Source organism: Pyxidicoccus sp. M15, from assembly GCF_056858435.1.
This window is the reverse complement of record NZ_CM166495.1, coordinates 6,762,672-6,820,342: the sequence shown is the minus strand read 5'-3', so window position 1 is coordinate 6,820,342 and position 57,671 is coordinate 6,762,672. Positions and strand designations below refer to the sequence as shown.

The window sequence follows — 57,671 nt, the reverse complement described above, 5'->3', positions numbered from 1 at the left end:
GAAGTCGGAGAACACCGTCGCGAAGAGCTGACGGTAGTGCTCGCGGCCCGCCTCGTTCACGGGGCGGCCGTCGACGCGCAGCTCGCCGGACTCCGGTGAGTAGAGGCCGGTGATGAGCTTGGCGAGCGTCGTCTTGCCGCTGCCGTTGCCGCCCACGATGAAGAGGATTTCACCGGGCCGGAGCGTCAGGTCGATGGGGCCCAGCGTGAAGGGCGTGTCCTCGCCCTCGCGCCGGTACTTGTGCGTGACGCCGACGAGCTCGATTCGGGACGGAGACGCGCGTGTCTCGACGGAGGCGAGCGGCTCGGTAGCCTGGGAGGGCGGGGTCAGCGCCAGCGCGTCGATGTGCTGGAGCGCGACGGTGCCCGCTCCCAGCGTGGGCAGCAGCGTCATCGTCGAGTCCAGCGGCTGCTGGAGGTAGAGGACGGCGAGCGTGTAGCCCACCAGCGTCGCGGTGGACACCGGGGCCAGGCCTGGCAGCGCGAAGAGCAGCAGCCCGATGAAGAAGAAGAACAGGCTCATGCCCCAGCTGGTGGTGAAGATGTGGATGGTGGACGCCTTCACCTGCCGCCGCTTCAGCTCCTCCGCCGTGGGGAACAGCTCCTGGGTGAGGAAGGCCGCCCGGCGCGCGCGGTGGAGCTTCAGCTCCTTCAGCCCGTTCGTCAGCGAGCGCAGGTCGCGGTAGAAGCGGTCATGTGTCTTCCTCGACTCGCGCAGCAGCCTGAAGATGTGCCGGGCGGGGAGCAGGTAGCTGGCGACTCCCAGCACCCCGAAGACGAGCAGCGCGAGGAACACCACCCGCGACATCACCGCGAGGTACGTGAGACAGCCGAGGATGATGCCGCCGTTGATGAGCAGCGGCGGGAGGCACAACAGCCCCTGGGCGACGGCCTGGACGTCATCCACCAGTGTGGCCAACAGCCGATGTGCGCCCAGCTCCTCCAGCTGGCGCAGCGGTGTGGAGAGGATGCGCTGGCTGAGCTGATCCCGCATCGCGAAGGTGGTGCCCGCCTGCAGCCGCGTCAGCAGCAGCTGCGAGCCGATGCGGGCGCTCAACATCAGCGCTCCCAGGGCCGCGAACCCGAGCACCGTGCTCCGGTCCGCCAGGGTACCGCCGCTGGACAGGACGGAGTTGATGTAGGCGATGAGCCCCGCGCTCGAGGCGCCCGTCACGAGCCCGAAACACACTGCGAGTGCCACGGCACCGCGTGACCTGCGGAGGAGCAGGATGAGCAGGTTCACGCCGTTCGTTCCTTCCGCCAGAGCCGGATCTCCAGCGCTCTTAGCGTATGTTGCGCACCGCTCACCAGCGAAGATATCCAGGTCATCCCCCCTCTGGCGACCATGTCCCCTCCGCGCGCGCGAACCCCCCCGGCTGCGACTCTTTTGGAGCTGCTCGAAACCCGCGCCGGGACTCTCGGCGAGCGGACGCTCTACACCTTCCTGGAGGACGGTGGCGATGACGCCGTCCTGAGCTACGCGGGACTGGAGCTGCGCGCCCGTCGCATCGGCGCGGCGCTTCAGGCGCTGGCGAAAGCAGGCGAGCGGGCGGTGCTCCTCTACCCGCCGGGCCTGGAGTACGTCGCGGGCTTCTTCGGCTGCCTGTACGCCGGGCTGGTGGCCGTGCCCGCGTACCCGCCGGACCCCATGCGGCTGGAGCGAACGCTGCCCCGCCTGCGCGCCATCATCCGCGACGCGCGGGCAAGTGTCGTGCTCACGACATCTTTCATCCAGGAGATGGGAGAGGGCCTCTTCGAGGGCGCGCCGGAGCTGGCCGCGCTGCGCTGGGTGGCGACGGACGCGCTCCCCGAGGGCACGGAGTCGGGGTGGACGCGCCCGGAGCCCACGTGGGACACGCTGGCGTTCCTCCAGTACACGTCGGGCTCCACCGGTGACCCGAAGGGCGTCCAGCTCAGCCACGGCAACCTGCTGCACAACCTGGGGTTGATCTCCCACGCGTTCCAGGTGCGCGACGACAGCGTGGGCGTCATCTGGCTGCCGCCGTACCACGACATGGGGCTCATCGGCGGCATCCTCCAGCCGCTGTACGCGGGCTTCCCCGTGGCGCTCATGTCGCCGCTCGCCTTCCTGCGGCGCCCGCGCTTCTGGCTGGAGGCGCTCTCGCGCTTCGGCGGCAGCATCAGCGGCGGCCCCTGCTTCGCCTTCGACCTGTGCGTGCGCAAGGTTCCCCCCGCGGAGCGCGACGGGTTGGATCTGCGCCGCTGGGAGCTGGCCTTCTGCGGCGCCGAGCCCATCCGCCCGGAGGTGATGTCGCGCTTCACCGAGGCATTCGCCCCCGTCGGGTTCCAGGGCGGCGCCCTCTATCCCTGCTATGGCCTCGCCGAGGGCACGTTGATTGCCTCGGGTGGGCGCAAGGGTGAGGGCGTGCTCACGCGCACCTGGGATGCTGCGGCCCTGGAGCGCAACGAGGCCGTGGAAGCCGTCGAGGGGCCGGGCTCGCGTCCGCTGGTCGGCTGCGGCGGGACGATGCCGGACCAGACGTTGCTCGTCGTGGACCCGGAGACGCGCCGCCCGTGCCCGCCGGAGCGGGTGGGCGAGGTCTGGGTCTCCGGTCCGAGCGTCGCGCACGGCTACTGGGAGCGGCCCGAGGAGAGCGAGGCGGCCTTCGGTGCGACGCTCGCGGACGACGCGGGTGGGACGCGCTTCCTGCGCACGGGAGACCTGGGCCTGCTGCGCGACGGTGAGCTGTTCGTCGTGGGCCGGCGCAAGGACCTCATCATCCTGCGCGGGCGCAACCTGCACCCGCAGGACCTGGAGCTGTCGCTGGAGCGCAGCCACTCCGCGCTCCGGCCCGGCTGCGGCGCCGCGTTCTCCATCGAGGTGGGGGGCGAGGAGCGGCTCGCGGTGATGTACGAGGTGGACACGCGCAAGCCGTGGACGCCGGACGAGGTGGTGGCCGCCGTGCGCCGGGGGCTCTCCGAGGCGCACGAGGTGCAGCTCCACACGCTCGTCCTCATCGAGCCCGGCGCCCTGCCCAAGACGTCCAGCGGGAAGATTCAGCGCCGTGCCTGCCGCGCGGAGCTGCTCGCCGGGACGGCCCGGGCGGTGATGACGTGGAGCGAGTCGGAGGCGGGTGAGGGGAGCGTGCCCGCCGTTGCTCCCGCCGCGCCCACGCAGCCGGCCACCGTCGAGGAGCTGGAAGTGTGGCTGCTGTCGCGCATCGCCGGCCGGCTCCGCGTCCCTCCGGAGTCGCTGGCGCGCGACGTGCCCATCACATCCTTCGGCCTGGACTCGCTGGGCGCCGTCGAGCTGGCGAACGACCTCGAGTCCCTGGGCGCCGTCCTCCGCATGGAGGTCCTGCTCCAGGGGCCCACCGTGGCGGAGCTCGCGCGCACGCTCTTCGCGGCCCGCGGCGCGGCGGCCGTTCCCGCCCTGGCTCGGGGCGATGACGCGAGCCCGGCTCCGCTCACGTCCGCGCAGCAGCGGTTGTGGCTCTTCGAGCAGCTCCATGCCGGCAATCCGGCGTACCACCTGCCCGCGGCGGTGCGGCTCAGCGGGGCGCTGGACGAGGACGCGCTGGAGCGCGCCTTCGCGGCCATCGCGGACCGGCATGCGGCCCTGCGCGCCACGTTCCGCGAGGAGGACGGCACGCCCTCGCAAGTCACGCGGCCCGGGCTGTCGCCCTCGGTCCGACGGGTGGACCTGCGCGAAACGCCCGCGGCGGAGCGCGAGGCGGCGGCGCTCCGGCTGGCGCGGGAGGAGGCTCGCGCGCCGTTCGACCTCGCTCGGGGGCCGCTGTGCCGGCTCACGCTGATTCGCCTCGACACCCACGAGTCCCTGCTCGTCGTGGTGCTGCACCACATCGTCTCGGATGGAGGCTCCTTCGCCATCCTGGCGCGCGAGCTGAGCGCGCTCCATGCGGCCTTCTCCTCCCAGGCCAGGGCCTCACTGCCGCCGCTGCCGCTCCAGTACCCGGACTTCGCGCGCTGGCGCCGCGAGCGCGACGAGGATGCCGCGAGCGCCGCGTCGATGGCGTGGTGGAAGCAGCGGCTGGCGGGGGCTCCGGCGGCGCTGGAGCTTCCGACGGACCATGCGCGCCCGCCCGTGCCGTCCTACGGGGGCGCGCGGCTGACGCTGCACGTTCCCGAGGCCCTCACGGCCCGGCTGGAGGCACTGGGCCGCGGTGAGGGCGCCACGCTCTTCATGACGCTGCTGGCGGCCTTCCAGGTGCTGCTGTCGCGCCACTCGGGACAGGACGACCTCTGCATCGGCACCCCCGTCAATGGCAGGGAGCGGGCCGGGCTGGAGGGATTGATCGGGTGCTTCCTCGACCTGCTCGTCCTCCGGGGCTCGCTGGCCGGTGCGCCGCGCTTCCGTGAGCTGCTGGGGCGGACGCGCGATGCCACGCTGGAGGCGTTCGCGCATCGCGGCGTTCCGTTCGAGCGCCTGGTGGATGCCGTGCAGCCCGCGAGAGACCGCTCGCGCGCGCCGCTGTTCCAGGTGCTGTTCGTGCTCCAGCCGGAGCCCGGCGCGGCGCTCGCGCTGCAAGGGCTGGAGTCCCGCCGCGTGGAGGTCGACCCCGGCGCCACGCCCTATGACCTGACGCTCTCCCTTGCGAGGGGGGCGAACGGTCTGGAGGGCTGGCTCGAGTACGCCACGGACCTCTTCGACGCGTCCACCGCGCACCGGATGGCACAGCGGCTCCAGGTATTGCTGGAGGCCATCGCCGACAATCCGGACGAGCGCATCTCCTCGCTCCCAATCCTTCCGGAGTCGGAGCGGCGCCAGGTGTTGGTGGACTGGAACGACACGCGCACGGACTTCGAGGACGCGTGCATCCACACGCTCATCGAGGCCCGGGCCGCGCGCACGCCGGAGACGGTGGCCGTGGTCTGCGGGGACGTGGAGCTCACCTGGGGCGCGCTGGACCGGCGGGCCAACGCGGTGGCCTGGCGGCTGCGCGAGCAGGGCGTGGGGCCGGAGAGCGTGGTCGGCTTCTGCGCGGACCGCTCGGTGGACCTGGTGGTGGGCCTGCTGGGCATCCTCAAGGCGGGCGGCGCGTACCTGCCGTTGGACCCGTCGTACCCCGAGGCGCGACTGGCGCTCATGCTGGAGGACGCGGCGGCGCCCGTGGTGCTCGCGCACCGGCACCTCGCCTCGGCGTTCCAGTCCGGTGGGCGTGCCGTGGTGCTGGTGGACCCTCCCAGCGGGCCGGACGAGGCGGAGGCGCCGCCCGCCTGCGGCGTGGGGCCCGACAACCTCGCCTATGTCCTCTACACGTCCGGCTCCACCGGGCGTCCCAAGGGCGTGCTGATTCCCCACCGCAACGTCGTCAGCTTCTTCACCGGCATGGACGCTCGCGTGGGCGCCACGCCGGGGACGTGGCTCGCGGTGACGAGCGTGTCCTTCGACATCTCCGTGCTGGAGCTGCTGTGGACGCTGTCGCGAGGCTTCAAGGTCGCAGTGCAGGGAGAGCAGGGCGCCCTGGCCGCTGCTCCGCGCCGGGTGACGACCGCGCGCTCCAAGCCCCTGGGCTTCAGCCTCTTCTACTTCGCCGCGGACGACGCGACTCCGGGCGCGGAGCGGTACCGGCTGCTGATGGAGGGCGCACGCTTCGCGGACAGCCATGGCTTCGAGGCCGTGTGGACTCCCGAGCGGCACCTGCACACCTTCGGCGGGCTCTACCCCAGCCCGGCCCTGACGAGCGCGGCGGTCGCCGCCGTCACCCAGCGCGTGGACATCCGCGCGGGCAGCGTCGTCCTGCCGCTGCACCACCCGGTGCGCGTGGCGGAGGAGTGGTCCTTCGTCGACAACCTGTCGAACGGACGCGTGGGCATCTCCGTGGCCGCGGGCTGGCACGCGGATGACTTCGTGCTCGCGCCCGAGCGGTACGCGGAGCGCCGGGAGGAGGCCCGGCGCGACCTGGACCTCGTGCGCCGGCTCTGGCGCGGCGACGTGGTGCAGCTGCCCAACGGCACCGGTGCGCCCGTCGAGGTCCACATCCGTCCCAGCCCCGTGCAGCGCGAGCTGCCCATCTGGCTGACCGCCGCCGGCAACCCGGACACCTTCCGCGACGCGGGACGCATGGGCGCGGGCGTGCTCACGCACCTGCTCGGTCAGCGCTGGGAGGAGCTGCGCGAGCGCATCACCCTCTACCGCGAGGCATGGCACGAGGCGGGCCACCCGGGCGATGGCCACGTGACGCTGATGCTCCACACCTTCGTGGGGCATGACGTGGAGCGCGTGCGCGAGACGGTGGAGGGGCCGCTGCGCCGCTACCTCGCCAGCTCCGCGGACCTGATGCGGGGGCTGGGGCGCACGCTCGGCGTGGACCTGGACCCGAAGTCCGTCCGGCCGGAAGACCTGGACGCGCTGGTGGAGCGGGCCTTCTCACGCTTCTTCGAGAGCGGCGGCCTCTTCGGCACCCCGCGCTCGTGCCGCGAGCAGATTGCCCGCATCGACGCGCTCGGCGTGGACGAGGTGGCGTGCCTCATCGACTTCGGCGTGGACACGGACACGGTGCTGGCCCACCTGCCCGCGCTGGACGCCGTCCGGCAGCGCTGCGAGCGCGACTTCATGCTCCAGGGCCGCGACGGCGGAGCGGTGCCCGCGCAGCTCCGGCGGCACGGCGTCACGCACCTGCAGGTGACGCCCTCGCTCGCGCAGGCGCTGCTGCTGGAGCCCGACGCGACAGGGGCGCTCGCGGGCCTGGAGCGGATGCTCGTGGGCGGCGAGGCGCTTCCAGTAGAGCTGGCGGCGCGGCTGCGGGACACCGTGGGCGGGGCGCTGCTCAACATGTATGGCCCCACGGAGACCACCATCTGGTCGTCCACGCACCAGGTGGGGCTGGAGCAGGGGCCGGTCCCCATCGGGAAGCCCATCGCGAACAACGCGCTCTACGTCCTGGACGCGGAGCTGCGGCCGACGCCCGTGGGCGTCCCCGGGGAGCTGTTCATCGGCGGCACGGGGGTGGCGCGCGGCTACCACGCCCGGCCGGAGCTGACCGCCGAGCGCTTCCTGCCGGACCCGTATGGCGGCCACGCCGGGGCGCGCATGTACCGCACGGGAGACCGCGCGCGCTGGCGGGCGGATGGCACGGTGGAGTTCCTGGGGCGCGTGGACCACCAGCTCAAGGTCCGTGGCTTCCGCGTGGAGCCGGGAGAGATTGAAGCCGTCCTCGCGCGGCACCCCGGCGTGCGGCAGGCGGTGGTGGTGGCGCGGGAGGACGTGCCCGGGAGCGCGCGGCTGGTGGCGTACGTCGTGCCCCGGCCCGAGGCGACGCTGTCCGAGGACTCGCTGCGGACCTTCGCGCGGCGGGCGCTTCCCGAGCACCTGGTGCCGTCGAATGTCGTGTCGCTCGACGCGCTCCCGCTGACGCCGAATGGCAAGGTGGACCGCAAGGCGCTCCCGGCGCCCGAGGGCGTGCGGGCCACGGCCCGCGAGTACGTCGAGCCCCGGACGGAGACCGAGCGGCGCGTGGCGGAGCTGTGGTCGTCGCTGCTGGGCGTGCCTCGCGTCGGGGCGGAGGACGACTTCTTCGCGCTAGGCGGGCACTCGCTGCTCGCCACCCGGGCCGCGTCGCGGCTCCGCGAGTCCTTCGGCGTGGACCTGCCCCTGCGCGAGCTGTTCGAGGCGGCCACCCCGGCGGCGCTCGCCGCGCGGCTCGAGGTGCTCCCTCGCGTGGCGTCCCGGGTGCCTCCGCTGGTCCCCCGCTCCCGCGAGGGCGCGCTGCCGCTGTCCTTCGCGCAGCAGCGGCTGTGGTTCCTGGAGCAGCTCGAGCCGGGTGGCGCCGCATATAATGATGCGGTGGTGGTCCGCGTGGAGGGGGCGCTCGACGTGGCGGTGCTGGAGCGCTGCCTGCGCGAGGTCATCCGGCGCCACGCCATCCTCCGCGCCACCTTCCGCGACGAGGACGGCACGGCCGTCCAGCGTGTCTCCTCCGACGTCCGGCTCTCGCTGGCGCGGGTGGACCTGACGGCGCTTCCCGGCGCTTCCCGGCCGGCCGAAGTCGAGCGGCGCGTGGGCGAGGAGTCCCTGCGCTCGTTCGACCTGGCGTCGGGGCCGCCGCTGCGCTCGATGGTGTTCCACCTGGACGCGCGCGAGCACGTGCTGGTGCTCGTGCTGCACCACCTCGTGTCGGACGGGTGGTCGCTCGGCGTGCTGGTGCGCGAGGTGGCGGCGCTCTACCGCGCCTTCTCCGCGGGCCGCGAGTCGCCGCTGCCCGAGCCCGCCGTGCAGTACGTGGACTTCGCTTCGTGGCAGCGCGAGTGGCTGCGCGGGGAAACCCTGGAGTCGCAGCTCGCGTACTGGCGGGCGCGACTGGACGGTGCGCCCCAGGCCCTGGAGCTGCCCACGGACCATCCGCGTCCCGCCGTGCGGAGCAGCCGGGGCACGAGTCGGCGCATGCTGCTGGGCGCCGAGCTGTCCCAGGAGTTGAAGGCGCTGGCGCAGCATGAGGGCGCCACCCCGTTCATGGTGATGCTCGCGGGCTTCTCCGCGCTGCTGTCGCGCCATGGCGGTCAGGATGACCTGTGCGTCGGCACGCCCGTCGCGGGACGCGACCGCACCGAGGTCGAGGGGCTCATCGGCTGCTTCGTCAACACGCTGGTGCTCCGGGTGTCGCTCGCCGGAGCGCCGACGTTCCGCGAGCTGGTGGCGCGCGCGCGGGAGACGGTGCTGGGGGCCTTCTCGAACCAGGACGCGCCCTTCGAGGAGCTGGTGAAGGCGCTCGCGCCCGAGCGTGACCTGGGCCGCAGCCCGCTCTTCCAGGCGATGCTGGTGCTGCAGGAGGACCCGCTGCCGGAGCTCGCCCTGCCGGGCCTGCGGCTGTGTGTCCAGGAGCAGGTGAGCCTCACGGCCAAGTTCGACCTGCGGCTCATGCTCACGGACACGCCCGAGGGCTTCGCGGCGACGCTGGAGCTGAGCACCGACCTGTTCGAGCCGGACACCGCTTCGCGGCTGCTCGGGCACTTCCGGACGCTGCTCGAGGGCGCGGTGCGCGAGCCAGGGCAGCGCGTGAGCGACCTGCCGCTGATGACGCCGGAGGAGCGGCAGCGGGTGCTCGTGGCGTGGAACGACACCGCGCGGCCCCGTGCGGACGGTGACGTCCTCCACCGCCTCATCGAGGCCCAGGTGGACCGCACGCCGGACGCGGTGGCGGTGGGCTTCGAGGGCTCCGCGCTCACGTATCGCGAGCTGGACCGCCGGGCGAATCAGCTCGCGTGGCACCTGCGCGCCCGGGGCGTGGGACCGGACCGCCTGGTGGCGCTGTGCGCGGAGCGCTCCCTGGAGCTGGTCGTGGGGCTGCTCGGCATCCTCAAGGCCGGCGCGGCCTACGTGCCGCTCGACCCCGAGTATCCGCGTGAGCGGCTGGAGTTCATGCTCGAGGACGCGGCGGCGCCGGTGCTGCTCACGCAGGCCCGGCTCGCTGCGGGGCTCCCGCGTGGGGACGCGGCGGTGGTGTGTCTGGACTCGGAGTGGGAGGCGGTGGCGCGCGAGCGCGAGGACCGGCCCCCCGTCACCGTGGACGGCTCCGGGCTCGCGTACGTCATCTACACGTCGGGCTCCACGGGGCGGCCGAAGGGGGCGATGAACTCGCACGCCGCCATCTGCAACCGGCTGCTCTGGATGCAGGAGGCCTACGGCCTCGACGCGGGCGACCGTGTCCTCCAGAAGACCCCGTTCAGCTTCGACGTCTCCGTCTGGGAGTTCTTCTGGCCGCTCCTCACTGGCGCGAGGCTGGTGCTGGCGAAGCCCGGTGGCCACCGCGAGCCGGCGTACCTGACCGACGTCATCTCGCGCGAGCGCATCACCACGCTGCACTTCGTGCCGTCCATGCTCCGGCCCTTCCTGGAGGAGCCCGGGCTGGCGGAGTCTTGCGCCACCGTGCGCCGCGTCTTCTGCAGCGGCGAAGCGCTGCCGCCGGACCTCCGGGACCGGTTCTTCTCGCGACTGGGCGCGGAGCTGCACAACCTCTACGGCCCCACGGAGGCCGCGGTGGACGTGACGGCGTGGGCCTGTGTCCGCGAGGACCGGCGTCCGCTCGTTCCCATCGGCCGGCCCATCGCCAACGCGCGGATGTACGTGCTGGATGCGCTCCTGCGGCCGGTGCCGCCAGATGTGGCCGGCGAGCTGTACATCGGCGGCGAGCCCCTGGCGCGTGGCTACTGGCGGCGGCCCGGGCTGACGGCGGAGCGGTTCATTCCGGATCCGTTCTCCCCCGTGCCGGGTGGACGGCTGTACCGCACCGGCGACAAGGCGCGCTTCCTGGTGGACGGGGCCCTCGAGTACCTGGGACGCCTGGACGACCAGGTGAAGGTGCGCGGCTTCCGCATCGAGCTGGGAGAGATTGAAGCCGCGTTGTCGCAGCACCCGGATGTCCGCGCGGCGGCCGTGACGGTGCGCGAGGACGTGCCGGGAGACCGGCGGCTCGTGGCCTACGTCGTGGGCACGGCGGCAGGCTCCGACCTGCGGACGTTCCTCGCCGTGCGGCTGCCCGAGCACATGGTGCCGTCGGCCTTCGTCGCACTCGAAGCGCTCCCGCTGTCGCCCAGCGGCAAGCTGGACCGGCGAGCGCTTCCCGCTCCGGAGCGGGGCACGGCTCGCGGGGAGGGTGACTTCGTGGAGCCGCGCGGGGAGCTGGAGCATCAGCTCGCGCGCATCTGGGCGGGGGTGCTGGGGGTGGAGCGCGTCGGCGCGAATGACCGCTTCTTCGAGCTGGGCGGCGACTCCATCCTCGCGCTGCAGGTCGTCGCCCGGGCACGGCAGGCGGGCCTGCACCTCACGGCGCGTCAGCTCTTCCAGCACCCGACGGTGGCCGGGCTGGCCCAGGTGGTGGTGCGTGGTCGGCGCGCCGAGGAGCAGGGGCCGGTGGTGGGGCCCGTGCCGTTTACACCCATCCAGCGTTGGTTCCTTGAGCGGGAGCTGCCCGAGACACACCACTTCAACCAGGCCCTGCTGCTGGAGTCGCGGGAGCCCGTGGGCACGGAGGCGCTCGCACGCGCGCTGCGGGCCGTGGTGGACCACCACGACGCGCTCCGGCTGCGGCTGACGCGCGGCGCCGCGGGGTGGGAGCAGTCGTGCGCGGAGCCCGGTCGCGACGTGCCGCTGCGCCGGGTGGACCTGTCCGCGCTTCCCGAGGTCGAGCACGCCCGCGAGCTGGAGCGCGTCTCCACGGAGACCCAGTCCGGACTGGACCTGGGCGAAGGGCTCCTCCTGCGTGCCGTGCTGTTCGACCGGGGGGCAGGGAAGACGGGCCGGCTGCTGCTGGTCATCCACCACCTGGCGGTGGATGGCGTCTCCTGGCGCGTGCTGCTGGAGGACCTGGAGACCGCGCTGCGACAGACCGGCCGCGGCGAGGCCGTGGTGCTCCCGGCGAAGACGACGTCCTTCCAGTCCTGGGCGCGGCGGCTGGAGCTGCATGCCGCCTCTTCAGAGGTGGCGGAAGCGCTGCCGTTCTGGCGGGAAGAGGCCGCGGAGGTGGCCGCGCTCCCCAGGGACGTGCCGGGTGGAGTGAACACCCAGGGCACGGAGCGCACCGTCACGGTAGCGCTGGAGCCCGAGGTGACCCGCGCGCTGCTTCGCGGTGCACGGGGTGGCGTGGAAGACGTGCTCCTCGCGGGCGTCGCGAAGGCGCTGGCCCACTGGACGGGACAGCACCGGCTGCGCATCGACGTGGAGTCGCACGGGCGTGAGGAGTTGTTCGAGGACGTGGACCTCTCGCGCACGGTGGGCTGGTTCACCGCGCTCTACCCGGTACGGCTGGAGTTGCCGGACGCAGTGGAGCCCATGGCGGTGCTGGCGTCGGTCCGCTCCGCGCGTGAGCGGCTCGCGGGGCGGGGTCTCGCCCATGGCCTGCTGCGCTACCTGCGCCGCGACGGCGAGCTCGCGCGGGCTTCGTCCTCCGAGGTCCTGTTCAACTACCTGGGCCAGCTCGACGCGGGGGCACGGGAGTCGTCGCTGTTCACGCTGGCCTCCGAGCCCACCGGGCCCTCTCAGGGGACGCGAGGGCTCCGGAGTCACGTGCTGGAGGTGGTGGCGCGCGGAGTCGGCGGACGGCTGGAGCTGACGTGGCACTACAGCGAGGCGCTGCATGCCCGGGAGACCATCGAGTCCCTCGCGCGAGACTGCGCGGGCGCACTGGCGACGCTTGCCGAGTCCGTGGCGACGGGCGAGGAGCGCCACCCGCTGTCCTCGCTCCAGCACGGGCTCCTGTTCCAGGTGCTGCTGGAGCCCGGGACGGAGGCGTACTTCGAGCAGCTGAGCTGGACGCTCGCCGGGCCGCTCGACGTGGCCGCGCTCCGCAACGCCTGGGCCGCCGTGGTGGAGCGCCACGCCGCGCTCCGCGCGTCGTTCCTCTGGGAAGGATTGGAAGCGCCGCTCCAGGTGGTGCGCGCGCACGTGACACTGCCCTGGCAGGAGCTGGACTGGCGCGGTGTTCCTCCCGAAGCGCGGCAGACCTCGCTGCGGGCCTTCCTGCGCGAGGACCGCGCGAAGGGCTTCGACCTGGCACGCGCGCCACTGATGCGGCTGGCGCTCATCCGGCTGGAGGCGGGTGCCTGGCGCTTCGTCTGGAGCTTCCACCACCTGGTGCTGGACGGCTGGAGCCTCGCCCGCGTGCTGAGCGAGGTGCTGGACGCGTACGCCGTGCTCGCGCGCGGAGGAACGTGGCAGCCCCGCGCCGTCGTGGACTTCCGGGCCTACGTCGAGTGGCTGAAGCGCCGGAGCCCCGAGCAGGACGAGGCCTTCTGGCGTGACCAGCTCGCGGGCCTCGACGCGCCGACGCCGCTGCCCGCGGAGGGCGGCACCACGGACGCCCGTGGCTCGGGTGAGTGCGAGGTGGCCCTGGACGAGGCGGACACCGTCGCGCTCCAGGACTTCGCGCGGCGCCATGGGCTGACGCCGAGCACGCTGGCGCACGGCGCGTGGGCGTTGTTGCTGTCGCGATATGGCGGTGGCTCGGACGTCGTCTTCGGGACGACGCTCGCGGGCCGGTCCGCGGAGGTGCCCGGCATCGACGAGGCGGTGGGGCTGTTCATCCACTCGCTCCCTGTCCGCGCGCGGGTGCGCCACGAGGCGAAGCTCCTGCCGTGGCTGCGCGAGCTGCACGGCGTGCTGATGGAGCTGGGGCAGCGAGACCACGTCCCCTTGACGCAGCTCCAGGGCTGGAGCGAGGTGCCCCGGGGCACGCCCCTGTTCGAGAGCCTGCTCGTGTTCGAGAACTACCCGGTGGACGCGGCGCTCGAGCGTGGCGCGGCCGGGCTGGAGCTTCGCGACGTCGAGGTCTTCGAGCGCACGCACTACCCGCTGACCGCCGTGGCCCTGCCGGGCCGGACGCTCCGGCTGAAGTTGCAGTACCGCTCGGACCGCATCCGGGGCGAGGCCGCCGCGAAGCTCCTGGAGCACTGGCGGATGCTGCTGCGCGGGATGGTGGCCGAGCCGGAGCAGCGGCTCGGAGCCGTGTCCCTCCTCTCGGAGGCCGAGCGCCAGCGGGTGCTGGTGGAGTGGAACGCCACCCGCACCGCGTACCCGCGTGAGCGCACGGTGCATGCGCTGTTCGAGGCCCGGGCCTCGCGGACGCCCGAGGCCATCGCGGTGGTCTATGGCGGCACCGTGCTCACCTACGCGGAGCTGGAGCAGCGGGCCAACCGGCTGGCGCACCGGCTCCGGACGCTCGGCGTCGAACGGGGCTCCACCGTGGGCCTCTGCGTGGAGCGGTCCGCGGACCTCGTCGTGGGAATGCTCGGCATCCTCAAGGCGGGCGCCGCCTACGTGCCGCTGGACCCGGCGTATCCGCGCGAGCGGCTGGCGTGGATGCTCGCGGACGCGGGCGCTCCGGTGCTGCTCACGCACGAGCGGCTGCGGGAGGCGCTGCCCGCGGAGGGTGTCCGGGTGCTCGCGCTGGACGGGGAGGGCGCGCTCGAAGGGATGCCGGCGACGGCTCCGGAATCCGGTGCGGGCGCGGAGGACGCGGCGTACGTCATCTACACCTCCGGCTCCACCGGCACGCCCAAGGGCGTCTGCGTGCCCCACCGGGCCGTGGTGCGGCTGGTCATCGAGACGGACTTCATCCAGTGGCAGCCGGAGGATCGCGTGGCGCAGGCGTCCAACGCCTCGTTCGACGCGGCCACCTTCGAAATCTGGGGCGCGCTGCTCAACGGCGCGCGCCTGGTGGGCGTGGACCGTGAGACGGCGCTCGCTCCGAGTGCGTTCGCCACGTGGCTGCGGGAGGAGGGCATCCGCGTCCTCTTCCTCACCACGGCGTGGTTCAACCAGGTCGCGACCGAGGTGCCGGACGCCTTCCGGGGACTGCGCCAGCTCCACTTCGGAGGCGAGGCCGTGGACCCGAGGCCGGTGCGCCAGGTCCTCCGCGAGGGCCCACCGGAGCGGCTGCTCCACGTCTATGGCCCCACGGAGAGCACCACCTTCTCCACGTGGCACCTCGTCACCGAGGCGCCGGAGGGCGCGACGTCGCTTCCCATCGGCAGGCCGCTCGCGAACACGGAGCAGTATGTGCTCGACGAGGCCATGGCACCGGTGCCGCCGGGCGGGGTGGGGGAGCTGTGGCTCGGAGGGGACGGACTGGCCTGGGGTTACCTCGGCCGGCCGGAGCTGACGGCGGAGCGCTTCGTGCCGCATCCGTTCAGCACGACGCCGGGCGCGCGGCTGTACCGGACGGGCGACCGCGTCCGCCTCCTCATGGACGGCGAGGTGTCGTTCGTCGGACGCGTGGACACGCAGGTGAAGGTGCGGGGCTTCCGCGTGGAGCCGGGCGAGGTGGAAGCCGCGCTGCAGCGGCACCCCTCGGTGCGGCAGGCAGCCGTGCTCGCTCGCGAGGACGCCGTGGGCGGCTCACGGCGCCTCGTGGCCTACGTGGTTCTCTCGGCGGACGGCGCGACCTCTTCGGACCTGCGCGCCTTCCTCACCGAGCACCTGCCCGCGTACATGGTGCCCTCCGCCTTCATGGTGCTGGAGCGCCTGCCCCTCACGCCCAACGGCAAGGTGGACCGGCGCGCGCTGCCGGAGCCCTCGCGCTTCGAGTCCACGGAGGAGCCGTCCGCGCGCTCCACCGCGCCTCGCGGGCCCGAGGAGGAGCTGGTCGCTGGACTCTTCGGCGAGCTGCTCGGCGTCCCACGCGTCGGGGCCTACGACAGCTTCTTCGACCTGGGCGGGCACTCGCTGCTGGCCACGCGCGTCGTCGCGCGAATCCAGGCCACGTTCGGTGTGTCCCTCTCGCTGAAGGAGCTCTTCGAGGAGCCGACGGTGGGACGGCTGGCGGAGCGCATCCGCGCGGCCCGCCAGTCCTCCGCCGCCGCGAGCCCGCCGCCCATCGTTCCCGTGCCGAGAGACCGCGCCCTGCCGCTGTCCGCGATGCAGGAGCGATTGTGGCTGCTGGAGCAGCTCCAGCCGGGCACGGCCCTCTACAACGTCCCCTGGGCCGCGTGGATGGAGGGGCCCCTGGACGTCGCCGCCTTCGAGCGGGCCCTGTCCGCGCTGTTCCTCCGGCACGAGGCGCTGCGGACCACCTTCTCCAGCCACGCGGGTGAGCCGGCGCAGGTCATCCACGCGCAGGTGCCGGTCTCGCTCCCCGTGGTGGACCTGCGCAACCTCCCCGAGAGCGAGCGTGAGGCCGAGGCCCTGCGCGCCGCGTCCGAGGAGGCCCGCCGCCCGTTCGCCCTGGCCGAGGGCCCGCTCCTGCGCGCGCTGCTGCTGCGCACGGGAGAGACGCGGCACCTGTTCGTCCTGACGCTGCACCACATCGTCTCCGACGGCTGGTCCCTGGGCGTGGTCATCCGCGAGCTGTCCGCGCTGTACGGCGCGCAGCTGCACGGGCGGCCGTCGCCGCTGCCGGAGCCGGTGCTCCAGCCCGCGGACCATGCCGTGTGGCAGCGCGAGTGGCTCCAGGGGGAGTCGCTCGAAGCGCAGCTGCGGTACTGGCGCCAGCAGCTCGCGGGGGCACCGCCCGTCCTGGAGCTGCCCACGGACTTCCCGCGCCCGAGCCTGCAGCGCTTCCGCGGAGACACGCTCGCCGTCCACCTGCCGGCCTCGCTGTCCGAGCGCTTCCGGGCCCTCTGCCGTCGTGAGGGCGTCACGCCCTACATGGGCCTGCTGGCCGCCTTCCAGCTCCTGCTGTCCCGCGTGTCGGGCCAGGAGGACGTGTGCGTGGGCTCGCCCATCGCCGGTCGTCACCACCCCGGCCTCGAGGACCTCATCGGCTTCTTCGTGAACACGCTGGTGCTGCGCACGCGGCTGGGGGGCAACCCCACCTTCCGCGAGCTGCTCCGGCGCGTGCGCGACACGACGCTCGATGCGTACTCCCACCAGGACGTGCCCTTCGAGAAGCTGGTGGAGGCCCTCCAGCCGCCGCGCAGCCTGAGCCACGCGCCGCTGGTGCAGGTGGTGCTGGCGCTGAACGAAGGCACCCGGCCGGACATCGCCCCCGAGGGGCTCTCCCTGCGCCCGGTGGACGTCACCTCCGGCACGGCGAAGTTCGACCTCACGCTGTCGCTCTTCGACGGCGCCGACGGCCTCACGGGCACGCTGGAGTACGACGCCGACCTCTTCACGCGGGCCACGGCGTCACGGCTGATGACGCAGCTGCGCGTGCTGCTGGAGGGGGCGGTGGCGGACGCCGGCCAGCGCGTGGGCGACCTGCCGATGATGGACGCGGCGGAGCGCCAGCGCCTGCTGGTGGACTGGAATGACACCGCGGCCGGCTTCCCACGCGACGCCTGCCTCGCGGAGCTGTTCGAGGCCCAGGCGGCGCGGACGCCCGACGCCGTCGCCGCCGAGTGCGAGGGCGCGCGGCTCACCTACGGGGAGCTGGACCGGCGCGCGAACCAGCTGGCGTGGCACCTGCGCAAGCGCGGCGTGGGCCCGGGGACACCCGTGGGCCTGTGCGTGCAGCGCTCGCTGGACCTCGTGGTGGGGATGCTCGGCATCCTCAAGGCGGGCGGGGCCTACGTGCCGCTGGACTCCACGTACCCGCGTGAGCGGCTGGCCTTCATGGTGGAGGACACGCGCCTGCCCGTGGTGCTGACCCAGCGCTCAGTGCTGGAGCTGCTGCCCTCCGGGAGCGCCACGGTGGTGCTGCTGGACGAGTCCTGGAGCGAGATTGCGCGCGAGCCGGAGACCTCTCCGGGCGTGACGGTGCCGGCGGACGCGCTGGCCTATGTCATGTACACGTCCGGCTCCACCGGGCGGCCCAAGGGCGTCTGCATCCCGCAGCGCGCGGTGGCGAGGCTCGTGCTGGGCTCCCGCTTCGCGCGCTGGGGCCCGGAGGAGGTGTTCCTCCAGCTCGCGCCCATCTGCTTCGATGCGGCCACCTTCGAGCTGTGGGGCGCGCTGCTGCACGGCGCGAAGCTGGTCCTCTTCCCGCCCACGACGCCCACGGTGGACTCGCTGAAGGACGTGCTGGTCCGCCACGGCGTCACCACGCTGTGGCTGACGGCCGCGCTCTTCGAGGCCATCTCCGCTGCCCGCCCGGACGCGCTGGACGGGGTGAAGCAGCTCCTCGCGGGCGGTGACGTGCTGCCTCCGGCCGTGGTGCGCGAGCGGCTGGCGCGCGGCGGCGTCCTCGTCAACGGCTACGGCCCCACCGAGAGCACCACCTTCGCCGTCTGCCATGTGATGGAGGGCTCCATCGCGGAAGGCCCGGTCCCCATCGGCCGGCCCATCGCCAACACGCGGGTGTACGTGGTGGATGGCGGCCTGCGCCCCGTCCCGACCGGCGTGCCGGGTGAGCTGCTCATCGGCGGTGACGGCCTCGCCTGGGGCTACCTGGGGCGGCCGGAGCTGACGGCCGAGCGCTTCATCCCGAACCCCTTCGGCCCCGAGGCGGGCGGCCGGCTGTACCGCACGGGCGACCAGGTCCGCTATCGCGAGGACGGGATGCTGGAGTTCCTCGGGCGGCTCGACGCGCAGGTGAAGGTGCGCGGCTACCGCGTGGAGCCGGGCGAGGTGGAGGAAGCGCTCCGCAAGCACCCGGCGGTGGCCGAGGCCGTCGTCGTGGCGAAGCCGGACCCCGCGGGCGGCAAGCGACTGGTGGCCTACGCCGTCCCCCGGCTGGGAGAGACGCTGGAGCCGCGCGCGCTGCGGACCTTCCTGGCGGAGTCGCTGCCGGAGTTCATGGTGCCTTCGGCGCTGGTGCCGCTGGCCGCGCTGCCGCTGACGCCCGTGGGCAAGGTGGACCGGGCGGCGCTGCCGGAGCCCGACGTGGCCCGCCCGGCGGGAAGCACCTTCGCGGAGCCCACCACGGCGCTGGAGCGCCAGGTGGCGGAGCTCTGGGCGAAGGTGCTGGGCGTGGAGCGCGTCGGTGTGGAGGACCACTTCTTCGCGGACCTGGGCGGCAGCTCCATGTCCGTGGTCAAGGCGTGCGCGCTGCTCCGGGATGAATTGAAGCGGGACGTCCCGGCAACGCGCTTCTTCGAGCACCCCACGGTTCGCGCCTTCGCCATGTCCCTGGAGCGGGACGGCGAAGCGGCGGACGTACAGGACAACGAGGCCCACGTGGATCGCGCCCAGCAGCGGCGGCAGGCGATCCGGCGACAGGGCCGGCGAGGGAATCACGGCAATGGCTGAGGTCGACGACATGCAGGCCGAGGACACCGGCAACGACATCGCAATCATCGGCATGGCGGGGCGCTTCCCCGGGGCCGATGACCTGACCGAGTTCTGGCTGAACCTGGTCGGCGGCGTGGAGTCCATCTCCTTCTGGTCCGAGGAGGAGACGGAGCGCTCGCCTCTCATCCCCGAGGAGCTGTGGAAGCACCCGCGCTTCATCCGCGCGGGCGGCATCCTCGAAGGCACCGACCGCTTCGACTACGGCTTCTTCGACATCCCGCTGCGCGAGGCGCAGTGGATGGACCCGCAGCAGCGCGTCTTCCTCCAGTGCGCCTGGGCGGCGCTGGAAGACGCGGCGTATGACCCCGCGCGCTACAAGGGCCGCATCTCGCTGTATGCGGGCGCGGGCTCGACGGGCCACCTGCTGTCGCTGCTGAGCGAGGCCCGCAAGGACGGCGGCGCCGGGCTGGACCTGGCCACCTCCGGCCCGGAGAGCCTGGCGATGAAGGCGTCCTTCAAGCTCCAGCTCCGGGGCGAGAGCGTCGCCGTCTACACCGCGTGCTCCACCGGGCTCGTGGCCATCCACATGGCCTGCCAGAGCCTGCTGACGCGGCAGTCGGACATCGCGCTCGCGGGCGCGGTGCGCATCGCCAGCCCGCAGCGCACGGGCTACCTGCACCAGGAAGGGCTCATCTTCTCGCCGGACGGGCACTGCCGCGCCTTCGACCACCGCGCCGGTGGCACCGTGGCCGGCAACGGCGTGGGCGTGGTGGTGCTCAAGCCGCTGGCGGACGCGCTGCGAGATGGCGACCACATCCACGCGGTCATCAAGGCGTCCGCGGTCAACAACGACGGCCAGCAGAAGGTCGGCTACACCGCACCCAGCATCGAGGGCCAGACGGAGGTCATCGCGGATGCACTGGCCTATGCGGGCCTGGGTGGCGACGACATCGACTATGTCGAGACCCACGGCACGGGCACCTCGCTCGGAGACCCCATCGAGATTGCCGCGCTGACCCGGGCGTTCCGCAAGACGACGGAGCGCAGGGGCGACGTCGCCATCGGTTCGCTCAAGACGAACCTGGGTCACCTGGACGCGGCGGCGGGCGTGGCCGGGCTCATCAAGGTGGTGCTGTCGCTCCAGCACGAGGCGGTGCCACCGAGCCTCCACTTCGAAAAGCCCAACCCGGAGATCGACTTCGAGAAGAGCCCCTTCTTCGTCAACACCCAGGTGCGCTCCTGGCCGCGCGGTGAGAGGCCACGTCGGGCGGGCGTGAGCTCGTTTGGCATCGGCGGCACCAACGCCCACGTGGTGGTGGAGGAAGCGCCCCGGATGGAACCGGGCTCGAGGAGCACGCGTCCCCTGCAGGTCGTGACGCTCTCCGCGCGCAGCCCCGCCGCGCTGGAGGTGATGTCGCGGCGGCTGTCCTCGCACGTGGAGACGACGCCGTTCGTGGACCTCGAGGACACGGCCTTCACGCGCAACGTGGGACGGCATGCCTTCGAGCATCGCCGGGCCGTGGTGGCGGCCGACCGCTTCGAGCTGGCGCAGGCGCTGGAGAAGCCCGCCTCCGTGGAAGCGGGCCGCAACCGCCGCGTGGCCTTCCTCTTCCCGGGGCAGGGCGCGCAGGCCGTGGGCATGGGCCGTGAGCTGCACGCGGCCGAGCCCGGCTTCCGCAAGGACGTGGACGCCGCGCTCGCCCGGCTGGAGCCGTCCCTCTCCGCGGAGGTGCGTGCGCTCCTGTTGGCACCGGCGGAGCAGGCGGAGGCCGTAGGCAAGAGGCTTTCGGACCCGCGCGTGGCGTTGCCCGCGCTGTTCATCGTCGAGCACGCGCTGGCCCGGCTCTGGATGTCCTGGGGCATCAAGCCCCACGCGCTGCTGGGGCACAGCTACGGTGAGTACGCGGCGGCCTGCGTGGCGGGCGTACTGTCTCCCGAAGACGGCTTGCGGCTGGCGGTGGTGCGCGGCGCGCTGATGGCGCGGATGCCTCCCGGGGCAATGCTCGCGGTGGGGCTGGAGGAGGCGGAGCTTCTCCCGCTGCTCACGGACGGGCTCGCGCTGGCGGCGGTGAACGGCCCGGGCCGGTGCGTCGTGTCCGGCCCGGTGGAGGCCATCACCCGGCTGGAGGTCGCGCTCAACGGGCGCGGCGTGGGCGTGGTGCGCCTGCCCGCGGCGCACGCGTTCCACTCCAGCGCGGTGGAGCCGCTGATGCCGGACCTGGCGCGGGCGGTGTCCTCGCTGCGCCTCAAGGCGCCGGAGGTGCCCTACGTGTCCAGCCTCACCGGCACGTGGATTCGTCCCGAGGAGGCCACCGACCCGGCGTACTGGGCCCGGCAGATGCGCCAGTCCGTCCGCTTCGCCGCGGGCCTGGAGGTGCTCATCGGTGACGGGTGCTCCGTGCTGCTGGAGGTGGGCCCGGGCACGGACCTCACCTCGCTGTGCCGTCCCCGCGCGCGCCAGGAGAAGTCGCTGGTCGCCGTCCCGTCGCTGCGCCGCCGTCCGGCGGAGGGTGACTACCGTGGGTTGCTCCAGTCGCTGGGCGACCTGTGGAGCGCGGGCGTCGAGGTGGCCTGGGAGAAGTTCCACGGCGCGGAGAAGCGCCGCCGCGTCCCGCTGCCGACGTACCCGTTCGAGGAGAAGCCCTGCCGCCTGGAGTCCCAGCCGGTGCAGTTGCTGCTCCAGGCCGCGCCTGCTTCGAAGTCCCAGCCCGCCACGGCGGCGATGGCGGAGTCGCTCTCCGCCGCGGCCCTGCTCGTGCCGCCCACGTCCGTGGGCGAAATCCAGCAACGCGTCATGGACATCTGGCGCGAGCGCCTGGGCGCGGTGGACTTCGGCCCCGACGATGACTTCCTGGAGCTGGGCGGCAACTCGCTGATGGCGGCGCAGATGCTGACCCGCCTGCGCGAGACGTTCGCCGTGCAGCTCCCGCTGAGCGCGCTGTTCGAGGCGCCCACGGTGGCGGGCATCTCCCGGCGCATCGAGGCGATGCTTCAACAAGCCCTCCCGGCGACGGGCGCGGGCGCACCGGAAGTCATGGTGCGCATCGACCGCGACGGCGAGCTGCCGCTGTCCGTCGTGCAGGAGCGCGTCTGGCGGATGGAGCAGCTCGACCCGGGCAACCCGTCCCTCAACATGCCCCTCGCCGTGCGGCTCAAGGGCCCGCTCGACGTGGAGGTGCTGGAGCGCAGCGTCAACGAGGTCATCCGCCGTCACGAGATGCTGCGCGCGACGTACACCGTGGAAGACGGCCGCGTGCGCCAGCGCTTCTCCGCCGAGGTCCGCATCCAGGTGCCGGTGGTGGACCTGCGGGGACACGCGGGAGACCGCGAGGCCGAGGCGATGCGGCTGGCACTGGAAGAGGCGGTGCTGCCGTTCTCCCTGGAGCGCGGCCCCATCGTCCGCGCGAAGCTGCTGCGGCTGGCGGATGCGGAGCACCTGATGCTCCTCACGGTGCACCACATCGCGTCGGACACGCTGTCCATGGTGGCCTTCTTCCGCGAGACAGCCGTGAACTACCAGGCCTTCCGCGAAGGCCGGCCGGCGCCGCTGCCGGAGCTGGCCGTGCAGTACGTGGACGCGGCGGCCTGGGAGCGCCGCTCGCTGGCCGGAGGCGCGCTCGCGGCCCAGGACGCATACTGGCGTGAGGTGCTGGCGGAGCTGCCTCCCTCGCTGGAGCTGGCCTCCGACCGGCCGCGAGGCACGAACTCGCGCCTGCGCGGCGCCCGCTTCCCGGTGGCCTTCTCGCGCGAGCTGAGCGCCGCGCTCTACGCCTTCAGCCACCGCGAGGGCGTGACGCCCTTCATGACGCTGCTGGCCGCGCTGTCGTCGCTGCTCGTCCGCTACTCCGGGCGAGAGGACATCGTGGTGGGCACGCCGGTGGGCAACCGCGCCCGTGGAGAGCTGGAGCCGCTCATCGGCTTCGTGGCCCACGCCATGGCGCTGCGCACCGACGTGTCCGGCGACCCGTCGTTCCGCGAGCTGGTGGCCCGCGCGCGCGAGGTGACCATCGGTGCGTCCAGCCACCAGGACGTGCCTTTCGAGCACCTGCTGCCCCTCGTCGCCTCCGGGCGGGATCCGGGCCGCTCGCGCCTCTGCGACGCGGCGCTGGTGCTGCATGCGCATGTCACCACCGCGGCGCCGACCCTGCCGGGCATCGAGATGGAGTTGGTGGAGGTGCCGGGCACGCCCGCGCAGTTCGGCGCGACGCTGGGCGAGCTGACCCTCCTGCTGAACGAGAGCGCGGAAGGGACGTTCCACGGCTTCATCGAGTACGCCACCGAGCTGTATGAAGAGTCGCGCATCGTTCGCCTGGCGAAGCACCTGGAGACGCTGCTCGGCGCGGTGTTCGCGGACCCGGAGCTGCGGGTGTCGCGGCTCCCGCTCGCGACGCCGGAAGAGCGGAGCCTGCCGGCGCGTCCGGTGGAACAGCCCTCCGCGCCCGGCCTGCTGGCGCGGCTCGCGGCCCGGGTGGAGCGCACTCCGGATGCGGTGGCCATCAGCGCCGGCTCGCGCCGGCTGACGTGGCGTGAGCTGGCGGCTCGTGCTCAGGGGCTCGCGGCCCGGTTGCGACACGAAGGGGTGGGGCCCGAAGTGCCCGTGGCCCTGCGCCTGGAGCCCTCCATCGAGGCGGTCATCGCGCTCTGGGGCGTGCTGGAGGCCGGTGGTGCCTGCCTGCCCGTCTCGCGAGGCGAGGTGGTGGAGCTGACGTCGTTGCTCCCGGCGAAGGGGCCCCGGCTGTTGCTGGTGGCACGGACGTCGGATGCGACCTCGCTCCCGGCCGGGGTGAGCGCCGTGGTGGTGGACGGTGAGGCCGTGGAGGAGGGGGCTGTCAGCGCCGCGCCTTCCGAGCAGCTCGCGTTCATCGTCCCCACGCCCGAGGCGATGGGGGGGCACGGCCGCGTCATGCTGACCCACCGCAACGTCGCATACCTGCTGTCGTCGCTCGACGCGCGGGTGGGGGCGGGCGAGGGTGAAGTATGGCTGGCGGCGGGCGGTCCCGCTTCGGACCCGGCGGGGTTGGACCTGCTGTGGGCCCTGGCGCGCGGCATGCGCGTCGTCCTTCCGCCCGAGCGGCTGGCCGCGCGCTTCGCCGTCCTCGGCCGGAAGCCGGACACGCGCCGTCAGCTCGACTTCAGCCTCATGTATTTCGCCAACGACGAGGACGCGCTGGGCGAGGAGAAGTACGAGCTGCTGATGGAGGGCGCGAAGTTCGCGGACACGCACGGCTTCTCCGCCATCTGGACCCCGGAGCGGCGCTTCCACTCGTTCGGTGGCCTGTACCCGCAGCCGTCGGTGATTGGCGGCGCGCTCGCGGTGCTGACGCGCAACCTGCAGATTCGCGCGGGCAGCGTGGTGCTGCCGCTGCATGACCCCATCGAGGTCGCGGAGCAGTGGTCCGTGGTGGACAACCTGTCTCGGGGCCGCGTGGGAATCTCCTTCGCCACGGGCTGGCACGCGAATGACTTCTCGCTCTCGCCGGACACCTATGCGCGCCGCCGCGAGGTCCTCATCGAGCGACTGGAGGAGGTGCGGCGGCTGTGGCGCGGCGGCACGGTGAAGCGCCGCAACGGCGCGGGCCACGAGGTGGAGCTGGCGCTGCGGCCGAAGCCGAAGCAGGCGGAGCTGCCGGTGTGGCTCACCTCCACGGGCAATCCGGAGACATTCCGCAAGGCCGGCGAGGTGGGCGCGGGCATCCTCACCAACGTGCTCGGGCTGGGCTCCAGCCTGGACGAGCTGGCGACGAAGGTGGCGCTGTACCGCGAGACGTACCGCAAGGCGGGACACGGCCCGGGGCGCGGACAGGTGACGCTGATGCTGCACACCTTCCTCGGCCAGGACATGGAGGAGGTGCGCGCCGCGGCGCGCGAGCCGCTGAAGCAGTACTTCCGCAGCTCGGTGGACGTCTTCGCCAACCTGGTCTCCAGCCTCGGCAGCAACGTGGACGTGCGTGGCCTCACGCCCGAAGACATGGAGGTGATGCTCAACCAGGGGGCGGAGCACTACCTGAAGGACGGCGGCCTGTTCGGCACGGTGGAGCAGTGCGAGGCAATCGTCGAGCGCGTGCGCTCGCTGGATGTGGACGAGATTGCCTGCCTCGTCGACTACGGCGTGGCGCTGGAGCCGACGATGTCCAGCCTGCGCCTGCTGGACGTGCTGAAGCGCCGCTCCCAGGTGCAGCCCCTGCCCGAGGAGGCCCTGCTGGCCGAGGGCGACGCCGGGATGGGCGACCTGCTGGAGCTCGTTCGGGGCGAGGGCATCACCGCGCTGCGCTGCGCGCCGTCCCAGGCCCGTGCGCTCGCGGAGCTTCCCGGTGCGCAGGGCGCGCTGGAAGGCGTGCGCCTGTGGGTGCTGGGCGGGGAGTCGCGTGCGTCACAGGGGACGGAAGCTTCGGCCCTCTCCGCCTCCGCGCGGAGCGTGGCGCTGGACGCCTCCGTGCTCGGCGCGGCCTGGCCTTCGCACTCCGAGGCGCCCGTGTATCTCCGGGATGCCTCCGGCGCCCCGGTGCCCGTGGGTGTCGTGGGGGAGCTGGCGCTGGGCGGCGCCGCCATTCCGCGAGGCTTCTGGAACGACGCCGAGGCCACGCGCGCACGGCTCATCCCCATGCCGGGAGGAAGCCCGGACGACCGCCTCGTCCTGACGGGACAGCGCGCCCGCTTCCGCAACGCGGGCGAGGTCGAGGTGGTGGCGCCGTCGCGCGCCGCGAAGCCGCGCCGTCCGTCCAAGCCTCGCGACACGGTGGCCACGCCGCCCGCGCCCGTCCCGGACGTGCCGGCGGCAACGGCCACGCCGGTGGTCCGCGTGCCGAGAGATCGGCCGCTGCCGCTGTCGTTCCCGCAGCAGCGCATCTGGGCGCTCAGCCAGCTCGACCCGGACGGCATTGCCTACAACAACACCGTCACGCTCCGGCTCGACGGCGTGGTGGAGGTCTCCCTGCTGGAGACGGCGCTCAACGAGCTGGTGCGCCGGCACGAGGTCCTGCGCACCACCTTCGCGCTCGAGGAAGGCGGCGCGCACCAGGTCATCGTCCCCTCCATGCCGCTGCGGCTGGAGGAGCGTGAGGCGCGCGGCGCGACGCCCGACGCCCGTGAGGCCGAGGGGCTGCGGCTGGCGCTGTCGGAAGCCCGCCGCCCGTTCGACCTGGTTCACGGGCCGGTGATGCGGGCCGTGCTGATTCGCATCGGTGACGCGGCGTCGGTGCTGCACCTCACCATCCACCACATCGCCTCGGACGGCTGGTCCAGCGGTGTGCTCTTCCGCGAGCTGGTGGCGATGTACGAGGCGCTCGCGTCCGGCCGGCCCTCTCCGCTGCCCGCGCTGCCGGTGCAGTACGCGGACTACGCGGTGTGGCAGCGCGGCTGGCTCAACGGGCCGGGCATGGAGACCCAGCTCGAGTACTGGAAGAAGCAGCTCGCCGGAGCGCAGGTGCTGGAGCTGCCCACGGACCGCCCGCGCCCGGTGCGCTGGTCGGGCCGGGGTGGCCGCATCCAGGTCGCCGTGCGGAAGTCGCTCATGGACGCGCTCTGGACGGTGGGCCGCCGCGAGGGGGCCACGCCCTTCATGGTCCTCACCGCCGCGCTGCAGACGCTGCTGCACCGCTACTCGGGCCAGGACGACATCATCGTCGGCACCTCCGCTGCGGGCCGCAACCGCCCCGAGCTGGAAGGGCTCATCGGCTGCTTCCTGAACACGCTCGCCATCCGGGGTGACTTCTCGGGAGCGCCCACCTTCGTGGAGCTGCTGCGCCGCGTGAAGGTGGCGTCCATCGGCGCGTACGCCCACCAGGAGATTCCGTTCGAGCGACTGGTGGACGAGCTGCGCGTGCCGAGAGACCCGAGCCGCATGCCGCTGGTCCAGGCGATGCTGACGTTCCACAACACGCCGCCGGTGGAGGTCCGCACGCCGGGCCTGGGCGTGAAGATGGTGGAGCTGGACATCGGCGCGACGAAGGTGGACCTGTCGCTGGAGCTGCGCGAGACAGTGGACGGCCTCACGGGCGCCCTGGAGTTCGCGGCGGACCTCTTCGAGCCGGAGACGGTGCACCTGCTCTGGGAGCGCTTCGTGCGCCTGCTGGAGGGCGTCGCCGCGGACCCGTCGCAGCGCGTGGCGGAGCTGCCGCTGCTGTCCGGGGACGAGCGGCGCCGCATGCTGGTGGAGTGGAACGACACGCGCCAGCCCTTCCCCGAGGACGCGCGCATCCACGACCTCTTCGAGGTCCAGGCCGCGACGACGCCGGACGCGGTGGCGGTGGTGGCCGAAGGCCAGCGGCTCACGTACGCCGAGCTCGACGCCCGCGCCAACCAGCTCGCGCACCACCTGCGCTCGGTGGGCGTGGGGCCGGAGGTGCGGGTGGGGTTGTGCGCGGAGCGCTCGGCGGAGCTGGTGGTGGGGCTGCTCGGCGTATTGAAGGCGGGCGGCGCCTTCGTCCCGCTGGACCCCGCGTACCCCAGCGCGCGGCTGACCTACATGATGCGGGACGCCGGGCTGTCCGTGGTGGTGACGCAGGAGCACCTCGCGGACGAGCTTCCCGCCGGCAACGAGCTGCTCGTCTCCGTGGACACGGAGTGGAGCCACATCGGCCGGAACCCCACGGAGCCGCCGCGCTCCGGCGTGCTCTCCGGAGGGTTGGCGTACGTCATCTACACGTCGGGCTCCACGGGGACGCCGAAGGGCGTGCTCGTGCCCCACCAGGGCCTGTGCAACACCGTGCGCGCCGTCATCCGCGCGCACGGCGTGGGGCCTGGGAAGCGGGTGCTCCAGGCCGCGGCGCTCGGCTTCGACGCGTCCGTGCTGGAGGTGCTCTCCACGCTCGTCGCTGGAGCGGAGCTGCACCTGGCGCCGCGCGACTCGCTGCTGCCGGGTGCGCCGCTGCGCGAGGTGCTGGAGGCGCGCGGCATCACCACCGTGACGCTGACGCCGTCCTCGCTGTCGCAGCTGGAGCCCGAGGGCCTGCCCGCGCTGGAAACCGTCATCTCCGCTGGAGAGGCGTGCTCGCCGGAGCTGGCGCGGCGCTGGACGTCGCGGCGGCGGCTGCTCAATGGCTACGGTCCGACGGAGGCCACCGTCTGCGCGACCGTCTCGACGGAGCTGGACGCGGAGCGGCCGGACATCGGGCGCCCCATCGCGAACATGCGCGCGTACGTGCTGGACGGGTGGGGACAGCCCGTGCCTCCGGGCGTGCCGGGTGAGCTGTACCTGGGTGGCACGGGCGTGGCGCGCGGCTACCTGGGGCGGCCGGAGCTGACGGCGGAGCGCTTCGTTCCGGATTCGCTCTCCGGTGAGTCCGGTGCGCGCCTGTACCGGACGGGAGACCGCGTCCGCTACCGCCTGGACGGGCGGCTGGAGTACGTGGGCCGGACGGACCACCAGGTGAAGGTGCGCGGGTTCCGCATCGAGCTGGGCGAGGTGGAAGCGGCGCTGCGCCAGTACCCTGGCGTGAGCGACGCGGCGGCCTCGGTGCGCGAGGAGCCGCCGGGAACGAAGCGGTTGGTGGGCTACCTCGTGGCGGATGCGGCGGCGCTCGACGTCACCGCGCTGCGCGCCTTCCTGAAGGAGCGGCTGCCCGAGCACATGGTGCCGGCGGCCTTCGTCGCGCTGGAAGCACTGCCCCTGTCTCCGGCGGGCAAGGTGGACCGGGCGGCGCTGCCGGCTTCGGACACCGCGCGCGTGGGTCCGGGGAAGGCGTTCGTCGAGCCGGGCACCGACGCGGAGAAGACGCTGGCGGCACTCTGGGCACAGGTGCTCGGCGTGGAACGCGTGGGCCTGCACGACAACTTCTTCGAGCTGGGCGGCGACTCCATCCTCGGCATCCAGATTGTCTCGCGCGCGAAGGCGGCGGGGCTGGCGCTGGAGCCGGCCATGCTCTTCGAGAAGCAGACGCTCGTGGAGCTGGCCGCCGCGGCGGGCGCGGCGAAGGCGGGCACGGCGGAGCAGGGCGTGGTGGAGGGCCCCGTGCCACTGACGCCCATGCAGCGCATCTTCTTCGAGGACTGGGCGCTGCCGGAGCCGCACCACTACAACCTGGCGGCGGTGCTGGAGGTGTGCCGGCCGGTGGACGCCGCGCTGCTGGAGAAGGCCCTGGTGGCGCTGGTGGCGCACCACGACGCGCTCCGCCTGCGCTTCACGCGGACGTCGGAGGGCTGGCGCCAGTTCAATGCACCCGTGCCCGAGGCCGTGACGCTGCGGCGCGTGGACCTGTCCTCCGTGCCGGAAGAGGAGCAGGGCGCGGCGCTGGAAGTGGTGGGCGCGAGGCTGCACCGGAGCCTGGACCTGAACGAGGGCCTGCTGCTCCGCGCCGCCCTCTTCGAGCGGGGCGCGGACCGTACGGCACGGCTGCTGCTGGTGGTGCACCACCTCGCCGTGGATGGCGTCTCGCTGCGGCCGCTGCTGGAGGACCTGGAAACGGCCTATACGCAGCTGGAGCGCGGGGTGCCGGTGTCGCTGCCGGCGAAGACGACGTCGTTCAAGTCGTGGGCGGAGCGGCTGGTGGAGCACTCCCGCTCGGAGTCGCTTGCCCGCGAGCTGCCCCTCTGGAAGGCGACGGGGAACGTACCGCCGCTGCCGGTGGACCTGCCGGGCGGCGAGGACACCGCGGGCTCGGAGGCGTTGCTCACGGTGACGCTCGGCGAGACGGAGACCCGGGCGCTGCTGGCCGAGACGCCCATGGCGTACCGCGCCCGCGTGGACGAGGTGCTGCTCGCGGCGGTGGCGAAGGCCATCTCCGGTTGGACGGGAGGCCGCGGCGTACGCCTGGAGCTGGAAGGCCACGGCCGCGAGGCGCTCTTCGCCGACGTGGACCTGTCCCGCACGGTGGGCTGGTTCACCAGCACCTTCCCGCTGGAGGTGGAGCTGCCGGACGGCGGCAGCAACGGTGACGTGCTCAGGGCCCTCCGGGACGCGCGGCGCAGGCTGCCCGCCAATGGAATCGGCCACGGGTTGCTGCGCTACCTGCGCGAGGACACGGCCGAGGCGCTGCGCACGGCGCCGCGTGCCGAGGTCGGCTTCAACTACCTGGGCCAGCTCGACGCGGCGGCCCGGGGCTCGGAGCGCTTCGCCCTCACGGAGGAGCCGAGCGGCCCGTGGCATGGCACGGGCGGCCGCAGGCCCCACCGCATCGAAGTGAACGCGGTGGTGAGCGAGGGCCGGCTGAAGGTGACCTGGGCCTACAGCGCCAACGTGCACCAGCACGCCACCATTCAAGCAGTGGCCACCCGGTTCCTGGACGTGCTGCGTGAGCTGGTGGAAGGCCGGAGCAGTCCGGACGCGGCGCGCCGCTCGCCGGGTGACTTCCCGCTGGCCCGGCTCACGTCCGCTTCGCTGGAGCGCCTGCTGCGCCAGTACCCGGACGTGGAGGACCTGTACCCGCTCACCTCGCTGCAGCAGGGCATGCTCTTCCACGCGGCGCTGGCGGCGCCCGGCTCGGGCGTCTTCCACGAGCAGCTCGCGTGGACCGCGCGAGGCCAGGTCGACCTGCCCGCGCTACGGCGCGCGTATGCGGAGGTCATCGCCCGCAACTCCGTCCTGCGGACCTCCTTCATCCACGAAGGACTGCCCGAGCCGCTCCAGGTCGTCCAAGCCCGGGCCGAGCTGCCCTGGACGGAGCATGACCTGCGCGGCGTGCCCGGCGACGAGCAGCGCACCCGCATGGAGGCGATGGTCCGCGAGGACCGGGCCCGTGGCTTCAAGCTGTCCCTGGCGCCGCTGAGCCGGATGCAGGTGGTGCGCCTGGGTGACGAGGAGTACCGCTTCCTCTGGAGCCACCACCACCTGGTGATGGATGGCTGGAGCGTGGGGCTCATGCTCCAGCAGGTCTTCGCCTGCTACGAGGCGCTCACGTCGGGCCGCGAGCCCGCGCTGCCGCGCCCTGCCGTCTGGCGCGACTACATGGCGTGGCTCCAGCGGCAGGACCTGTCGCGTGCGGAGGCGTTCTGGCGCAAGGAACTGGCGGGCTTCACCTCGCCAACGCCGCTGCCCGCCGCCCGGCCCCTGGTCCCTGGCGTGGATGCCGCGGTCACCGGCGAGGAGAAGCTGTACCTGTCGCCGGAGGCCACCGCCGCCCTCCAGGCCTTCACGCGCAAGAACGGCATCACCCTCAACACGCTGGCGCAGGGCGCGTGGGCGCTGCTGCTCGCGCGGTACGCGGGGGAGGACGACGTGGTGTTCGGCGCCACCGTCTCCGGCAGGCCCGTGGACCTGCCTGATGCGGAGTCGATGGTGGGCCTGTTCATCAACTCGCTGCCCGTGCGGGTGGCGCTGCCCCGCCGGGAGTCGGTGGTCACCTGGCTCCAGAAGCTCCAGGCACGGCAACTGGAGATGCGCCAGTACGAGCACAGCCCGCTGGTGCAGGTGAAGGGCTGGAGCGACGTGCCGCGCGGGCTGCCGCTCTTCGACAGCATGCTCATCTTCGAGAACTACCCGCTCGACACCTCGCTGGGGAAGCGCGTCCCGGGGATGGAAGTCCGGGACGTGGAGAGCCAGGAGCAGGGCAACTATCCGCTCATCGCCTACGTGGTGCCGGGTGACCGGCTGCGGTTGATTCTCGCCTATGCGCCCGCGCTCTTCGGCACGGGTGCGGTGGCCCGGCTGCTGGAGCACTGGCGGACCCTGATGGAGGGCCTGGCTTCCGGAGTGCAACGGCTCGGCGACGTGCCGATGCTGCACGAGGAGGAGCGGCGCCGCATGCTCGAAGCCGGGCACGGGCCACGGGCCACCTTCGACTCGGAGGCCAGCCTCGCGGCGCTGTTCGACGCGCAGGTGTCGCGCACGCCGGACGCGGTGGCGCTGTTGGCGGGGGACGCGAAGGTGACGTACCGGGAGCTGTCGGCCCGTGCGGACGGGCTCGCTCGCTCGCTGCGGCGGGTGGGCGTGGGAGTGGAGTCGCGCGTGGCGCTGTGCGCGGACCGCTCGGTGGAGATGGTGGCGGGCGTGCTGGCCGTGCTGAAGGCGGGCGCGGCCTGGGTGCCGCTGGATCCCGCGTACCCGCGTGAGCGGCTGGCGTGGATGGTGGAGGAGAGCCGCCCGGCAGTGCTGCTCGCGCGGCGTCACCTGGCGGACCGCCTGCCTCCCCACGACGGCGTCCCCGTGCTCTGGCTCGAGGACGGCAAGGCCGAAGCGGGGGAGCCGTTGCCTCCGACGGTGGGCGGTGACGCGCTCGCGTACGTCATCTTCACCTCCGGCTCCACGGGCCGGCCCAAGGGCGTCATGGCCACGCACCGCGCGACGCTCAACCGCTTCGCGTGGATGTGGCGCACCGTCCCGTTCGAGCCGGGCGAGGTGTGCACCGTGAAGACGGCGCTGAGCTTCGTGGACTCGGTGTGGGAGGTGCTCGGGCCGCTGCTGGCCGGCGTGCCCGCGATGCTCCTGCCCGACGACACGGTGAAGGACCCGGCGCGGCTGGTGGAGACGATGGAGCAGGGCCGGGTGACGCGGCTGGTGCTCGTCCCGTCGCTGCTGCGGGCCCTGCTGGAGGTGCCGGACGTCGGCCGCCGGCTGGCGTCGCTGCGCACCTGGGTGACGAGCGGCGAGCGGCTGCCGGACGAGCTTGCGGCACGTTTCCGCGAGCGGCTGCCGCACGCGCGGCTGCTCAACCTCTACGGCTCCTCGGAGGTGGCGGCGGACGCGACGGCGGGCGAGGTGGGTGAGGGGTTGGTGTCCATCGGCCGGCCCATCGACAACCTGCGCGCCTACGTCCTGGACGAGGCGCTGCGCCCGGTGCCGTCGGGCGTGCGCGGCGAGCTGTACGTGGCGGGCCCCGGCGTGGCGCGCGGCTACCTGGGCCGGCCGGACGCGACGGCGGAGCGCTTCCTTCCGGACGCGTTCGGAGCCACGCCCGGCGAGCGGATGTACCGCACCGGAGACGTGGCCCGGTGGATGTCGGACGGCCGGCTGGAGTACCTGGGCCGGGCGGATGACCAGGTGAAGGTGCGCGGAGCCCGGGTGGAGCCCGGAGAGGTGGAAGCGGTGCTCGCGCAGCACCCGGCGGCGGCGCGTGTCGCCGTCGTGGCGCATGAGGCCTCACCGGGGGAGGCGCGGCTGGTGGCCTGGGTCGTGCTGAAGCCGGGACAGACGCTCGACGCCGCGGCCCTGCGCACGTTCGTCAAGGAGCGGCTGCCGGACTACATGGTGCCGTCCGCCTTCGACGCGCTGGAGTCGCTGCCGCTGACGCCGAGCGGGAAGGTGGACCGGCGCTCGCTCCGTGCGCGCGCGGCCCCGACGGGCAACGCCGCGGAGTACGTGCCCCCCGCGACGCCGGAGGAGCTGGCGCTGGCGGGCATCTGGACGGAGCTGCTCGGCCGGACGCGCATCGGCGCCCGGGATGACTTCTTCGCGCTGGGCGGCCACTCGCTGATGGCCGCGCAGATCGTCTCGCGGGTACGCGAGTCGCTGGGCGTGGAGCTCCCGCTGACCGCGGTGTTCGAGTCGCCGACCCTCTCCGGGTTGGCGGATGTGGTGTCGCGGATGGCGGGCTCGATGAAGCAGCTCGCGGATGCGCCGATTGCCCGGGTGTCGAGAGAGCTGGACCCGTCCGCGCTGGAACAGCTGTCGGACGAGGAACTGGACGCGCTGCTGGACGCGACCGACGTGGAGAGCTGAGTCACATGGGTAACGAGACGGAGAAGAAGCCCACGCTCACGCGCGAGGAGAAGCTTGCCCTCCTCGCGAAGCGGCTGGAGAAGAAGCCGCGTCCGGCCCTGCCGCTGACGTTCTCCCAGCAGCGCATGTGGTTCCTGGAGCAGCTCTCGCCAGGGCTCCCGGCCTACAACCTGCCCATGGTGGTGGAGCTGTCCGGCCGCCTGGACGTACCGGCCCTGGAGAAGAGCTTCCAGGAGGTGGCGCGGCGCCACGAGTCGCTCCGCACGCGCTTCGGAGAGGTCTCCGGGACGCCGGTGCAGCTTGTCGAAGCACAGGTCCGCCTCCCCTTCACCGTGGAGGACGCCCCCGAGGACGGGAGCGAGGCCGCGGTGCGTCGGCGCATCCAGCGCGAGATGGAGGTGCCGTTCGACCTGGCGAAGGGGCCGCTCGCGCGCGTGGTGCTGCTGCGGATGACGCCGGAGCGGCACGTGGTGCTGGTGGTGCTGCACCACATCATCTCCGACGGCTGGTCCATGGGTGTGCTCACCCACGAGGTGGTGGCGCTCTATGGCTCCTTCGTGGCGGGGCGGCCCTCACCGCTGCCGGAGCTGACGCTCCAGTACGCGGACTACGCGGCGTGGCAGCGCGGCAAGCTGCGAGGCGAGTCACTGGACGCGCACGTCGAGTTCTGGCGCAAGCGCCTGGAGGGCGCGCCGCACGAGCTGGAGCTGCCCACGGACCGTCCCCGGCGGACAGCGACAGGACGCGCGGAGCAGCGCAAGGCGATGCTGCCCGTGCGCCTCGCGGAGCGGCTGGAGTCCTTCGCGCGAGGTGAGGGCGCCACGCTCTTCATGGCGGTGCTCGCGGGCCTCCAGGCGCTGCTGTCCCGGTACAGCGGGCAGCAGGACCTGCTCATCGGTGCGCCCTACGCCAACCGCGAGCGCAAGGAGACGGAGGGCCTGATTGGTCTCTTCTTCGAGCCGCTGGTCCTGCGAGGCGACCTGTCCGGACGCCCGGGGTTCCGGGAGCTGGTCCGCCGTGCCCGCGCGGGCACGGTGGAGGCCTTCGCGCACCCGCACGTCCCGTTCGAGCCGCTGCTGAAGGCCTTGAACGTGGAGCGCGACCTGACGCGGGCCCCGATGTTCCAGGTGCTCTTCGGCCAGCTCGACGCGCTTCCCCAGGTCCGCGAAGTCCCCGGGCTGCGCGTGCGGGTGCTGGACGCGGACGTGACGAGCACGGAGCTGGACCTCACGCTGATGATGGCGAGAGGGCCCGAGGGCATCGCGTTCGCGGCCACCTACAACGCGGACCTGTACGACGCGGCCACCATCGAAGGGCTGCTGGGCCACCTGGAGGTCTTGCTCGACGCGGCCGTGGAGTCTCCGGACCGCGCGGTGGAAGCGCTGCCGCTGTTGAAGGCGGAGGAGCGGCGCCGGCTGCTGGTGGAGTGGAACGGGGCGCACGAGGAGCTGCCCCCGGACACGAGCATCCACGCGTTGTTCGAGGCGCAGGTCGCGAGGACGCCGGACGCTCCGGCCCTCATGGCGGGCAGCGCGTCCGTCACGTACCGCGAGCTGGATGCGCGGGCGAGCGCGCTTGCGCATGAGCTCCGCCGGCTGGGCGTGGGCCTGGAGACGCGGGTCGCCGTGTGCGTGGAGCGCTCGGTGGAATTGATGGCGTCGCTGCTCGGCGTGCTGAAGGCGGGCGGTGCGTACGTGCCGCTCGACCCGGAGTACCCGGCGGAGCGACTGGCCTTCATGCTGGAGGACAGCGAGGCGCGCGTGGTGGTGGCTCGCGGCACCTTCCGCGAGAAGCTGGGGGAGGCCCCCGGACGCGTCTGGGTGGAGGTGGACGCGCCGCGGGGCGTGGAGGATGGGCCCGTCACGGCGGTCACGGTTCCTCCCGAGGCCGCGGCGTACGTGCTCTACACGTCGGGCTCCACGGGGCAGCCGAAGGGCGTGGTGGTGCAGCACCGCTCGCTGGTGAACTTCACTCGCGCGGCCTGGCGGGCCTTCCCGGTGGAGCCGGGAGACCGCGTGCTCCAGTTCGCCTCCATCAGCTGGGACACCAGCGCGGAGGAAATCTATCCGTGCCTCACGCGCGGCGGCACGCTGGTGCTGCGCACGCCGGAGATGCTCGACGTCCCGGACGCCTTCCTCGCGAGGGTGGCCGCGTCGGGCGTGACGCAGCTCAACCTGCCCACGGCCTTCTGGCACGAAGTCACGGCGAGCCTGGACGCGGGAAGGGCGCGGCTCCCCGAGGGCCTCAAGTGGGTGGTCATCGGCGGTGAGCGCGCCGTGCCCGAGCGCGTGGCGCAGTGGCGCCGTCGCGTGGGCGGCGCGGTGCCGCTGCTCAACACCTACGGCCTCACCGAGGTGACGGCGGTGGCGACGTCGGTGGACCTGGCGCGGCAGTCCGGGCCGGAGGAGTCCGGGCGCGAGGTCGCCATCGGCCGGCCGCTGACGAACGTGCGGGTGTACGCCCTGGATGGTGAGCTGGAGCCGGTGCCTCCAGGCGTCGCGGGCGAGCTGTACATCGGAGGCGAGGGCCTGGCACGTGGCTACCTGGGCCGCACGGAGCTGACGGCGGAGCGCTTCGTGCCCGACCCCTTCGGGAACGGCGCGCGGCTGTACCGCACGGGCGACAAGGCGCGCTGGAGGCGGGACGGGACGCTGGAGTACCTGGGGCGAGGGGACGCGCAGGTCAAGATTCGCGGTCACCGCATCGAGCCGGGCGAGGTGGAGGCGGCGCTGCTCGGACAACCGGGCGTGAGCGAGGCGCTGGTGGCGGTGCGCGAGGACACCCCGGGCGACAAGCGACTGGTGGCGTACGTGGTGCCCCAGGAGGGCACGGCGCTGGAGGGAAGCGAGGTCCGAGCCGGCCTGGAGCAACGGCTCCCGCGCTTCCTGGTGCCGCAGGCGGTGGTGGTGCTGGAGCGGCTGCCGCTGCTCCCGAACGGCAAGGTGGACCGCAAGGCGCTGCCCGCGCCGGAGGCGGTGAGGGAATCCAGGCGTCAGGAGTACGTGGCGCCGCGCTCGCCGGTGGAGCAGATGCTGGCGGGCTTCTGGGCGGAGGTGCTGCGCCTGGAGTCGGTGGGCCTGCACGACAACTTCTTCGAGGTCGGCGGCCACTCGCTGCTGGCGATGCAGCTCGTCGCGCGCGTGCGCGAGGCCTTCCGCGTGGAGCTGCCGCTGCGTGACGTCTTCGAGTCGCCCACGGTGGCGGCCCTGGCCGAGCGCGTGGCGCGAGCCGTGGCCGTCGCGGGCGTTCCGGCGCCGCCGCTGAAGCGGACGGCTCGGGATGGCACTGCGCCGCTGTCCTTCGCGCAGCAGCGGCTGTGGTTCCTCTCGCAATTGGACCCGGCGAACACGTCGTACAACCTGTGGGCCCCGGTGCGAATGACGGGCGTCCTGGACGTGGGCGCGCTGGAGCGGAGCTTCGCGGAGCTGGTGCGCCGGCACGAGTCCCTGCGCACGACGTTCCGTGCCGAGGCCGGCTCGCCCGTGCAGGTCATCGCCCCCGAAGGCCACGTTCCGCTGGAGGTCGTGGACCTGGGCGCGCTGCCAGAAGCCGCGCGCGAGGCCGCGGCCAAGGCGCGGGCCGAGGAGGAGGTGCGTCGCCCGTTCGACGTCGAGCGCGGGCCGCTGCTGCGGACGACGCTGCTGAAGCTGACCGGGCAGGAGCACGTGCTGGTGCTGGTGATGCACCACATCGTGTCGGACTACTGGTCCATGGGCGTGCTGGTGCGCGAGGTGGCGGCACTCTACGAGGCCCTCTCCCACGGCCAGCCGTCGCCCCTGCCGGAGCTTCCGGTGCAGTACCCGGACTACGCCGTCTGGCAGCGTGAGTGGCTCAAGGGGGAGGTGCTGGAGACGCAGCTCGCGTACTGGCGCCGACAGCTCACCGGGGCTTCGCACGCGCTGGAGTTGCCCACGGACCGTCCGCGCCCGGCGACGCAGACGTTCCGGGGTGCGAACCGTCACGTGTTGTGGCCGAAGGCGCTGTGGCGCGACGTGGAGTCGCTCGGCCGGCGCGAGGGCGCGACGCCGTTCATGGTGCTGCTGGCGGCATTCCAGACGGTGCTGTCGCGCTACTCGGGGCAGGACGACGTGAGCGTGGGGGCGCCCATCGCGGGCCGCTCGCACTCGGAGACGGAGGGGCTGATTGGCTTCTTCGTCAACACGCTGGTCCTGCGCTCCCGGCTGCAGCCGGGCCAGAGCTTCCGCGAGCTCCTCGCGCAGGTGCGTGAGGTGACGCTGGGCGCGTATGCGCACCAGGACGTGTCCTTCGAGAAGCTGGTGGAGGAGCTGCAGCCCGAGCGCGACCTGAGCCGCAGTCCGCTCTTCCAGGTGACGCTGACGCTGCAGAACACCCCCGCGTCCGAGGTCCGGCTCCAGGGACTCACTCTCAAGGGGATGGAGGCGGAGGAGAAGACGTCGAAGTTCGACCTGTCGCTGGTGGTGGAAGAGGTCGAGGCCGGCGTCGTGGCGCTGGTCAACTACAACAGCGACCTGTTCGACGTCGCGACGATGGAGCGGCTGCTCGGACACCTGAGGGTGCTGCTGGAGTCGGCGGTGGCCCGGCCGGAGCAGCGGCTGTGGGAACTGCCGCTGATGGACGTCGTGGAGCAGCGTCGGGTGGCGGGCGAGTGGAGCGGCCGCACGGTGGAGTACCCCCGTGAGAGGTCGCTGCCGGAGCTGTTCGAAGCGCAGGTGCAGAGGACGCCCGACGCGGTGGCGGTGGAGTACGAAGGTCAGCGCCTGACGTACGCGGAGCTGAACCGCTGGGCCAACCAGCTGGCGCACCACCTGAGGGGAATGGGAGTGGGGCCCGAGGTGAGGGTGGGCCTGTGCGTGGAGCGCTCGCTGGAGCTGGTGGTGAGCGTGCTGGGCATCCTGAAGGCTGGTGGCGTGTACGTGCCGCTGGACGCGAGCTATCCGCTGGAGCGCCTGTCGTGGATGAAGCGAGAGGCGGGAGTGGCGCTGCTGGTGGCGCAAGAGAAGCTGGCGGATGAAATCGCGGAGGGGAGCGAGCCGGTCTTCTGCGTGGACACGCAGTGGGAAGTCCTGCTGCGCCAGCCGGAAGGCAACGTTGCGACGAGGGTGGGAGGGGAGAACCTGGCGTACGTGATGTTCACGTCGGGGAGCACGGGCCGTCCGAAGGGAGTGGGAGTGCCGCACCGGGCGGTATCGCGGCTGGTGCTGGGGACGGACTTCGCACGCTTCGGGCCGGAAGAGGTGTGGCTGCAACTGGCGCCCATCTCCTTCGACGCATCGACGCTGGAGCTCTGGGGAGCGCTGCTGCACGGGGCGAAGCTGGTGGTGTATCCGGCGGGAGCGCCTTCGCTGGAGGAGCTCGGTCGCGCACTTGGAGAGTCCGGCATTACGTCACTGTGGCTGACGGCGGCGCTCTTCGAGCAGATGCAGGCGAGGCAGCCGGAAGCCCTGGCCGGAGTGAAGCAGGTGCTGGCCGGTGGCGACGTGCTGCCGGTGGGCCGAGTCCGAGAGCGACTGACGTCCGGAAACATCCTCATCAACGGGTATGGACCGACGGAGAACACGACGTTCTCCGCGTGCCACCGGATGGAGGGGGCGGAGGAGCTGGGCGCCTCGGTGCCCATCGGCCGTCCCATCACCAACACGTCGACGTACGTGCTGGACGGAGCGATGCAGCCGGTGCCGGTGGGGGTGCCAGGCGAGCTGTACGTGGGAGGAGAGGGCCTTGCGGTGGGGTACGTGGGCCGGCCGGAGCTGACGGCGGAGCGCTTCGTACCCAGTCCCTTCGGGCAGGGAGCCCGGCTGTACCGGACGGGCGACGTGGTGCGCTGGCGAGGGGACGGGACGCTGGAGTTCCTGGGCCGGCGCGATGCGCAGGTGAAGGTGCGGGGCTTCCGCATCGAGCTGGGAGAGGTGGAGACGGCGCTGGCGCAGCACTCGGGCGTCAACGAGGTCGTCGTCATCGCGAGGGAGGACGGCGCCGAGGGCAAGCGGCTGGTGGCATACGTGACGGCGAAGGAGGGAGTGGCCCTCGACGCGGCCACCCTGCGCACGCACGTGAAGCAGCGGCTGCCGGAGTACATGGTGCCGTCGGCGTACGTGGTGCTGGACGCGCTGCCGCTGACGCCCAACGGCAAGGTGGACCGCAAGGCCCTGCCGACACCGGACGTCCAGGCTCCGAAGCCGGAGACGTTCGAGGCTCCGCGCACGGAGGCCGAGCAGAAGCTGGCCATCATCTTCGCGGAGGTGCTGAACGTCGAGCAGGTCGGCTTGCACGGAGACTTCTTCGAGCTGGGCGGGCACTCGCTGCTGGCGACGCAACTCGTCTCCCGGGTGCGCGAGGCGTTCCTGGTCGAGCTGCCCCTGCGCGACGTCTTCGAATCTCCCACGGTGGAGAAGCTCGCCCGTCGCATGAAGGAAACGCAGGGCGGAGCCGTGGAGCCCCAGGCCCCCCAGATGAAGCGGATGGCGCGCACGGGCGCGCTGCCCCTGTCCTTCGCGCAGCAGCGGCTGTGGTTCCTGGACCAGCTGGAGCCGGGCAGCCCCTTCTACAACATTCCCCTGGCGGTACGGCTCGCGGGCTCGCTGGAGGTGGACGCCCTGGAGCGCAGCCTCCGTGAGCTGGTGCGTCGGCACGAGGTGCTGCGCACGACGTTCCGAACCGAGGGCGGATCGCCCGTGCAGGTCGTCTCCCAGCAGGCCGTGCTCCCGTTCGCGGTCATCGACCTTTCCGCGCTGCCCCCGGAGCGAAGCGAGGCCGAGGTCCACCGGCTGGTCCGCGAGGAGGCACTGCGCCCGTTCGACCTCTCCAGCGGTCCATTGCTGCGGGCCCGTCTGCTGAAGCGCTCCGAGCAGGAGCACGTCCTGCTGGCGAACATGCACCACATCGTCTCGGACGGGTGGTCCCTGGGCGTCGTCATCCGTGAGTTCACCGCGCTCTACGAAGCCTTCCGCGACGGACGGCCCTCGCCGCTGCCCGAGCTCGAGGTGCAGTACGCCGACTTCGCCGCGTGGCAGCGCTCCTGGCTGGAGAGCGGCGCGCTCCAGCGGCAGCTCGACTGGTGGCGGCGGCAGCTCGACGGAGCGCCCCCGGTGCTCGCGCTTCCCACCGACAGACCCCTGCCCGCGGTGCAGACCTTCCGCGGCGCCAATGTCCTCGTCCGCCTGCCCGGAGGTCTCTCGCAGGCGGTGAAGGCCCTGTCCCAGCGGGAAGGGGCCACGCCGTTCATGGTGCTGCTGGCGGCCTTCCAGACGCTGCTGGCGCGCTACTCGGGGCAGGACGACCTCGTCGTCGGCACGCCGGTGGCAGGCCGCAACCGCGCGGAGACCGAGGGCCTCATCGGCTTCTTCGTCAACACGCTGGCGCTGCGGGCACGCCCGTCCGGAGGGGCGTCCTTCCGGGCCCTGCTGGGACAGGTCCGGGACGCGTCCCTGGGCGCCTATGCGCACCAGGACGTTCCCTTCGAGCGACTGGTGGAGGACCTGCAGCCCACGCGCAGCCTGGGCCACTCGCCGCTGTTCCAGGTGATGTTCTCTCTGCAGAACACACCCATTCCGCAGAAGCGGCTGCGGGGACTCACGCTGACCCTGCTGGAGGCGGAGCTCGGCGCGGCGAAGTTCTTCCTCACCCTGGCCCTGGAGGACCTGCCTGACGGCATCTCCGGCCTGTTCGAGTACAACTCCGACCTGTTCGACGCGGCCACCATCGAGCGCATGGCGTCGCACTGGCTCACACTGCTGGAGGCGGCCGTCGCCGCGCCGGAGCAGCGCCTGGCCGACCTGCCGCTGCTCTCGTCCCGTGAGCGGCACCGGCTCCTGGTGGAGTGGAACGACACCGCGGCGGACTACCCGCGCGACACCCCGGTCCACGTGCAGCTCGCGGCGCGCGCGGCGCGGATGCCCGAGGCCGTGGCGCTTCGCTGGGACGCCGGGCAGCTCACGTATGCCGGACTGATGGAGCAGGTGCGGGCCCTGGCCTCGCGGCTGCGGCGGCTCGGTGTGGGGCCCGAGGTGCGCGTGGGCCTGTGCGCCTGGCGCTCGCCCGAGGTGGTGGTGGGGCTCCTCGCCATCCTCGATGCGGGTGGCGCCTGGGTGCCGCTGGAGCCGGACGCTCCGCGTGAGCGCCTCGCGCGGATGTTGGAGGATGCGCGGCCGGCGGTGATTCTCACCCAGCGGGCCCTGCGCGACGCACTGCCCCCGAGCGCCGCTCCGGTGGTGCTCCTCGATGAGGACGCGCCTGCTCCGGAGGCCGCGGTGGCTGGCGCACCGGCGCCGGTCGTCCTGGCGGACCATGCCGCCTACGTCCTCTTCACCTCCGGTTCCACGGGCCGCCCCAAGGGCGTGCTCGTGTCCCACCGCGCGCTGGCGCGGCACACGGCGTGGTTCATCTCCGCGCTGGCGCTGGGGGCGGAGGACCGGGTGTTGCAGAAGGCCTCGCTGGGCTTCGACGCCTCCGTGCCGGAGCTGCTGGCCACGCTGGTGGCCGGTGCGCAGGTGGTGCTCGCGCCCGCCGAGGCGAACAGCGACTCGGGCGTCCTGCTGGAGGCGCTGGAGCGCCTGCGGGTGACGGTGCTCCAGCTCGTGCCGTCGCAGCTCCGGGTCCTGCTGGACGAGGCGCACCTGGAGCGCGCCGCGGGGTTGCGCGTGCTGGTGTCAGGAGGCGAAGCGCTGCCCGTGGACCTGGTCCGTCGGGTGAATGAGCGGCTGCCGTCCACCTGGCTCATCAACGCCTATGGCCCCACCGAGACCACCGTCGATGCGACAGCGTGGCTCGGGGGCTCACCGGGCGTGGGCCCCTCCGCGCCCATCGGCCGCCCCATCGCCAACACGCAGGCGTACGTGCTGGACGCGGACGGGCAGCCCGTCCCGGAGGGCGTACCCGGTGAGCTGTTCATCGGAGGCGACGGTCTGGCGCGCGGCTATCTGGGCCGGCCGGAGCTGACGGCCGAGCGCTTCGTGCCGGACGGCTTCGGCGGCGTGCAGGGCGCGCGGCTGTACCGCACGGGAGACCGCGTGCGCTGGCGCGCGGGAGGCAACCTGGAGTTCCTGGGCCGCGTGGATGCCCAGGTGAAGGTGCGAGGCGTCCGCATCGAGCCGGCCGAGGTGGAGGCCGTGCTGGAGCAGCATCCCGAGGTTCGCGAGGCCATCGTCATCGCCCGGGAGGATGTCTCCGGCGGCGCGAGGCTGGTGGCGTACGTGGTGCTTCGGAGCGCCACGCCGCGCGAGGCCGCCATGACTGGCGGAGCTTCGGCGACGGCGGACCTGCGGACCTGGCTCGCCGGGCACCTGCCGCCGGCGATGGTGCCGTCAGCCTGCGTGGTGCTGGAGTCCCTCCCGCTGCTCCCGAACGGGAAGGTGGACCGCAAGGCGCTGCCTTCGCCCGACGCGGAGGTCTCGGAGCGCCAGTACGTCGCGCCGCGCACTCCCACGGAGGAGCTGCTGGCCGGCTTCTTCAGCCGCGTGCTGGGAGTCGAGCGGGTCGGCATCCATGATGGCTTCTTCGAGCTGGGCGGGCACTCGCTGCTGGCCACGCAGCTCGTCTCGCGGGTGCGGTCGACGTTCCGGGTGGAGCTGGCCCTGCGCGAGCTGTTCGAGGCGCCCACGGTGGCGGAGCTGGCCCGTCGTGTGGACCAGGCGCAGCGGCAGGGGCAGCACGCCCCGTTGCCTCGGCTGAAGGCGCTGCCCCGCACGCGCGAGCTGCCGCTGTCCTTCTCTCAGCAGCGGCTGTGGTTCCTCGATCAGCTGCAGCCGGGGAGCGCGTTCTACAACGTGCCGGCCGTGGTCCGCCTGTCCGGACCGCTGGACGCCCGCGCGCTGGAGTGGAGCTTCGGGGAGCTGGTGCGCCGGCACGAGGTGCTGCGCACGACGTTCCGCGTGGAGGACGGCACGCCGGTGCAGGTCATCTCGCCGGAGCCGACGGTTGCCTTCCTGGCAGTGGACCTGGAGGCACTGCCGGAAGCGGACCGCGACTCGGAGACCACGCGGTGGATTGAAGAGGAGGCGCAGCGCCCCTTCGACCTGACCCGGGGGCCGTTGTTGAGGGCGACGCTCCTGCGCCTGGACGCGCGCACGCACGTGCTGGTGCTGGTGATGCACCACATCGTCTCGGACGAGTGGTCCATGAACATCCTCGTGCGCGAGGTCGCCGAGCTCTACGAGGCGCTCGCCCACGAGCAGCGCCCGTCACTGCCGGAGCTGCCTCTGCAGTACGGGGATTACGCCCTGTGGCAACAGAACTGGCTGCGGGGGGAGGTGCTGGACGAGCAGCTCGCGTACTGGCGGACGCAGCTCGCGGGGGCGCCCCAGGCACTGGAGCTGCCCACGGACAAGCCTCGTCCGGTGATGCGGACGTTCCGGGGGGCGATGCTGGGCACGCTGTGGCCCGAGGCCCTCTGGGGCGCGGTGAAGTCGCTGGCGCAGAAGGAAGGCGCGACGCCGTTCATGGTGCTGCTGGCGGCGTTCCAGACGGTGCTGTCACGCTACTCGGGACAGGACGACGTGAGCGTGGGCGCGCCCATCGCGGGCCGCACACGCGAGGAGACCGAGCGCCTCATCGGCTTCTTCGTCAACACGCTGGTGCTTCGCACGAAGCTCGGGGGCAACCCCACCTTCCGGCAGGTGCTCGCGCAGGTGCGCGAGGTGACGCTGGGCGCGTATGCGCATCAGGACGTGCCCTTCGAGAAGCTGGTGGAGGAGCTCAAGCCCGAGCGCGACTTGAGCCGCAGCCCGCTCTTCCAGGTGACGCTGACGCTGCAGAACACGCCAACGAAGGAGTTCCGGCTGCGGGAGCTGACGCTCCAGGGGCTGGACGCGCAGGAGAAGACGTCGAAGTTCGACCTGTCGCTCCTGGTCGAAGAGGCACCGCAGGGGTTGGCGGTGGCGATCAACTACAACAGCGACCTGTTCGAAGCCGCGACGATGGAGCGGCTGCTCGGGCACCTGAAGGTGCTGCTGGAGTCGGCGGTGGCCCGGCCGGAGCAGCGGCTGTGGGAACTGCCGCTGATGGACGCCGGGGAGCAGCGTCGGGTGGCGGGCGAGTGGAGCGGCCGCACGGTGGAGTACCCCCGTGAGAGGTCGCTGCCGGAGTTGTTCGAAGCGCAGGTGCAGAGGACGCCCGACGCGGTGGCGGTGGAGTACGAAGGTCAGCGCCTGACGTACGCGGAGCTGAACCGCTGGGCCAACCAGCTGGCGCACCACCTGAGGGGAATGGGAGTGGGGCCCGAGGTGAGGGTGGGCCTGTGCGTGGAGCGCTCGCTGGAGCTGGTGGTGAGCGTGCTGGGCATCCTGAAGGCGGGTGGAGTGTACGTGCCGCTGGACGCGAGCTACCCGCTGGAGCGCCTGTCGTGGATGAAGCGAGAGGCGGGAGTGGCGCTGCTGGTGGCGCAAGAGAAGCTGGCGGATGAAATCGCGGAGGGGAGCGAGCCAGTCTTCTGCGTGGACACGCAGTGGGAAGTCCTGCTGCGCCAGCCGGAAGGCAACGTTGCGACGAAGGTGGGAGGGGAGAACCTGGCGTACGTGATGTTCACGTCGGGGAGCACGGGCCGTCCGAAGGGAGTGGGAGTGCCGCACCGGGCGGTATCGCGGCTGGTGCTGGGGACGGACTTCGCACGCTTCGGGCCGGAGGAGGTGTGGCTGCAACTGGCGCCCATCTCCTTCGACGCATCGACGCTGGAGCTCTGGGGAGCGCTGCTACACGGGGCGAAGCTGGTGGTGTACCCGGCGGGAGCGCCTTCGCTGGAGGAGCTGGGCCGCACGCTGAGCGCAGCGGGCATCACATCGCTGTGGCTGACGGCGGCGCTCTTCGAGCAGATGCAGGCGAGGCAGCCGGAGGCCCTGGCTTGCGTGAAGCAGTTGCTTGCCGGCGGCGATGTGCTGCCGGTGGGCCGAGTCCGAGAGCGACTGACGTCCGGAAACATCCTCATCAACGGGTATGGCCCGACGGAGAACACGACGTTCTCCGCATGTCACCGGATGGAGGGGGCGGAGGAGCTGGGCGCCTCGGTGCCCATCGGCCGTCCCATCACGAATACGTCGGCGTACGTGCTGGACGTGGCGATGCAGCCGGTGCCAGTGGGAGTGCCTGGCGAGCTGTATGTGGGAGGAGAGGGCCTTGCGGTGGGGTACGTGGGCCGCCCGGACCTGACGGCGGAGCGCTTCGTGCCCAATCCGTTCGGGACGGGAGAGCGGCTGTACCGCACCGGCGACGTGATGCGCTGGAGAGGGGACGGGACGCTGGAGTTCCTGGGCCGGCGAGACACGCAGGTGAAGGTGCGCGGCTTCCGCATCGAGCTGGGAGAGGTGGAGACGGCGCTGGCGCAGCACTCGGGAGTCAACGAGGTCGTCGTCATCGCGAGGGAGGACGGCACCGAGGGCAAGCGGCTGGTGGCGTACGTGACGGCGAATGAGGGCATGCATCTGGAGCCCTCCGTCCTGCGCACGCACGTGAAGCAGCGACTGCCGGAGTACATGGTGCCGTCGGCGTACGTGGTGCTGGACGCGCTGCCGCTGACGCCCAACGGCAAGGTGGACCGAAAGGCCCTGCCGGCACCGGACGTCCAGGCCCTGAGTTCGGAGACGTTCGAAGCGCCGCGCACGGAGGCCGAGCAGAAGCTGGCGGCCATCTTCGCGGAGGTGTTGAAGCTCGAGCAGGTCGGCCTGCACGGGGACTTCTTCGAGCTGGGCGGGCACTCGCTGCTTGCCACACAGCTCGTCTCCCGGGTGCGCGAGGCATTCCAGGTCGAACTGCCCCTGCGCGACGTCTTCGAATCTCCCACGGTGGAGAAGCTGGCCGGACGGTTGGAAGAGAGCGTCAGGGAGACGAGGGGAGTCCGCGCGCCCCAGTTGAAGCGTGAGCAGCGACGCGGGGCGCTGCCGCTCTCATTCGCGCAGCAGCGGCTGTGGTTCCTGGACCAGCTGGAGCCGGGCAGCGCCTTCTACAACGTGCCGTCGGTGGTGAAGCTGACGGGGGCTCTGGACCTCCAGGCGCTGGAGAAGAGCTTCCGCGCGCTGGTGCGCCGTCACGAGTCCCTGCGAACCACTTTTCGCGTGCAAGCCGGTGCACCCGTGCAGGTCATCTCGACGGAGCCGGCACTCGCCATCGTGCAGAAGGACTTGAGCCTGCTGCCGGAAGCGGAGCGGAGCACCGCGGCCCAGCGCTGGGTGGAAGAGGAAATCGAGCGCCCGTTCAACCTGGAGCAGGGCCCGCTGCTGAGGACGACGCTGCTGAAGGTGTCGGAGCAGGAGCACGTACTGGTGCTGGTGATGCACCACATCGTGTCGGACGGCTGGTCGATGGGCATCCTCGTGCGCGAGGTGGTGGCGCTGTACGACGCGTACGCTCGGGGCCAGGAGCCGGAGCTGCCTCCGTTGGAGTTGCAGTACGCGGACTACGCGGTGTGGCAACGCGAGTGGCTCAAGGGCGAGGTGTTGGAAGCCCAGCTGGGCTACTGGCGCAAGCAACTGCAAGGAGCGCCCAGGGCGCTGGAGCTGCCGACGGACAAGCCGCGTCCGGCGGTGCAGAGCTTCCGGGGCGACACGCGGTCCTTCGAGTGGCCCAGGGAACTCTGGGAGTCGGTGAAGGCCCTGGCCCAGAAGGAAGGGGCCACACCCTTCATGGTGCTGCTGGCGGCCTTCCAGACGGTGCTGGGGAGGTACTCGGGGCAGGACGACGTGAGCGTGGGCACGGCCATCGCCAACCGCACGCGCGCGGAGTCGGAGGGGCTGATTGGCTTCTTCGTCAACACGCTGGTGTTGAGAGCGAAGCTGGAGCCGGTGCAGAGCTTCCGCGAGCTGGTGGGGCAGGTGCGGGAGACGACGCTGGGCGCGTACGCGCACCAGGAGGTTCCGTTCGAGCGACTGGTGGAAGAGCTCCAGCCCGAGCGGGACATGAGCCGGGGCGCGCTCTTCCAGGTGATGTTCGTGCTGCAGAACGCGCCGGGCTCGGCGGTGAGCTTGCCGGGACTGACGCTCGAAGGGGTCAAGTCGTCCTCGGGCAAGACGTCGAAGTTCGACCTCACGTTGGACATGGGCGAAACGGAGAAGGGGCTCTCCGGCGGACTCGAGTTCAACAGTGACTTGTTCGAGCCGGAGACGATGGAGCGACTGCTCGGGCACCTGCGGGTGCTGCTGGAGTCGGCGGTGGCCCGGCCGGAGCAGCGGCTGATGGACCTGCCGCTGACGAGCAGGGAGGAGCGTCAGCGGCTCGTAGGCGAGTGGAGCGGCAAGGCCACGGAGTATCCGCGGGAGAAGTCCCTCGCGGAGCTGTTCGAAGCGCAGGTGCAGAGGACGCCCGGCGCGGTGGCGGTGGAGTACGAGCGTCAGCGGCTGACCTACAGCGAGCTGAACCAGCGAGGCAATCAGCTGGCGCACCACCTGAGGGCAATGGGAGTGGGGCCCGAGGTGAGGGTGGGCCTGTGCATGGAACGCTCGCTGGAGTTGGTGGTGAGCGTGCTGGGCATCCTGAAGGCCGGTGGCGTGTACGTGCCGCTCGATGTCAGCTACCCACAAGAGCGGCTGGCGTGGATGAAGCAGGAAGCTGGCGTGGCGCTGCTGCTGACACAGCAGCAGCTGTTGCCCTCCGTTCGCCAGACTGAAGATGAGCCGACGGTATGCGTGGACACGGATGGGGCCGCCATCGCGCGCCAGCCGGAGAGCAACCTGCCGGCGAGAGTGGGAGGAGAGAACCTCGCGTACGTGATGTTCACGTCCGGAAGTACGGGCCGCCCGAAGGGCGTGGGCGTGCCGCATCGAGCGGTGTCACGGCTGGTACTGGGGACGGACTACGCACGCTTCGGGCCGGAAGAGGTGTGGCTGCAGCTGGCGCCCATCTCCTTCGACGCATCGACGCTGGAACTCTGGGGAGCGCTGCTGCACGGGGCGAAGCTGGTGGTGTACCCGGCGGGAGCGCCGTCGCTGGAGGAACTCGGTCGCGCACTTGGAGAGTCCGGCATCACGTCACTGTGGCTGACGGCGGCACTCTTCGAGCAGATGCAGGCGAGGCAGCCGGAAGCCCTGGCCGGAGTGAAGCAGGTGCTGGCGGGTGGTGACGTGCTGCCCGTCGGACGGGTGAAGGAACGACTGGCTGCCGGTGGGGTCCTCATCAACGGCTACGGCCCGACAGAGAACACGACGTTCTCCACGTGCCACTGGATGGAGGGGGCGGAGGAGCTGGGCGCCTCGGTGCCCATCGGCCGCCCTATCACCAACACGTCGACGTACGTGCTGGACGTGGCGATGCAGCCAGTGCCGGTGGGAGTGCCGGGCGAGCTGTACGTGGGAGGAGAGGGCCTTGCGGTGGGGTACGTGGGGCGGCCGGAGCTGACGGCGGAGCGCTTCGTGCCCAGTCCCTTCGGGCAGGGGGCCCGGCTGTACCGGACGGGCGACGTGGTGCGCTGGAGAGGGGACGGGACGCTGGAGTTCCTGGGCCGGCGAGACACGCAGGTGAAGGTGCGCGGCTTCCGCATCGAGCTGGGAGAGGTGGAGACGGCGCTGGCGCAGCACTCGGGCGTCAACGAAGTCGTCGTCATCGCGAGGGAGGACGGCACCGAGGGCAAGCGGCTGGTGGCGTACGTGACGGCGAAGGAGGGTGCGGCCCTCGACGCGGCCACGCTGCGCACGCACGTGAAGCAGCGGCTGCCGGAGTACATGGTGCCGTCGGCGTACGTGGTGCTGGACGCGCTGCCGCTGACGCCCAATGGCAAGGTGGACCGCAAGGCCCTTCCTGATCCGAAGGCTGCATTCAGCCCGGCTGCTGCCGAATACGAGGCGCCACGCACTCCCGCTGAGGAGCTGCTCACGGGGCTCTTTGCCCAGGTGCTGGGAGTCGAGCGCGTCGGGACGAAGGACAACTTCTTCGAGCTGGGCGGGCACTCCCTGCTGGCCACGCAGGTCATCTCGCGGATCCGCGGTGCCTTCGGCATCGAGCTTCCGCTGCGTGCGCTCTTCGAGGCGCCCACGGTGGCGGCACTTGCCGAGCGGACGGAGCGGGCGGTACGCGCAGGCTCCGCGCTGGCGGTTCCTCCCCTGAGCCCGCGCGTGGATCGGAATGCGGCGCTTCCGCTGTCGTTCGCGCAGCAGCGGCTCTGGTTCCTGGACCGATTGGAGCCGGGCAGTGCCTTCTACAACGTGCCGACCGTGGTGCGTGCGGAGGGCGCGCTGGACGTGAGCGTGCTCCAGCGGAGCTTCGAGGAGCTCGTCCGCCGGCACGAATCCCTGCGCACGACGTTCGGCGCCCGGGATGGAAGGCCCGTTCAGCTCATCGCCTCGGAGCCGTTGCTCGACTTCGAGGTGAAGGACCTGGGCGCGGTGTCCGCGGAAGACCGCGAGGCGGAAGCCCTGCGGCTCGTGGAGCACGAGTCGCACAGGCCGTTCGACCTGGAGCACGGACCGCTGCTGCGGATGACGTTGCTGAAGCTGTCGGAGCAGGAGCACGTGTTGGTGCTGGTGATGCACCACATCGTCTCGGACGGCTGGTCGATGAACGTCCTCGTGCACGAGATTGCGGCGCTCTACGAAGCGTTCTCGGAGGGCCGCTCGTCCCCGCTGCCGGAGCTGGCGGTGCAGTACGCGGACTACGCGGTGTGGCAGCGCGAGTGGCTCAAGGGCGAGGTGCTGGAGGCGAAGCTCAGGTACTGGAGGCAGCAGCTCGAAGGGGCCAGCCGGGCCCTGGAGCTGCCCACGGACCGTCCGCGTCCTGCGGTGCAGACCTTCCGCGGGGGACACGTCGAGGTCCAGTGGCCGAAGCACCTGTGGGATGGCGCGAAGACCCTGGCCCAGCGCGAGGGAGCGACGCCGTTCATGGTGTTGCTGGCGGCGTTCCAGACGGTGCTGTCGCGCTACGCGGGACAGGAGGACGTGAGCGTGGGAGCGCCCATCGCGGGGCGCACGCAGGGGGAGACGGAAGGGCTGATTGGCTTCTTCGCCAACATGCTCGTGCTGCGCTCGAAGCTGTCACCCCACGAAAGCTTCCAGCAACTGCTGGGACAGGTGAGGGAGACGACGCTGGGCGCATACGCGCACCAGGAGGTGCCGTTCGAGAAGCTGGTGGAGGAACTCCAGCCGGAGAGAGACCTGAGCCGCAGTCCACTGTTCCAGGTGACGCTGACGCTGCAGAACACGCCGACGACGGAAGTGAAGCTGAAGCAGGGGCTGACGCTGTCGGGAGTGGAGTCGGAAGACAAGACGTCGAAGTTCGACCTGTCGCTGGTGGTGCAGGAGGTGGTGCAGGGAATCGCGGCGGGGGTGAACTACAACAGCGACCTCTTCGACGCGGCGACGATGGAGCGCCTGCTGCGTCACCTGCGGGTGCTGCTGGAGTCGGCGGTTTCAAGGCCAGAGCAGCGGCTGATGGACCTGCCGCTGATGGACGAGGCAGAGCGCCGTCAGCTGGTGGGCAGGTGGAGCGGGATGCCGGCGGAGTACCCGCGCGAGGCGTCGCTGGCGGAGTTGTTCGAAGCGCAGGTGCAGAGGACGCCAGACGCGGTGGCGGTGGAGTACGGGGACCAGCGGCTCACGTACACGGAGCTCGACCGGCGAGCCAATCAGCTGGCGCATCATCTGAGGGCCTTGGGCGTGGGACCCGAGGTACGGGTGGGGCTGTGCGTGGAGCGCTCGCTGGAGCTGATGGTGAGCGTGTTGGGCATCCTGAAGGCCGGTGGCGTGTACGTGCCGCTGGACGCGAGCTACCCGCTGGAGCGCCTGTCCTGGATGAAGCGAGAGGCGGGCGTCGCCGTCCTCGTCGCGCAGGAGAAGCTGGCGGATGAGATTGCCGAAGGCAGCGAGCTGCTGGTCTGCGTGGATACGGAGTGGTCCGTCATTGCTCGCCAGCCGGAGAGCAACCTGCCGGCGCGAGTGGGAGGAGAAAACCTCGCGTACGTGATGTTCACGTCGGGAAGCACGGGCCGTCCGAAGGGCGTAGGCGTGCCGCACCGGGCGGTGTCGCGACTGGTGCTGGGAACGGACTTCGCACGCTTCGGGCCGGAAGAGGTGTGGCTGCAGCTGGCGCCCATCTCCTTCGACGCATCGACGCTGGAGGTGTGGGGAGCGCTGCTGCACGGGGCGAAGCTGGTGGTGTACCCGGCGGGAGCGCCTTCACTGGAGGAACTGGGCCGCACGCTGGGCGAAGCGGGCATCACGTCGCTGTGGCTGACGGCGGCACTCTTCGAGCAGATGCAGGCGAGGCAGCCGGGAGCCCTGGCCGGAGTGAAGCAACTCTTGGCCGGAGGCGATGTGCTCCCGGTGGGCCGCGTCCGAGAGCGGCTGGCCTCAGGAAACATCCTCATCAACGGGTACGGCCCGACGGAGAACACGACGTTCTCCGCGTGCCACCGGATGGAGGGCGCGGAAGAGCTGGGCGCCTCGGTGCCCATCGGCCGCCCCATTACCAACACGTCGACGTACGTGCTGGACGTGGCGATGCAGCCAGTGCCGGTGGGAGTGCCGGGCGAGCTGTACGTGGGAGGAGAGGGCCTTGCGGTGGGGTACGTGGGGCGGCCGGAGCTGACGGCGGAGCGCTTCGTGCCCAGTCCCTTCGGGCAGGGGGCCCGGCTGTACCGGACGGGCGACGTGGTGCGCTGGAGAGGGGACGGGACGCTGGAGTTCCTGGGGCGGCGAGACACGCAGGTGAAGGTGCGCGGCTTCCGCATCGAGCTGGGGGAGGTGGAGACAGCGCTGGCGCAGCACTCGGGCGTCAATGAAGTCGTCGTCATCGCGAGGGAGGACGGCACCGAGGGCAAGCGGCTGGTGGCGTACGTGACGGCGAAGGAGGGTGCGGCCCTCGACGCGGCCACGCTGCGCACGCACGTGAAGCAGCGGCTGCCGGAGTACATGGTGCCGTCGGCGTACGTGGTGCTGGACGCGCTGCCGCTGACGCCCAACGGCAAGGTGGACCGCAAGGCCCTGCCCACGCCAGACGCCCCGAAGCAGGAAACGTTCGAAGCTCCGCGCACGGAGACCGAACAGAAGCTGGCGGCCATCTTCGCGGAGGTGCTCAACCTCGATCAGGTCGGCCTGCACGGGGACTTCTTCGAGCTGGGAGGGCACTCACTGCTCGCCACGCAGCTCGTCTCTAGGGTGCGCGAGACCTTCCAGGTCGAGCTGCCCCTGCGCGACGTCTTCGAAGCCTCCACGGTGGAGAAGCTGGCCGCGCGTCTGGGCACCGGGTTGTCCACCGGTGCCGGCCTCCAGTCGCCGCCACTGAAGCGCATTCCGCGCACCGGCCCCCTGCCGCTGTCGTTCGCGCAGCAGCGGCTGTGGTTCCTGGATCAGCTCGAGCCCGGGGGCAGCTCCTACAACATCCCCACGGCGGTGAAGCTGACCGGGACGCTGCACGTCGACGCCCTGGAGCGCGCCTTCGAGGAACTGGTGCGCCGTCACGAGTCGTTGCGCACGACCTTCCAGCAACACGGCGGCGCGCCCGTGCAGGTCATCTCCCCCGAGGCACACGTGCGCCTGGGGACCGAGGACCTCACCGGTGCACCCGCGGCCGAACGGGCAGCGGAAGCGGCGCGCATCTTCGCCCAGGAGGCCCAGCGCCCGTTCAACCTGGAGCGCGGGCCGTTGCTGCGGACGACGCTGCTGAAGCTGTCGGAGCAGGAGCACGTGCTGGTGCTGGTGATGCACCACATCGTGTCCGACGGCTGGTCGATGGACGTCCTCGTGCGCGAGGCGGGAGCGCTGTACGAGGCATGCTCGAAGGGCCTGCCGTCGCCGCTGCCAGAGCTGCCGCTCCAGTACGCGGACTACGCGGTGTGGCAGCGCGAGTGGTTGAAGGACGAGGTGCTGGACGCCCAGCTCGCGTACTGGAAGCACCAGCTCCAGGGCGCCCCCGCCGTGCTGGAGCTGCCCACGGACAAGCCCCGCCCCGCGGTGCAGACGTTCGCCGGCGAGGGCCGCGGCTTCCAGTGGCCACGCGAGCTGTGGGAGTCCGCGAAGGCGCTGGCGCACGGTGAAGGCGCAACGCCCTTCATGGTGTTCCTCGCCGCCTTCCAGACGGTCCTGTCGCGCTACTCGGGACAGGACGACGTGTGCGTGGGCTCGCCCATCGCCAACCGCACCCGGGCGGAGACGGAGGGCCTCATCGGCTTCTTCATCAATACGCTCGTGCTGCGCGCGAGGCTCGGCGGCAACCCCACCTTCCGGCAGCTCGTGGCGCAGGCGCGCGAGGTGACGCTCGGGGCCTATGCCCACCAGGACGTGCCGTTCGAGAAGCTGGTGGAGGAGCTCAAGCCCGAGCGGCACCTGAACCGGAGCCCGCTGTTCCAGGTGATGTTCATCCTCCAGAACACTCCGACGACGGAGCTGCGGCTGTCGGGGCTGACGCTGGCGGGCATGGACACGGACGCCCGAACGTCGAAGTTCGACCTGACGCTGGAGCTGACCGAGCAGCCGCAGGGGCTCTCCGTCGCCGTCGCGTACAACCGCGACCTCTTCCATCAAGACACGGTGGACCGGCTGGTGGGGCACCTGCGCGTGCTGCTGGAGGCGGCCGTCCGCGCTCCGGATACGCGGCTGGCGGACCTGCCGCTGATGGTCAGCGTGGAGCGGCGGCAGCTCCTCGTGGAGTGGAACGACACCCGCGCCCCCTTGCCGCCCGTCACCGTGCAGGCGCTCTTCGAGGCCCAGGCGGCAAGGACTCCGGACGCCGAGGCCGTCGTCGCCGAGGACTCGCGCCTGACGTACCGGGAGCTGAACCAGCGCGCGAACCACCTGGCGCACCACCTGCGCGAGCTGGGCGTGGGCCCCGACGTGCCGGTGGGCCTGTACCTGGACCGCTCCGCGAGTGCCCTGGTGGGCCTGTGGGGCATCCTCAAGGCGGGGGGCGCCTACGTGCCCCTGGACCCGGCCTTCCCCCTCGAGCGCCTGCGAGGCGTCCTCGCGGACGCGGGAGCGCGAGCACTCGTCACGCAGTCGGCGCTGGCGGAGCGCCTCGGATGGAGCGCCGGAGCGGTCATCCGGCTCGACGCGGACGCCGCCATGCTGGCCGCGAGGAGAGATGCGGACCCGGTGCCCGTGGCGGCACCGGAGAACCTCGCCTACGTCATCTTCACCTCCGGCTCCACCGGCAGGCCGAAGGGCGTGGCCATCGAACACCGGCAGCTCGTCAACTACGTGGAGGGTGTCTCGCGCAGGCTGGAGCTGCCGGACGCCGCGAGCTTCGCCTCCGTGTCCACGCTGGCGGCGGACCTCGGCAACACCGCGGTGTTCCCCGCGCTCTGCCACGGCGGCGCGCTGCACCTGGTGTCGCGCGAGCAGGCCTCGGACCCCGCGGCGCTGGCCGCGCTCTTCGAGCGTGAGGCGGTGGACTGCCTGAAGATCGTCCCCCCGCACCTCCAGGCGCTCCTGGCCTCGGGGAACCCGGAGCGGGTGCTCCCTCGCCAGCGGCTGGTGCTGGGCGGGGACGTGTCGGACTGGTCGCTCATCGACCGCGTCCACGCGCTGGCCCCGGGGCTGGAGGTGTTCAACCACTACGGCCCCACCGAGACGACGGTGGGCGTGCTCACGCTGAAGGTGCCACGTGGGGCGGAGGGGCGCGTGTCCGTGTCCGTGCCGCTCGGCCGGCCCATTCCCAACGCGCGCACCTACGTGCTGGATGCGCGGCTCGTCCCCGTGCCGGTGGGCGTTCCCGGCGAGCTGTGCATCGGTGGCCTCGTCGTGGGCCGTGGCTACCTGGGCCGTCCGGACCTGACGGCGGAGCGCTTCATCCCGGACCCGTACTCGGGCGCGTCGGGAGCGCGGATGTACCGCACCGGAGACAGGGCCCGCCTGCTCGCGGATGGGCGGATCGAGTTCCTCGGCCGCGTGGACCATCAGCTCAAGATTCGCGGCTACCGCGTGGAGCTCGGCGAGGTGGAAGCCGCCTTGGAGCGGCACCCCGCGGTGCGCGAGGCCGTCGTCCTGGCGCGTGACGGGCAGTCGGCGGGCAAGCGGCTCGTTGCCTACGCCGTGCCCGTGGCGGGCCAGGTGTTGGTGGCCGAGTCGCTGCGTGACTTCCTGGGCGGGACGCTGCCCGACTACATGGTGCCGCAGGCGTTCGTGGTGCTGGACGCGCTGCCGCTGACGCCCAACGGCAAGGTGGACCGGGCGGCGCTGCCGGCACCGGACTTCGTCGCGGCGGCGCCCGAGTCCTTCACCGCGCCCCGGACGGAAACGGAGAAGGTGCTGGCGGGCCTCTTCGCCGAGGTGCTCGGACTCGCGCAGGTGGGCGTCCACGGAAGCTTCTTCGAGCTGGGCGGACACTCGCTGCTGGCCACCCAGGCCATCTCGCGGATTCGCGGTGCCTTCGGCATCGACCTGCCGCTGCGAGAGCTCTTCGAGGCGCCCACGGTGGGGACGCTGGCGGACCGCGTGGAGCGTGCGGTACGGGCGGGGGTGGGCTTCGTGGCGCCGCCCCTGCGGCGGAGGCCGGAGCACCAGGACGTCCTGCCGCTGTCCTACGCGCAGCAGCGCCTGTGGTTCCTGGAGCAGCTCGCGCCAGGAAGCGCGTTCTACAACGTGCCGGCGGTGGTGAAGCTGAGCGGGCCGCTGGACGTCGCCGCGCTGGAGCAGAGCTTCGAGGAGCTGGTGCGTCGGCACGAGTCGCTGCGCACCACGTTCCGCTCCGAGGGCGGCCTGCCCGTGCAGGTCATCTCGCCGGCGGGACGCGTGGCGCTGAACAGGGTGGACCTGGGCGGGCATCCGGAGGAGGAGCGTGAGCAGGAAGCACGCCGCCGCGCGGAGGCGGAGGCCGTCCGGCCGTTCGACCTGGCGCGGGGGCCGCTGCTGAAGACGACGCTGCTGAAGCTGTCGGAGCAGGAGCACGTGCTGGTGCTGATGACGCACCACATCGTCTCGGACGGCTGGTCCATGGGCATCCTCGTGCGCGAGGTGGCCGCGCTGTACGAGGCCTTCTCCCAGGGGCGTCCGTCCAGCCTGCCGGAGCTGCCCGTGCAGTATCCGGACTACGCGGTGTGGCAGCGCGAGTGGCTGAAGGGCGAGGTGCTGGAGGCGCAGCTCGGGTACTGGAGGCAGCAGCTCGAAGGGGCACCGGCCACGCTGGAGCTGCCGACGGACAAGCCGCGTCCGGTGGTGCAGACCTTCCGTGGCGAGGTCCGGCAGACGCTGTGGCCGAAGGCGCTGTGGCGCGACGTGGAGTCGCTCGGCCGGCGCGAGGGAGCGACGCCGTTCATGGTGTTGCTGGCGGCGTTCCAGACGGTGCTGTCGCGCTACGCGGGGCAGGAGGACGTGAGCGTGGGAGCGCCCATCGCGGGGCGCACGCAGGGGGAAACGGAAGGGCTGATTGGCTTCTTCGCCAACATGCTGGTGCTGAGGGCGAAGGTGGAGGGAGGGCAGAGCTTCCGGCAGCTGCTGAGGCAGGTGCGGGAGACGACGCTGGGGGCGTATGCGCACCAGGAGGTGCCGTTCGAGAAGCTGGTGGAGGAGCTGCAGCCAGAGAGAGACCTGAGCCGCAGTCCGCTGTTCCAGGTGACGCTGACGCTGCAGAACACGCCGACGACGGAAGTGAAGCTGAAGCAGGGGCTGACGCTGTCGGGAGTGGAGTCGGAGTGGAAGACGTCGAAGTTCGACCTGTCGCTCCTGGTGGAGGACGTGCCGCACGGAGTGGTGGCGGCGGTGAACTACAACAGCGACCTCTTCGACGCGGCGACGATGGAGCGGTTGCTGGGGCACATGCAGGCGCTGCTGGAGTCAGCGGTGGCAAGGCCCGAGCAGCGACTGATGGATCTGCCGCTGATGGGCGAGGCGGAGCGAAAGCAGCTCGTAGGCGAGTGGAGCGGCAAGGCTGTCGATTATCCGCGAGAGGCGTCGCTGGCGGATCTGTTCGAGGCACAGGTGCGGAGGACGCCGCGGGCCGTGGCCGTGGAGTATGCGGGCCAGCGACTGACGTACGAGGAGCTGAACCGCCGGGCCAATCAGCTCGCGCACCACCTGAGGGGGATGGGAGTAGGCCCCGAGGTGAGGGTGGGCCTGTGCGTGGAGCGCTCGCTGGAGCTGGTGGTGAGCGTGCTGGGCATCCTCAAGGCCGGCGGCGTGTACGTGCCGCTGGATGCCAGCTACCCGCTGGACCGCCTTGGCTGGATGAAGCGTGAAGCCGGAGTCGCGCTGCTGGTGGCTCAGGAGAAGCTGGCGGAGGACGTCGCCGAAGGCAGCGAGCTGCTGGTCTGCGTGGATACGGAGTGGGCGACCATCTCGCGCCAGCCGGAGACCTCGCCTGCCACCAGGGTCAGCGGCGAGAACCTGGCGTACGTGATGTTCACGTCAGGAAGCACGGGCCGTCCGAAGGGCGTGGGAGTGCCGCACCGGGCGGTGTCGCGACTGGTGCTGGGGACGGAGTACGCGCACTTCGGGCCGGAAGAGGTGTGGTTGCAGCTGGCGCCCATCTCCTTCGACGCGTCGACGCTGGAGGTGTGGGGAGCGCTGCTGCACGGCGCGAAGCTGGTGGTGTACCCGGCGGGAGCGCCGTCGTTGGAGGAGCTGGGCCGCACGCTGGGCGAAGCGGGCATCACGTCGCTGTGGCTGACGGCGGCGCTCTTCGAGCAGATGCAGGCGAGGCAGCCGGAAGCCCTGGCCGGAGTGAAGCAACTCCTGGCCGG

The 57,671-nt window shown here is 72.0% G+C and carries 4 protein-coding genes (2 of these 4 cut by a window edge); 3 read left to right on the top strand and 1 reads right to left on the bottom strand.

All coding sequences use genetic code 11. From position 1 onward, the window contains the following. Positions 1-1,200, bottom strand: the 5' portion of a protein-coding gene (locus ACX9TP_RS25165; RefSeq protein WP_482973154.1) for a cyclic peptide export ABC transporter. Its footprint begins 411 nt before the window's first position; the window shows 1,200 of its 1,611 coding nt (coding positions 1-1,200); its start codon is at positions 1,198-1,200; the stop codon falls past the left edge of the window. Between the two features lie 144 nt (positions 1,201-1,344). Here ACX9TP_RS25165 and ACX9TP_RS25160 point away from each other — a divergent pair, with 144 nt between their 5' ends. The 3 genes in view from ACX9TP_RS25160 to ACX9TP_RS25150 are tightly spaced (at most 5 nt apart) and all read left to right on the top strand, a layout consistent with a single transcriptional unit that may run on beyond the window. Beyond that, entirely contained in the window at positions 1,345-18,540 is a 17,196-nt protein-coding gene (locus ACX9TP_RS25160) for a non-ribosomal peptide synthase/polyketide synthase (RefSeq protein ID WP_482973153.1), read from the top strand. Then, on the top strand, positions 18,533-33,112 hold the full coding sequence (locus ACX9TP_RS25155; protein ID WP_482973152.1) for an amino acid adenylation domain-containing protein: 14,580 nt from the start codon (positions 18,533-18,535) through the stop codon (positions 33,110-33,112). Before ACX9TP_RS25160 ends, ACX9TP_RS25155 begins: the two co-directional genes overlap by 8 nt. A 5-nt stretch (positions 33,113-33,117) precedes the next feature. Beyond that, a protein-coding gene (locus tag ACX9TP_RS25150; RefSeq protein WP_482973151.1) for a non-ribosomal peptide synthase/polyketide synthase crosses the window boundary here: on the top strand, positions 33,118-57,671 show its 5' portion. 14,434 nt of this gene lie beyond the right edge of the window; only the first 24,554 of its 38,988 coding nucleotides appear in the window; it begins with the start codon at positions 33,118-33,120; its stop codon lies beyond the right edge, outside the window.

Excerpts from the sequence above, each read along its gene's own strand:
- ACX9TP_RS25160 (WP_482973153.1), top strand. The coding sequence starts at position 1,345 with ATGTCCCCTCCGCGCGCGCGAACCCCCCCGGCTGCGACTCTTTTGGAG.
- ACX9TP_RS25155 (WP_482973152.1), top strand. The coding sequence starts at position 18,533 with ATGGCTGAGGTCGACGACATGCAGGCCGAGGACACCGGCAACGACATC.